The organism is Gelidibacter mesophilus DSM 14095, assembly GCF_000423005.1.
GTDB lineage: Bacteria > Bacteroidota > Bacteroidia > Flavobacteriales > Flavobacteriaceae > Gelidibacter > Gelidibacter mesophilus.
In genome coordinates, this window is record NZ_AUHD01000018.1 from 1 (window position 1) to 42,553 (window position 42,553).

The 42,553-nt window shown below is 36.6% G+C and carries 33 protein-coding genes and 4 pseudogenes; 16 read left to right on the top strand and 21 right to left on the bottom strand.

The genetic code is table 11. The annotated features are described in order from the left end of the window. The 11 genes and pseudogenes from G525_RS22135 to G525_RS0116190 all read right to left on the bottom strand — a co-directional run. Nucleotides 1-289: pseudogene (locus G525_RS22135) on the bottom strand (IS1595 family transposase); the annotation flags it as partial. A gap of 49 nt (nucleotides 290-338) precedes the next feature. Further along, nucleotides 339-860: a hypothetical protein gene (locus G525_RS0116145; protein WP_027127077.1), complete on the bottom strand. Its 522-nt coding sequence runs from the start codon at nucleotides 858-860 to the stop codon at nucleotides 339-341. A gap of 279 nt (nucleotides 861-1,139) precedes the next feature. After that, nucleotides 1,140-1,634 carry a hypothetical protein gene (locus G525_RS0116150; protein ID WP_027127078.1) on the bottom strand — a complete coding sequence of 165 codons (495 nt, stop codon included), beginning with the start codon at nucleotides 1,632-1,634 and terminating at the stop codon, nucleotides 1,140-1,142. A gap of 121 nt (nucleotides 1,635-1,755) precedes the next feature. Further along, the gene (locus tag G525_RS21900) at nucleotides 1,756-2,967 is read right to left on the bottom strand and encodes an OmpA family protein (protein ID WP_084647781.1); all 1,212 of its coding nucleotides are present in this window, start codon (nucleotides 2,965-2,967) and stop codon (nucleotides 1,756-1,758) included. 175 nt (nucleotides 2,968-3,142) lie between these two features. Next, nucleotides 3,143-3,685: a hypothetical protein gene (locus tag G525_RS0116160; protein WP_027127079.1), complete on the bottom strand. Its 543-nt coding sequence runs from the start codon at nucleotides 3,683-3,685 to the stop codon at nucleotides 3,143-3,145. A gap of 56 nt (nucleotides 3,686-3,741) precedes the next feature. Continuing rightward, on the bottom strand, nucleotides 3,742-5,412 hold the full coding sequence (locus tag G525_RS21255) for an ELWxxDGT repeat protein (RefSeq protein WP_051209984.1): 1,671 nt from the start codon (nucleotides 5,410-5,412) through the stop codon (nucleotides 3,742-3,744). A 92-nt stretch (nucleotides 5,413-5,504) separates the two neighbouring features. Beyond that, nucleotides 5,505-6,848, bottom strand: coding sequence for a hypothetical protein (locus G525_RS0116170; RefSeq protein ID WP_027127080.1), 1,344 nt, complete (start codon nucleotides 6,846-6,848; stop codon nucleotides 5,505-5,507). Nucleotides 6,849-6,955: 107 nt separating this feature from the next. Then, complete coding sequence (locus tag G525_RS0116175) at nucleotides 6,956-7,942, bottom strand: lipocalin family protein (RefSeq protein WP_169514455.1); 987 nt, start codon at nucleotides 7,940-7,942, stop codon at nucleotides 6,956-6,958. Between the two features lie 209 nt (nucleotides 7,943-8,151). Then, nucleotides 8,152-8,781 carry a hypothetical protein gene (locus G525_RS0116180; protein ID WP_157491957.1) on the bottom strand — a complete coding sequence of 210 codons (630 nt, stop codon included), beginning with the start codon at nucleotides 8,779-8,781 and terminating at the stop codon, nucleotides 8,152-8,154. 532 nt (nucleotides 8,782-9,313) lie between these two features. Continuing rightward, on the bottom strand, nucleotides 9,314-10,072 hold the full coding sequence (locus tag G525_RS0116185) for a LytR/AlgR family response regulator transcription factor (protein ID WP_027127083.1): 759 nt from the start codon (nucleotides 10,070-10,072) through the stop codon (nucleotides 9,314-9,316). A gap of 3 nt (nucleotides 10,073-10,075) precedes the next feature. After that, on the bottom strand, nucleotides 10,076-12,100 hold the full coding sequence (locus G525_RS0116190) for a histidine kinase (protein WP_035479952.1): 2,025 nt from the start codon (nucleotides 12,098-12,100) through the stop codon (nucleotides 10,076-10,078). A 156-nt stretch (nucleotides 12,101-12,256) separates the two neighbouring features. Here G525_RS0116190 and G525_RS0116195 point away from each other — a divergent pair, with 156 nt between their 5' ends. Further along, nucleotides 12,257-12,562, top strand: coding sequence for a hypothetical protein (locus G525_RS0116195; protein ID WP_027127085.1), 306 nt, complete (start codon nucleotides 12,257-12,259; stop codon nucleotides 12,560-12,562). Between the two features lie 305 nt (nucleotides 12,563-12,867). Here the strand turns inward: G525_RS0116195 and G525_RS0116200 are convergent, their stop codons facing one another. After that, complete coding sequence (locus G525_RS0116200) at nucleotides 12,868-14,160, bottom strand: S28 family serine protease (protein ID WP_027127086.1); 1,293 nt, start codon at nucleotides 14,158-14,160, stop codon at nucleotides 12,868-12,870. Nucleotides 14,161-14,484: 324 nt separating this feature from the next. Between G525_RS0116200 and G525_RS0116205 the strand changes: the two genes are divergently transcribed. Continuing rightward, nucleotides 14,485-14,940: an FKBP-type peptidyl-prolyl cis-trans isomerase gene (locus G525_RS0116205; RefSeq protein WP_027127087.1), complete on the top strand. Its 456-nt coding sequence runs from the start codon at nucleotides 14,485-14,487 to the stop codon at nucleotides 14,938-14,940. Nucleotides 14,941-15,090: 150 nt separating this feature from the next. Here G525_RS0116205 and G525_RS21260 read toward each other — a convergent pair. From G525_RS21260 to G525_RS0116225, 4 genes and pseudogenes are all read right to left on the bottom strand, one after another. Further along, nucleotides 15,091-18,243, bottom strand: a pseudogene (locus G525_RS21260) (efflux RND transporter permease subunit). A 59-nt stretch (nucleotides 18,244-18,302) separates the two neighbouring features. Next, nucleotides 18,303-18,602, bottom strand: a complete 300-nt coding sequence (locus tag G525_RS0116215; RefSeq protein WP_027127088.1) for a DUF190 domain-containing protein — start codon at nucleotides 18,600-18,602, stop codon at nucleotides 18,303-18,305. 11 nt (nucleotides 18,603-18,613) lie between these two features. Next, a complete protein-coding gene (locus G525_RS0116220) occupies nucleotides 18,614-19,618 on the bottom strand; it encodes an efflux RND transporter periplasmic adaptor subunit (protein ID WP_027127089.1) in 1,005 nt (334 codons plus the stop codon). Continuing rightward, nucleotides 19,618-20,877 carry a TolC family protein gene (locus tag G525_RS0116225; protein ID WP_027127090.1) on the bottom strand — a complete coding sequence of 420 codons (1,260 nt, stop codon included), beginning with the start codon at nucleotides 20,875-20,877 and terminating at the stop codon, nucleotides 19,618-19,620. The genes G525_RS0116220 and G525_RS0116225 overlap by 1 nt, the downstream gene beginning before the upstream one ends. A 306-nt stretch (nucleotides 20,878-21,183) precedes the next feature. Between G525_RS0116225 and G525_RS0116230 the strand changes: the two genes are divergently transcribed. After that, nucleotides 21,184-21,477: a type II toxin-antitoxin system HigB family toxin gene (locus G525_RS0116230; RefSeq protein WP_027127091.1), complete on the top strand. Its 294-nt coding sequence runs from the start codon at nucleotides 21,184-21,186 to the stop codon at nucleotides 21,475-21,477. Between the two features lies 1 nt (nucleotide 21,478). Next, on the top strand, nucleotides 21,479-21,835 hold the full coding sequence (locus tag G525_RS0116235; protein WP_027127092.1) for a helix-turn-helix domain-containing protein: 357 nt from the start codon (nucleotides 21,479-21,481) through the stop codon (nucleotides 21,833-21,835). Between the two features lie 329 nt (nucleotides 21,836-22,164). On the opposite strand, the gene G525_RS0116240 is transcribed toward G525_RS0116235, so the two are convergent. Beyond that, nucleotides 22,165-23,529, bottom strand: coding sequence for a HAMP domain-containing sensor histidine kinase (locus G525_RS0116240; RefSeq protein ID WP_027127093.1), 1,365 nt, complete (start codon nucleotides 23,527-23,529; stop codon nucleotides 22,165-22,167). A gap of 186 nt (nucleotides 23,530-23,715) precedes the next feature. After that, nucleotides 23,716-24,402 (bottom strand): annotated as a pseudogene (locus G525_RS21265) (response regulator transcription factor). Nucleotides 24,403-24,585: 183 nt separating this feature from the next. Here G525_RS21265 and G525_RS0116250 point away from each other — a divergent pair. From G525_RS0116250 to G525_RS0116280, 7 genes are all read left to right on the top strand, one after another. After that, a complete protein-coding gene (locus tag G525_RS0116250; RefSeq protein WP_027127094.1) occupies nucleotides 24,586-25,911 on the top strand; it encodes an MATE family efflux transporter in 1,326 nt (441 codons plus the stop codon). Between the two features lie 249 nt (nucleotides 25,912-26,160). After that, nucleotides 26,161-27,453 (top strand): tyrosine-type recombinase/integrase, encoded by a 1,293-nt coding sequence (locus tag G525_RS0116255; protein WP_027127095.1) that lies wholly within the window; start codon nucleotides 26,161-26,163, stop codon nucleotides 27,451-27,453. Nucleotides 27,454-27,507: 54 nt separating this feature from the next. Beyond that, the gene (locus G525_RS0116260; RefSeq protein WP_157491958.1) at nucleotides 27,508-28,257 is read left to right on the top strand and encodes a hypothetical protein; all 750 of its coding nucleotides are present in this window, start codon (nucleotides 27,508-27,510) and stop codon (nucleotides 28,255-28,257) included. 78 nt (nucleotides 28,258-28,335) lie between these two features. Beyond that, nucleotides 28,336-28,623: a helix-turn-helix domain-containing protein gene (locus G525_RS0116265; RefSeq protein WP_051209985.1), complete on the top strand. Its 288-nt coding sequence runs from the start codon at nucleotides 28,336-28,338 to the stop codon at nucleotides 28,621-28,623. Nucleotide 28,624: 1 nt separating this feature from the next. Beyond that, nucleotides 28,625-29,287 carry a hypothetical protein gene (locus G525_RS0116270; RefSeq protein ID WP_027127098.1) on the top strand — a complete coding sequence of 221 codons (663 nt, stop codon included), beginning with the start codon at nucleotides 28,625-28,627 and terminating at the stop codon, nucleotides 29,285-29,287. A gap of 3 nt (nucleotides 29,288-29,290) precedes the next feature. After that, on the top strand, nucleotides 29,291-30,022 hold the full coding sequence (locus G525_RS0116275; protein ID WP_027127099.1) for a P-loop NTPase family protein: 732 nt from the start codon (nucleotides 29,291-29,293) through the stop codon (nucleotides 30,020-30,022). A gap of 52 nt (nucleotides 30,023-30,074) precedes the next feature. Next, nucleotides 30,075-30,491: a hypothetical protein gene (locus G525_RS0116280; protein WP_157491959.1), complete on the top strand. Its 417-nt coding sequence runs from the start codon at nucleotides 30,075-30,077 to the stop codon at nucleotides 30,489-30,491. Between the two features lie 2 nt (nucleotides 30,492-30,493). On the opposite strand, the gene G525_RS0116285 is transcribed toward G525_RS0116280, so the two are convergent. After that, the gene (locus G525_RS0116285; RefSeq protein ID WP_027127101.1) at nucleotides 30,494-30,790 is read right to left on the bottom strand and encodes a hypothetical protein; all 297 of its coding nucleotides are present in this window, start codon (nucleotides 30,788-30,790) and stop codon (nucleotides 30,494-30,496) included. 216 nt (nucleotides 30,791-31,006) lie between these two features. Between G525_RS0116285 and G525_RS0116290 the strand changes: the two genes are divergently transcribed. Genes G525_RS0116290 through G525_RS0116310 form a run of 5 tightly spaced genes read left to right on the top strand, consistent with a single transcriptional unit; the run spans nucleotide 31,007 to nucleotide 40,655 of the window. Further along, nucleotides 31,007-32,617, top strand: coding sequence for a type I restriction-modification system subunit M (locus G525_RS0116290; protein ID WP_027127102.1), 1,611 nt, complete (start codon nucleotides 31,007-31,009; stop codon nucleotides 32,615-32,617). Next, nucleotides 32,614-33,876 carry a restriction endonuclease subunit S gene (locus G525_RS21270; RefSeq protein ID WP_051209986.1) on the top strand — a complete coding sequence of 421 codons (1,263 nt, stop codon included), beginning with the start codon at nucleotides 32,614-32,616 and terminating at the stop codon, nucleotides 33,874-33,876. The genes G525_RS0116290 and G525_RS21270 overlap by 4 nt, the downstream gene beginning before the upstream one ends. Beyond that, a complete protein-coding gene (locus G525_RS22720; RefSeq protein ID WP_051209987.1) occupies nucleotides 33,877-36,162 on the top strand; it encodes an AAA family ATPase in 2,286 nt (761 codons plus the stop codon). It begins immediately after the preceding gene. Further along, nucleotides 36,152-37,435: a 5-methylcytosine restriction system specificity protein McrC gene (locus G525_RS21280; protein ID WP_051209988.1), complete on the top strand. Its 1,284-nt coding sequence runs from the start codon at nucleotides 36,152-36,154 to the stop codon at nucleotides 37,433-37,435. The genes G525_RS22720 and G525_RS21280 overlap by 11 nt, the downstream gene beginning before the upstream one ends. 7 nt (nucleotides 37,436-37,442) lie before the next feature. Next, nucleotides 37,443-40,655: a type I restriction endonuclease subunit R gene (locus G525_RS0116310; RefSeq protein ID WP_027127103.1), complete on the top strand. Its 3,213-nt coding sequence runs from the start codon at nucleotides 37,443-37,445 to the stop codon at nucleotides 40,653-40,655. Nucleotides 40,656-41,409: 754 nt separating this feature from the next. Here G525_RS0116310 and istB read toward each other — a convergent pair. Next, nucleotides 41,410-42,147, bottom strand: coding sequence for an IS21-like element helper ATPase IstB (gene istB, locus G525_RS0116320; RefSeq protein WP_027127104.1), 738 nt, complete (start codon nucleotides 42,145-42,147; stop codon nucleotides 41,410-41,412). A 26-nt stretch (nucleotides 42,148-42,173) separates the two neighbouring features. Further along, nucleotides 42,174-42,553 (bottom strand): annotated as a pseudogene (locus tag G525_RS22425) (IS21 family transposase); the annotation flags it as partial.

Here is a 42,553-nt window from a genome sequence, read left to right on the forward strand (position 1 = left end):
GTGCAGATAGGCTCTTGGTTGATGAAGCCATTTCAAAACAAATAAAAAATGCTTTGCGAACTCCAAATTTAACCTTGTGGAAAAGCGTATTGGCCGTGGTAGATTCAATATGTCCGCAGATATTGCACTGTCTTGCAAAATCCTTGCGAACTTGGCAGGCAGTATGATTACATCTCAAGCATTTGTAGCCCATATTTGATTTAATTGAAGCTAAGTATTTCTTGCAATCTTCATCGGTTTTGAACCGATCAGAGAACTCTAGAAGATTTTGACCTTTAAAAATATCCATAATATTATATGTTTACTGACAATAAAGATATGTATTTAGATACTGACCTCTATCTTATTGAATTATCATAATGACCCACAGAAGTGATCAAACAATCGCCACCGCCATTCGCAAAAAATAGTTCCAACATATAATACATCATATATTTTGGGGTAGATGGGATATTTGGAGCTATAATGGTTCCGTCACTGTTGATCTGAAATTCCCCGATGTCTTCATTGGAAGCCCCACCAAATTTAGTTTTATAATCCTGCATAGAACTGATCTTTGCAGGGCTATTGGAGCCTTTTTCCGTATAGCCTATAAATGCAGGAATGGCAGTCTCGACATGCACGATCTCCATCGGGATGTCTTGATTAGAGACGCTCAGAATCTCTGGGTTCGCCACATCGATTGACTTTTGGTTGTCATTCATAACTTTAAGTGTTTTCGTTGCTTTTTTGACACTGTTTTTAGAGATTGTGCGCTCATTGTTAGTTTTCTCCGTTCTTCTTGTGCTTTTTGTCTGTGAGTAGATTGTACTGGAAAAAATAATAAGTAGGACGATACTCAGGATAGTTTTTTTATTCATAATAGGAGATGATAAATTCTTAATAGCTAGGTGCTGCAAATGGAAAAATTATTGGTTTTCCGTATATGTCCTAACGTTATTAATTATGCTGTTATAGCAATTTCTATTGGTGGTGATAAGTGACAAGCATTTGTATTTAGTCTGTAATAATCCATGGAATCAGCGGGATATATTTTATAAAGTTATGTTTCTGTTGCCCGGTGATTTTAGGGATATTCGCAGAGTTTTTACACACATGGCTAAAAACGGACCTATAAATTAATATGATTTACTAGCAACTTAATCCACCCGCATAAAAACAAAAACCATGACTTCAGGTCCAGAGGATGTTCCTTGATATCTTTCTCGTGTAGCAGCATCCGGAATCTCTTCAAGCTTTAAAGTTGTTGCATTAATTTGAATGATCCTAAATTCCGTTATCGGTGGAAACGGGCTGTCCTGGTATGGTCTATGCGATGCCAAATCAACCTTTAACGTATTGCCTTCCACATGATATTGGCCAATAAAATACTGCTGAATAGCGCAATGGGCATCGTACCAACGTAAATTCATTTTACCGTCTGACGAAAAGCGCAATTGATCACTGTTTCTGTCGCAAATATTGATATAGTTGTAAAGCTTTTGGTTGGAGCCATTGATAATGGTTCCGGTTTTAACAAACGCCCAATCGCCCCAAATACTCCCGGGCAGTGGTTGTTGAAGCGTGACACAGCTAAAGGTCACACTACAAATAAGGACTATTAATGTGATACTTCTAAATTTTAGGTTTTTCATATCTATTGCATATGTTTTGTTCATAAGGAATAATTATCTGTTGCATAAGGATTGAAAGACAATTGACTAAGAGTTAACTTTGTTTGCTTATTTTTGTAGTTGCGCTCCTACCGTATAGAAATCAATTTCTATTTGCATCCCAGCCTGTTGTACTGGCTTCGGCATCACAATAGCCCCATTGACCTTTAAATTCTGTAAAATCTTCATTGAACTCAAGCACCAGAGATCCCCAGTTTTTTCTGTCATAAATTGCGGTGTTGCATGTTTTTCCAGATTTGTTCTCAATCCATTGTCCTTGCATAGTGTGGTCATCGCTCATTTTTCCTAAAATTTCTCCACCATCATTTTCGTACCAGCCGGCAATCACATCCCCGTATCTGTAAATCCTTAGATTACCGTTTTTGGTTGTTTTCCAGGTGCCGGTCACATTTTTTTGTTCTATTTCAGTGTTCTGAAAAACAATAAGTTCTACCCGTCTATTTTTTTGCCTTCCTTCTTCCGTCGCATTATCTGCTACAGGATTACTTTCTCCCAGCGCTTTGGTTGTTATGTTTTTAGCATCAATTTTTGCATTATCTACCAAAAAATTCTTCACTGCATCAGCCCTGTTTTTGGAGAGTGTTATGTTGCTTTCCGTTGAGCCTATGTTATCAGTGTAGCCTTCAATAAGGACCAATCCTTTCAGGTCTTTTATTTTTTTCGCGATGTCTGCCAATTCTGAGGTGTTTTCCTTAAGTTTAGCCTTCCCGGTATCAAAGGTGACCGCTGCGTTTAACTGAAAATTGATACTGGAGCCAATAGCACCAATGGCATCGATATCGGCTCCGGGCCATTTTCCTCCTTTTTTAGCTTTAATATCTACTACTTTTACATATCTGAACACGTCACTTTTTTCAACATAATCGGCAATGTCCAATGCTGAAAATCCACCATCTGTGCGGCCAACCGAGATCCAATCTTTTCCATCTTTAGAAATATAGGCGTCTACAGGTTCAGTTAATGCACCTATTTCCAATATAAATAAATCAGGACCAGGAATATCGTACAACACGTTATCTGTAAATCTCACCACGAGTTCGCCGCCGTAACCGAGGGTTGCAAAATACTTATTAGGATTTCCTTCATAGTTGGGAATGCCTAGTGCTTCCTCAGGGCCAAAGCCTTCAATCGGTCCTGGATCTCCTATTTTAAAGCTGACCACTTCGTCGGCAAAGGAAATATCGCCGTAAGGAAAAAAGACTCTATCCCCATGACCATCAGGATAGGTCCTGCCAATTTGAGAATAGGATAGCGCAGAGATCAAGAGCATCATAAAGGATATCTTAAATTTCATTTTTTATTGATTCTAAGGTTACTATTAATTTTGAGTTGTTATGTGTACGTATGCAATCGTTGTTTATCTCGATAAAGAATAAGCAATTCTATGGGGTGCTATAGCTTACTTTTGGTTGTTGTCAAAAAATGTATGTCTTTTTTATGTCGTGGTGTTTTTTAGTTCATTTAATATATCAAAGCTTATCAGCAATAAGTTTGGCGAGTGTAATGGATTTAGCTTTGTTGGAAGCTTCATCCGTAGAGGTTTCTGCTTTGACATGAAAAAGGTTGTCGTTTTTCAAAAAGGTGATCTGGCCCATTTTTTTACTATAGGTTGCCATGTCTCCTAGTCCATTTATGGCTTCACCATCCTTATACACTGAGATGGACTGCTCGTACAGTTTTTTATTGATGTTTATAGCCCAAACAATGCTTAATTCCGCAGGGCGATCCACTGTTTGACCAGTAGAAAACTTATAAGGATAGGTAAAAGATTCCCATTTATAAAAACACGCAGGATAGGTTATGCTTTTCTTTTCTTTGCTTGTTTCCGTATCGCTAGGGATGGAAAGCACAGATTTAATTTCGGCATCAGTCAAAAGAGTGCAGGGAGATTGGTCTGAGCTTTTGTGATCAGATTTTTCTACAGCATCCATCTCTTTTGAAGACGATTTTTCTGGGTTTTTACAAGCTAAGGTACAGATGAAAGCGGTAAGTAAAAGAAATGATTTTTTCATGGTTCTACTATTTATTTAAGATTTTTTAAAGTTTAAGCGTTTCATTTTCCTGAATATTAGTTCTTAACGATCCGTTTGACCAAAGTTTGCGAGTTTTCTTTATACACCTTTATGAAATAGATGCCCGGTGCAAATGGTGACATATTGAGGCTGGACTGGCCTTCCCAACTTTTTAAGCGTTGACCGGTAACCGAAAAAAGATCGATTTTTTCAATATCTTTTGCATTAGTTTTCATGTGTAGGACATCCTGGACTGGGTTGGGATATAAAACGAATTCGTTAACTTCATGATCTTGAGCACTTAGGCTGTTGCTGGTGTATTTCCATAACTCCAAACCTTTACCATCGTATTCCGCTTTAAAATAAAGGGCGCCATCAAACACTACCAAGTCGTTGTAGCTACGTACAACAGAACCATTTGACTTTATATTATTGACATTATCAGGCATAATAATATGCGTTCCTTCGGCTGTTCCATCGCTTGTCCAAAGTTGGCTTTTCTTGATGTTATGGTTGGCAATAAAGTATAATTTGTTATTATAGTTGACATACTTAAAAGGGCCTCCATTTTTTGTGCCAGGAACAAGGTCTTTTACTAGGTTTGTGCCTGCAGCAGTGCCATCAGTTGCCCAAAGCTCATTGCCGTGCTCAACGTCTTGACCAGTAAAATACAATTTTCCGTTATATTCATGGGCAAATCGAAAACTACTATCTCCCCTAATTTCTGAGTTTATCTGTATAAGAAGTTGTGTTCCGGAAGTGGTGCCATCACTTACCCATATTGCTCTACCTTCATCAGAATCTCGCCTTGCGGTAAAATATAGTTTACCTTTAAATTCCTTTAATTCCCTTGGGTCACTATTGATTAGTACTGGGTTGGGGTTTGTACGAATATCTTTTACCATTTTCGTGCCGCCACTTGTGCCATCAGTTTTCCAAAGCTCCATCCCGTGTGTGCCGTCGTTTGCAGTAAAAAATAGTTGGCCGTTTACCTCTGTAAAATTATTAAGATCACTGCCTTCTGAACCTGGTTGAATATCTTTTATCATCTTTGTTCCAGCACTAGTACCGTTGCTGACCCATAATTCATTTCCATGAACGCCGTCATTCGCCCTAAAATATAATTTATCCTTATACCTGAATAGAAGATAAAGATTGGCTTTATCAGAGCCGGGGTTAATGTCCTTTACCATTTGCGTCCCAGCTTCAGTACCATCTGTAACCCAAAGTTCTCCGCCATGAGTTCCATCGTCTGCATTAAAATATAATTTATCATTAATTTCTGTCAGTGCAAAAGGACCAGAGCCAGAAGTTCCTGGGTTAATATCCTTTAATATATGCGTGCCAGCAGTTGTGCCATCAGAGACCCATAGCTCACTACCGTGGGTACGTGTTAGCTCTTTAAAAAATACTAAGCCATTAGCTCCAACGAACTCAACAGAAGATTGAAAGACACCATTGGCTATTGCATTGGTGTTTTTTAACATCGTTGTGCCTTCAGTAGTACCATCACTTATCCATGGATTAAGTCCGTCACTACTATAGGCCTTGAAATATAATTTACCGTTATGAATAGCTAAATGTTCGGGATAACTACTATTTCTTCCTTGGTTGATATCTTTCATCATCTCAAATGTTTGGGCAATTGCTGAAAAGTTTATAAGCCCAAGTGCCATTAATAGGAGGGTAAACTTAATTTTAGAAATTGGATTTTTTGGGGTATTCATAAGTATTAAGGTTTTAGTGGTAAATATTGAGGTTTCTATAAATTTTTTGTGAACAATTATTTAATATCATTTTGTACTTTTATATGTACTAATTACAAGCTTTTAAGATCAGAAATTTCCTTTCCATTCCAATCAGAGAACAGTTTTGGAGTATTATCCAAGCTTAAATTAGCATACTCTAAATGTGACTGGGCTGCATCTTGGACACTTATACCGTACTCAAAACAATTGTTAAATACAATATCATGGATGTTCAAGAATTTTGAGCGTTCAAGAAATACGGCGCCATTAGGTTTTTGTGTGGTCCGTCCTGCATTTTTTAGGATAACGTGACCCATTTCATTTAAAGGGCTGCTAGATTGTACATTTATTTGTTGCCAAAACCCCGCCACATCATGTTCGCCACTAATAATTATTGGATCTTCCGGAGTTCCCACCATGACCAAGGAAGCATTGTCATCAATATGTATCCATTTCTGGGAAGACATGATAACGGCAACACCCGGAGCTACGGTAAACACACCTTCTTTTATGTTTAAATTACCTTGAAGAAAATAGGGCACATCTAATTTGGCCCACGTCGCATCACCATAAAGATTACCTTCTTCAAACTCAATATAATCCTTCTCGTTTCCTGAGAATGTATTGGTGCTATTAAATAATCTTAAGCGGGTGACATCTGTTTTAAAAGGGATTTTGTTCTTGGTAAATACGCAATTGTTCATGATGATATTATTTACATCTTTTCCTACTCTTCTGTTGGTGATCATGCCATAATTTTTACTATTTGAAAACGTGCAGTGCTCAAGGTTTAAAATGGTGTTGTCATTATAGATTTCCAGAGCCGCTTTAGAACCCCCTGCGTAATCAATAGTAACGTAGCTCATGGTATTGCTCATGCCTTTGCTTCCGGTGCCAACACCTTTCCAAAAGCCTTTTATTTTTTCCTTTCCGGTAAGCACGATTGGTTTTTCAGCAGTACCTAGCATTTTAATTGAAGATTTATCAGTAAAATTCATGCCTGCATCTTGTTCAAAAGCAATGGTTACCCCAGGTTCAATGGTCAGTTTTCCATCAATTCTTGTCATACACGGTATAATATAATCTATAGCAGCATCGGGATTATCTTTTAGCACGGAATTCGGATTCTGACTAAAATAGTTGCAGTCCAGTAAAATTGCCGCGGTGTTGGCTTCTGAAAAATCGGGGCTGGAGGCACCAGCGGCATCCGGAGCAATTTGCGACTTGTCTGCTTGCCCTGAAGTTTGAACGTTTTCATCACCGCTATTGTTCGCAGCTGGCGTTTTTGTTTGTTCTTGTGATGCGTTTGGGTCTGTGGTCGTGTCTTTCTTTTTGTCATCGCCACAGCTAACAAAAGCTAAGGCCATTAAAAAAATAAAAAATGCGGTTTTAAATTGTGATTGAAATGTGTTCATGTTTAGTGGAATTTAAGGTTCGAGCTTTAACTCTATCCCGTTATTATTTGAGGATGATGGCCTCTTTATTGAGTCAAAAATTGACGTCATTCATTTTTTTAATAGAGTTAGAGTTCCTGCTTTTCTTTAGTGAGCGTTAGTGCTTGGCCCTCTTTTTTGACTACAAGCTGCGTTCTTGTTAGCGATTGGATATCCCAAATAGTCTTAACTCCATCTTCGGTTACCTTAATTTGGTTGTCGTCGATAATATTGTAAGTCGCATTAGTGTTAGTGCCCGCGACACAATTTCCGTTGCTATGATTTTCGGCATAGGGTTTTGTTACTAAGGACGCATCTTCATTAAATTCAAAAAAGCTTTTTTTGGTGCATTCAGATAAGGACGGGCGGCCTTGAATATGTTTATAAAACCATTTGCCTAGAATGGCTTCTTCGGGAGTCAGCTTTCCAACTGAAGTGGAAGCACCAGTGTTGGTGGTAGAATTTCCGTTGGATAACTGTCGTTCTCCAGTCACAATAAATGGTTCTTCGGGAAATCCATAAACCATAATTTCTTCTTTGGTTACCTGCTTAACAGGCATGGCTCCCATTCTTTTGTCGTTTTGATAAAAGGAAAGAAAATAGGTCGTGTCTAAAGTCTCCAACCGAACGGTTCTTAGCGTTTCATCATCTACTTGCTTAAAGTTTATTTTGAGGGTTTTATTGTGGTAATTTATATCAAAATCTAGGCTCTCTATTTCTGCGTACGTCAAGCTTGTTTGGGTGGGTTGCAATCGCACAAAATCAATCGGTTGCTTTGCGCGATCTGGCTTTAAACGTAAACGATCAGGATTGACAAATAGAAACGTTCCTCCGATAGGAATTGATGTGTTGTCCACCACTATGCGATCATCCTTGATATGGTAGGAGGTTGCCGATTGGCGTTGGTCAAAGTCATAAAACATCAAGCTGTCTTTGGTAAAATGAAGCACCGTTGAATGCCGGGTATCTAATTTGGCTATTGTCCATTTTCCTTCCAAACTTTGTGCAATAGAAGGCACGGTGTTTAAAAATAATGCTCCTATAAAGAGTAAGACGGATAAGACTTTGAAATTCATTTGATTTTTTTTCATTTTAAAAAATTGGAGGTGATAGTGTGTTGCACCTGATTAGTTTTGGAAAAGTCCGATTTTTGATGGCATTGAAAATAATAAGAGTTAATCTCCTCGAACTTTTTCATTTGATGATGATTCTCTACTACACCAAAACATAGGTTCAGATTAAAGAGGATAAGCCATTCTTGAGATTAAAATTATCCGAGCCTGACTTAATCAATACCTAAATCTCCCAAATCGTCTTCATCCAATTCTACAAGTGGCAAATCAAAAGCGCCTTTGGTTACCGATAATTTTTCTGCGTTATCTGGATCATAGCTATTATATAAGGTCATTTCAAAAGTTCCTTTAATATGGGTAGTAGTAATGGCCGTGACTTTAAATGATCCGCTACTTTGCAGAACAATGCTCTCATCTTGTTGGATGGATCCCATGCCATAGATATTGGCATCAGAGGAGTTTTTTCCGTTCATTGCTACACTGGTTGTAAAAAAGTAATCATCTCCAAAACCCACCTTACTTAAATTATAGTTAATGGGGTTGTTTGGAGCCGGGATGGCTTGTGATACTATAATGGCGTCTGATTTTTCATCGGCCATGACCACAACTAATTGACGAATATCATTTTCGCCTAATTTAGATGTCACAATAGTTGCGAAGCTACGATCTGAATTTGCTGCAAATGAGACGGTCTGTTGGTTTACCTCAATTACTGCAGTTGCGTGGCCTTCCCTTAGATCTTCAATGGTGTCACTTGAATCGTCTTTGGAGCAACTCAACAAACTCATGGTGATTGCTAACATTATAATGAGGGGTTTGAATCGATGATTTAAAATTTTCATTTGAATTGTTTTATTGATTTTATAATTATTTTATGTTGGTATGTTAAAGGTTTCCAAAACTGATATACAACCACTATTTCGCTTCTGCTGCTATCCTTTATGGTAACTTAGCTTTAGCTCATGGTTAGAAATCTCTTTTATAGTCCACGAAATTGATTGTCGCAAATTCTTACATCACGATTAAATCAAAAGAATGTGGCAGGATTTATGAAATATGATTAATAGATCTACATTTCGTATATGAACCAATAATTCATACAGTTATTAGGAAAGCTTTAGATGTATAAAAGGTTTTCCTTTGATTTTTTTAAAAGGAACGGATTCCTTTAGAAATGCTATTAAAACGGGGGGATTCAAATTGTAGATTAATCTTGAAAATTTAAGTTTAAATCTTGTTTCAAGTTTCAAATCTAATTTTCAAAAATTAAATGCAATGGTATAAAGATAAACGATGTTTTTTCCTACACAATATCAAATCAGAATTTGGTAGTTGTTAATGAGTGTTTGGTGCATTTGAATTAGAATTCAGCATTTATTTAAATCGCAACATCGTATCTAATATGTCATTGATCTGTTTCGATTTTTGTCGTGATACTGGAATTTCTACTTCATCATGCATGATGAGACTTCCACCGTCTTGTTTTAAGATCCCTTTTACAAATTGTGGATTTATTAAATGCGATTGGTGTACCCTTACGAAACCATGGTCCAATAAAAGTTCTTCAATTTCCTTTAACGTCCTGCTGATTAAAATTTTAATTTCGTCCTTACAGAAGATATAGGTGTAATTGCTATCTGATTGGCACCTCACAATATTTTGAATCTCAACAATTTGGTAGCCTACGCCAGTTGGTAGAGCAATTTTAGTACACTCCTTATTTTGATATTTTAACTGATCTTGAAGCAGTTCCCATTGCTGGGTGCTTGTTTTTTCTCGACGTTTTTCCCAGATAGAAATAGCTTTTACAATATTTTTTTCGGTAATCGGTTTCAAGAGGTAATTCATCGCGCTATATTGAAAGGCTTTGATGGCATATTGGTGATAGGCGGTTGTAAAAATAACGTCAAAATCAATGGGCAGCAGATTGTCCAATAGTGCAAAACCATTGAGGTTAGGCATTTTAATGTCAAGAAATAACAAATCTGGGGGATTACTTTTTATGAAGTCCAAACCTTCAAGCGGATTCGTAAAAACACCTGTAATATTGTAATCGGCATGAACTTTTTTAATAAGGTTCACCAAGACATTTATGCAGTGGTCTTCATCGTCTATAATTATTATGTTGGCCATGATTCAATATTTATAAGTTAGTGTAATGCGAGTTCCTGATGCCGTGTTGTTATTTTCTAGGTCTGTAACCCGAAAATCAATGGTGTGATCATTTAAATGATTATACAAAGTCAATCGCTCTTGCACAATAGTTGTACCCATGGAGTTGTGCAATTTTTTATTTTTGTTGCTTTCCGTTCTGCCAATGCCATTGTCTTCTATAGTTATTTTTAAATCATTGGTGGTGTCAAAAGTTATGATTAATTTTTTATCAGCTTTTAAACTGGGTTGGAGGCCATGCCAAATAGCATTTTCCACAATAGGTTGTAAGAGTAGAGGGGGAATTTGGTATTGTGAAAGAACGTCTTTAGAATTGACTTGTATGGAGTAGGTGAAATTCTCGCCCATTCTGCTCTTTTCTAAAGAAAGATACAATTCTAAAATTTCCAATTCCTCTTCCACCGTAATTTTTTTCCGATTGCTGTTTTGTAAAATGCCACGAAGTAGGCTCGCAAAATCGTCCAAATATGTTACGGCATCCTCATTGCTTGAGGTCATGATCAAATTTTTAATTGCGTTCATGCTATTGAAAATAAAATGCGGATTCATTTGAGAACGCAGCGCTATCATTTCTGTTTCCTTAATTTTTTTATTAAAATCGTCTTTATTTTTTTGGTCCCGTTCCCGTTCTATTTCAGAATAGAGCTGAATGAGCTCAGTTGTTTTTTCCTGAACCTTTGCATCCAATTCTCTATTCATCGTTTCCTGCAAGTATTGATTTTCTTTCATTTGCTCAATTAATTCAGTATTGGCCTGCTCTTTTTCTTTTTGAAGTAAAAAGATGTTTTTTCCTAATGCCAGGGAAAAACAATATACTTCTGCCAATAAACCAATCTGAAAAATAATATTTGGAGCTGCCTTAAAATTAAAGAAGTGACCTGGAATGTAGTTAATTTCAGTATACGCAATATATGTACTTAATAAGGCTCCAATAAAAAAGAAAGACTGGCCAATTATAAAATAAATCAAAAGCGGGTGTTTAACTTTGTAAATGATCCAAAAAATCAAAATAAAATTAAGTGGGAGCACAATATAGCGCACAATCATAAAAATTTTGACCGAATAATTTCCATGGAGTAACAAATAGCTGAAAACAAAACTCATCAGCGCATATGCAAAGCAGAAAAGACCAAGATAGAATAGGATTTTTGCCAGAAGTTCATCATACTTTTTCACTTTTATAAGCTGTAAAATGAACAAAATATAAAATCCTATAAAGACAAATTGAACGGGTTCAAATAAATCAAATGCTAAAGTTGGAATGTACTCAAAAAAATTTCCGATTGGTGCCAAGGTGTAGCGGAGCACCAAAAAGCCATAAATAAGTTGAAAAAATAAATACCCCAAATAATAGAGGTAGAGTTTTTCGCGTAAGCGCAACCAAAAAATTAAAGCAAATATAAAAATGGTGATCAGGGATATGATGTAGAAATAAATGAAACCCATGGCATAAATTTGGCTTTCGGAATCATTGGCAAGAGAAGCCTTGTAGGCGTTTTTGGAATAAAGAACCGGAGCATGTTGTGGACTTACATGATGAATGTCAAGTTTGAGATAGATGTCTGATTTTTGAAATGGAGTGAGATTTAATTTAGTGAAAGATCGCGCCGATGGATTTGCTCTTTCGGGCAATGGTATATAAGACCCATTCTTTAATTTTTTGAAATTTTCACCTATTTGCTGATAGATAATGGTATAATCATACGGGCTTTGGAGATATATTTCAACGGGATCTTGGGATTGGTTTTCAATTTCAAATTTGAGCCAAAGAGAACTGTCTATGGTTGATTTTAGCGAAGCTTCATAAGGTTTCCAAGAGATTTTTTGTCTGATGGTTTCAAAGGATGCGCTTCTGTTTGTCTGCAAGATTTCAACATTGCTATTGCCAGCTAAGTTGATTTTTTTCCGAATGGCATTGGCCATAATTTGCCCAGAGATTTGAGTAAAACCTAACGATAAATAGCAAATGATGAACGCAATGATTTTCATTATAGCTAAAATACCATTCTATTTTTAAATGATTGGCTATGGTTTAGAATTCAGCTACTTTGATTTAGTATTTGGTAAACTATTTTAAATTTTAAAGAATTTATTCGATGTGACCTTTGTTTTTTGATTTACTATCTTTGAAAGAAAGTGAGTATCATGAGAGACTCTAAAAGATTTCGATTTACAAAGGCGGTGTTGTTTATAATCAGTGCACTCTATATTGTTTTGATGGTAGCAACGTATTTTGTGTACTTCAAAGAACCTTTTATAGATTGTGCCAAACGGATGTTGGGAGCTCAAGCAATAGCCTTGGTTTTTCAGGCAGCGTTGAATTATGTCAATTTCCGATCAGAAAATAAAATTGTAATTCTTGCCACCATGTTTGTTAGTACCATGTTGCTTTATGGGGTGCTATCCGCATTTTTCAATCTGGAGTTGATGTGTAGATATTACGGATTTTGATTTTTTCTGATGAAAGGATTAAACCCTGTAATAACATTGCTACTTTAGTCTCTATATCTGTTCTAGGCCCGAATACTCGAATAATTTTTGTGTATTCTTTTACTGCTTTACCAGCTATTTCACGAAACAGACTTTCAATCTGCCAATATAAACCCAAGGGTTCCCAATTGGTAGTGATTTGTTTTAGAGAATGTTGCTAATTATTATTACTTGTTAAACTGCCGTCTTTCCAACACCAATTATAATCCTAAAATCATGTTTTTTGAGCGAATCTAAACACCGAAATAACTAGTGGATAAAGAATTTTAATTTTCTATTGTGATTGACAGCCAACGTTCTAGTGCCTTTGTAAGTTTTGCTCTTTCACTTGGTGTCATTTCAGTGATGTTTGCCGTCCCATGATGTTTGCCGATCATCATAAACCATAAGGCATCAACCTTATCAGAAGGAGGAACTGCCGAAGCTGACCAAGTATCTAAAGCGCCGTAAATGTGAACAATTTTATTACCGTGTTTTGGAAGCCAAGCATTAAGGCCTTTTAAAGCTTTATCATTAAATGGAACTTTCATATGATTAGGGGTAAAAGCAGCGTGAGGGTTTTTATCGGTAGGTAATTCATCCAACAGATCTTTAAATTTACTGGTGTCGTACCCATAATAGCCAAATTCATTAGCCGATTGATAATAGTGGGATGCATAATCAATCATAGTCTGATCACTAAAAAATGTGATATCAGATACTTGGGTTAAGTATAAAAATGAATCATAGGCCGAGGCGTTATCATCAGGAATTGAGTTACAATCAGAGCCGTATTGCCAAAATGAAAATGGATATTCCATCACTGAAAACTCAAAGGCTTCTTCAATGTTTTGATAGGTGAAACTCGCTTTAGCACCCACGCTGTAAGCCTTAATTAAGGGTAATATGTCCTCTTTATTTTCTAAAATATGTCTTTGGAATTTTTCAATTTTTGCTCGACAGTCTGCGGTACCTACTGTATCCAAAAACTTATAAACCCGTTGCTCTTCATATGAGGTGTTAATTGGTCCTACATAGTTCACGCTCACATCAACGTCTTCCGGATAAAAATAGCGATAGAATAAGGTGGTTGCGCCACCTTTGCTTCGGCCTGTTGCTACCCATTTAGATTGATATAAATTCCGGAATAGCGTGTTGATATGATGTAAGTCGGCAGCAACTTGCTCTAAGGTCAGATATTGGTAATCAATTTCGGGCGGATTGCTTTTTCCGAAATAACGATGCTCAACTCTGATTTGGTTAGCGTCGATAAAATTGGTTAGCTCATCAACTCTGTTACTGTTAGCGGAATAGCCTTCGGTAATCATTACGGTAGGCAGCATAAAATCTTTGTGGGACAAATACGCTCTCTGATAAAAATAGCCTTTGGAAGGATCTTTATGATCAAGAGGTTGTTTGATCTTTAATTCGTAAGCTGCCTCATAATTATCAGGGGTATCAATTTTTGTAAAAATGACATCTGGCAATTCAAAAAGTCGTTCTTCAAGCGGTTCAGTTTGCGCATTTAAATATGGTATTAATCCGAAGATTAAAAGAAAAATAGTTATCGATTTTTTCATGAGTGATTCGTAATAGTGTAGTGATGTGTTTTTGTAAAATTAAAGAACTACTCAGGAAAAACAAGTTTAATATTCATTTAAAGTTAAACTTGCAACTCCTGAGCATCAACTATCAAATCGATATTCTACATTGTTTATTTCAATGGTTGACAAGAATTACACGGAAACCGTAAGGATTTACGTCTTTGCGTTTACTACGAATTTTGGTTGTGTTTCTGGCATTTAAATTTTATGCTTTAGGCGCCGTTTAAAATTACAAAATGACTTGTTACTATTTATTATTTCGTTTCCCTTATATTTGATCCTTTAAAATAATAGATATTTATGAAAAAGCACGCCATAATTTTTTTGGTATTTGTATTCTTGATTGCCTGTGGTAAAAGTGATGACAATGTAGACTATAAAGAGAAAAATAATACAGAAATTATAGCTTATATTGAGAAGAATAATTTAGATGCTCAAGAAAGTGGTTCTGGCTTGTATTATGTTATTAATGAGCCTGGTTCTGGAGTGAAGCCTGCCGCAACCTCTAATGTCACCGTAGCTTATAAGGGCTATTTTTTAGACGGTAAGACATTTGATGAAAGTAATGCTAATGGAATCTCGTTTGGGTTGCAACAAGTAATTAAAGGTTGGACAGAAGGAATTCCTTATTTCAAAGAAGGTGGTAGAGGTAAATTATTGATTCCTTCGCATTTAGGATATGGAAATCAGGGGCGTCCTGGTATTCCTGGTGGAGCTGTACTTGTTTTTGATATTCATTTAATTTCTGTTAATTAGTTGAAAGTTACTTGTCGCATTTTTTCTATCGTAACTATAGTTCGACTATAAATACTTGGTGAAAGCGAACACTAAATGAGGAAATTTCGACATTTTCAGTCTGCTTACATCCATAATGCTTTATTTAAAGAGGAGCGATAATCACATGTTTTATGATTCAATTTCATCTTCCTGCCCGTCCGGCAGGCGGGCATTTCCCATCGGCTTATTCACCCACCAATATAATGGCGGAATGATAAGTGGCGCAAACAATAAGGTGCTCGTCAATCCCCCGATAATTACCGTCGCCAATGGTCGTTGAACATCCGAACCGATCCCGCTTGAAGTGGCCGCCGGCACCAATCCGAAGATAGCCAAAACAAGAATGGTCAATACCGCTCGCAATTGCTCCTTTGAGGTTGCCGTAATCATGGTTTTGCTCAATGGATTTTTTGCGGAGGCTCTATTTAATGCGGAGACCAATAATACGGCTGCCATCACAGAAATCCCCAAAATAGAAACAAACCCAACCCCTGCAGAGACGTTAAAATAATAGCCTCTAAGCAACAAAGCGATCACACCACCTGCCAAGGCAAATAGAATACTGCTGGCGGTAATTAACGTGTGTTTGAAGTTTCTGTATAACATAAACAAGAAGGCAATCACCAGCACTAAGGTCAGCGGAATTGTAAACGCCAACTGCTTTCCTGCACGTTCCAAGTTTTCATATTGTCCGCCATAAACAATTTCATAACCTTTGGGAATCTCTATTTGCGCATCAATTTTATCCTGTAATTCCCGCATATAACCACCTTGATCCCTGCCTTGGATATTGGCACGTACCGTCACCATTCGCTTGTTGTTAAGACGGTAGATGTTGGTTTGTCCTTCCACATAGCTAATGTCCGCCAACTGATCCATAGGAATCAATGCACCAGTAGCCGAAGGAATCAGCAGTGTTTTTAGATCATTAATGTTTTCTCTAAACTCCGGGAGGTAACGTACCACAATATCATAGCGTTGGGCACCGTCATACAAAACCGAGATTTCTTTACCACCAATTGCCGCTTCGATCATATCTTGAATATCCGCTACGTTAATCCCATACCGTGCAGCTTACTCTCGATTGATGTCGATGGTTAATTGATCTTGAACATTCTCTTGTTCAATATCGACACCTTCACTGCCCTCCATCTCACTCATGATTCCCGAAATAAGTTCGGCTTTTTCACGCATCATGATCAAATCGTCACCAACAATGGAAACGGCTAAATCGGCGGCACTGCCCGTCACAATTTCCATCACTTGGTCAATAATAGGTTGTCCTGAAGCAAAGGCAACGCCTGGGAATTCATGCTCCAGATCGCTGCGCATTTTTTGCACCAATTGTTTCTTTGAAAGCGTATCACTCCAAGTAGAATAATCCTTTAATCCGACTAAAATTTCGTTTCTATTGGCAGGAAACGGATCCGTACCATCGTCGTTCCGTCCGGTTTGCGTAATGACATAGGACACTTGCGGGAACTTGGAAATCACCTCTCGGATTTTAGGCGCGTATTTCGCATTTTCTGTAATGGTAATTCCTGCTGGGAAGTTTGCTTGTAAGAAAATCGACCCTTCATCTAATTCCGGTAAAAATTCCGAACCTAACTTCGTTCCAAAAGAAATCAAAACAAGTACAATAGCAAACCCAATCACCACAGTTTTTTTGTAATGTGTTGTAAAAACGTTCAAAACCTTGACATACTGTTTCTCTAAAAACGTCAAGATAAAGTTTTTAGGTTCTTTAAATTTCTTGTCGGGTTGCGACATGGTTTTGCTGTACACATACGAAATGACCACGGGAATGAAGGTCAGGGCTGCCAACATCGATCCCAAAACGGCAAAGGAAAGCGTTAATGCCATTGGTGAAAACAGCTTGCCTTCTACACGTGTCATTAATAAAATCGGTAGATAAGCCAAAATGATAATCGTTACTGAGAAAAAGATTTCACGACCAACTTCTTGGGCAGATAATAGGGTAATTCTAACAATGCCACTTTTCCGTTCTTCTGGGGTTGAGGTGCGATATTTCCGAATGAGATGTTCGGTCATGACCACGGCGCCATCCACAATAATTCCGAAATCAATGGCTCCCAACGATAGGAGGTTGGCTGGAATGCCTGTAAATCGCATGATGATAAACGCGAATAACATCGAAAACGGAATGGTCAAAGCCACCACCAAAGCACTTCGGACACTTCCCAAAAAGAAAATTAGGATAATGACCACAATACTCACCCCTTCAAACAAGGTCCATCCCACAGTATTTAAAGAGTGATCAATTAAAAATCCGCGGTCATAAAGCGTTCGGATGGTGACGTCTTGTGGGAGTTCGTTGGCTTGTAAATCGGCAATACGCTGTTTAAGTTCTACCAGGACTTCGCTCGGGTTTTCAAATTTTCGAAGTAAAATAATACCTTCTACCCCGTTGTGCACCTCGATATTTTCATCAGGTACCGAATAGCCTAAAACACCACTCGGTGGCGGAGGTGCAATTTCTACACTCGCCACATCACGGATAAATATCGGAACGCCTTTAACCGCTTTTAAGACGATATTTTCAATGTCTTTTTCGTTTTTGATGGCACCCAAACCACGCACGGCAAAACCTTGACCACCACGTTCCATGATGTTTCCTCCGGTGTTAAGGTTGTTGGCAACCACCGCCTCTTCAATGTCAGAAAATGACAGATCGTACTTGCGGAGTTTATCCGGATCAATAAGAATATGAAACTGTTTTAGCGGACCTCCAAAGGTGGTAATGTCGGCGACACCGTTAGTTTGTAGTAAATACGGCTCAATCACCCAATCCTGTAAATCCCTTAATTCCGTAGGGGAATAGCTTGGTGGTGCTTCTACAACATATCTAAAAATCTCACCCACGGCGGTGGAAAGAGGCGCCAATTCAGAGATCACGCCTTCGGGTAATTCGGCGCTTGCGAGTCGCTCCATCACTTGTTGACGGGCAAAATAATCGTCCGTATCATCTTTAAACGTCAGTTGTACCACAGAAAGTCCAAAAATAGTTCGGCTTCTTCGGTCAATGACATTTGGTACATCTTGCAGCACCCTTTCTAAAGGAATGGTGACTTGCTGCTCCACTTCTTCGGCAGCACGACCTTGGTATTGCGCCACCACAATCACGTTGGTGTCGGCAATATCCGGATAGGCTTCTATTTTGAGCTCTGTGAAACTATAATACCCGATAGCCATGATGAGTAAGCTGAGACCTACCACCAGTGGGCGGTTTTTATGTGAAAATATGAGGAGATTTTTAATCACAGGACATATGATTTATAAATTATATATATTAGATTTAAAGCGGAAGTCAATGATTTTACTTACCAGAGATCGACCCGATGGGTGATGATGAATCCGCCGCGATATTGTTCTCTGAGAACGCTTAAGGTTGTTTTTACCTTTTCTTCAGAATCAACAAAGGTGATCAGCGTGGATGCTTCAATAAACGAAAATAATCGGGAAGGTTGTTTCAGTCGATGATGTCTGCCGAAACCAGAATATCCCATCACGGAGGTTGCACCTGCAATCCCATTGTCGATGAGTAAATTCATAATAAACTCATGTAAAGGTTTGACGCCTTTGAGTTCGTCTTTATCGATAAAAATTTGTGCTTGTAACATGTTTTTATTTTTTAATATCCGAACGATAGACCTTTGAGTTGTAAAACGCCTTCAATGGCAACTTCGTCATCGGCAGAAATCCCATCAAAAATGATGATGCGATCGCCAATATGTTGACCGATTTTTACTTCTTTACGCTCAAATTCATTTTCGGAAGTTTTTATAAATACATAGTGCTTGGCTTGAACGGTCACCAAGGCATTCTTGTGCACACTGACATTATGGTCGTCGCTCAGGTCAAAACTCACATTGGCGAACATGCCCGATTTCAGTTTGCGTGAGGAGTTGTTGACGATAATTCGCGCTTTGACCATTCGTGTGCTGTGATCGACAACGTCGGCAATGGCATCCACTTTTCCGGTGAATTCGGTGTTTGGGAAGGCATTGAATCGAATATCGCACGTGTCACCTTCTTCTATATTTCCAATTTGATTTTCCGGAACATCACAGATGAGGAATGTAGTTCCCGCTTTTGCTTTTCGCAAAACATCCGGTGAAAACCCTTCGGAAATTAATTTGGATTCGTGTTCGGTCAAAGCTGCCTTTTCATTGGAAAGTAAACTTTGTTCCATCGTCAAAGCGCTTTCAGCATCCATCAGATCCTGACCTGTTGCCACCCCGTGGGCACTCAGATCCTTGGTGCGTTCCAATTCCAACTGACGCTGCTTGAGGTTGACGTTGGCAATTTGATTGATGCTGATCTGTAATTGATTCAACTGTGTATAATGGCTGGACAGTTCAGGGTTTTCGAACAAAATCAGATTCTGTCTCGCACCTTCGCGTGATGGCAATACGGTGGCAGCGACGTTTGCCGGTGCGGTAAATTTCGCCGAAAGCGTATCGTTATTGAGATGCTCAGTCTTGAAAAAATCCAAGTGTGCAGCTTCTGGAAACTGAATGGTCATCCCGGCATTGGTGATAATGGGTGAGGCTCTATGGGTCTGTTCTGTTTTGGTTTCGCTGCCACAGGATGACAACAGGAGTAAAACAAAAGCTGCGAAAATTGCGTGTTTCATTATTGGGCTAATTGATTGATTAAACCTGCTACGTAAAGCAGTTGTATATGACTTTGACGATATTTCTCTAAAACGTCGTTGTATTGTTCCTGGGTTTCCAGCCAACTACTTTGGGCTTCCAAGAAATCGATGATGCTGGTACCTCCTCTGAGATAGGCATACTTAATGTTATCTAAAATGGTTTGGGATTGTTCCAAAACCGATTGATAATTTTCGATGTTTTGTAACTGAACTTGATGACTTTCATAAGCCGTGGTGATTTCAGTTTGAAGTTGGGTCTGCAAGGCGTGAAGTTGTTGCTCAGCCTGATCTCTTTGGATGAGCGATTTTTTGATTTCACCTTGATTCCGATCAAAAAACGGCAAATCGATGGACGCGGCGAATCCAACATGAGGAATCTTATGCTGTACGTTATAAATCACGCCAATTTCAGGTTGTGGATAAGCCATGCTTTTTTGCAGATGGATGTTGCTTTCAGAAACGTCAATCATGGATTTGGCGGATTGGATATGACTCCGAAATGCTAAAGATTGCTCTTGTAAGGCGTTTAAAGAAGTCAGTCCATAATTTCCAAGATCTTCCGTTGTATCAATTTGAATGGAATCTTTTATACCCATTAGAAACTGAAGTTCATTTTTCCGATTTGCTAATTCTTGACGTTCTGTTGTGTATTGCAAAGCATATTGTTTGGCTAATAATTCCGTTCGGAATACATCGGTTTGAGTGATGACTTGATTTCTGTATCGATGTTGATTGGTGATCACTAAACTGTCAATATTATCTTTTGCAGATTTAATAAGTTCCAATTGCTTTTGGGCCGTCCAGACTTCATTCCATTTTTCGGCGACCTCAAAAAGAATGTCACTCTCTATTTCGGTATATTCTTTTTGGGATAATTGGGCACTTTTCTGAGCGACGTCAATTTTATTTTTGCGCTGCCCCATAATTTGGAAGGTTTTGGACAATTGCCAAAGCACTTCACGGTTTTCAGGATTGCCATAATTCGTACTATTCTCAAAATCTGATGAATTGGCGATCTGAATGGTTTCGTTGCTCAGCACCAGATTCGGGCGTAACTCAGCACTAAGGATATCACTTTCGGCAATAGCCACGTTAAAATGCTCAGATTTCAAAATCGGATTGTTGCGCTTTGCCGTTTTCAATACCTGTTCTAAAGTAAATGGTGTTTGCGCATTTAGAGGATGAAATACTCCGACAGCGATAGCTAAATAGAGAAATGTTTTAAAAATGAACTTCATGTCAGCTTTTTAGTGAATTCTTCTGCGGTTTGCATAGAACTACAAAGATTGACCTCATTTCTCTATTTGTCAGTTAGAGAAGTCATAGAAAAATATTAGAATTTCATTAGAAAAAGGAAAGGTGTCGAATTAAAAGCGTCATTGCGAGGAGGCACGACGAAGCAATCTGTAAGTTGCAATATCGAATTTTCGTATATTGATTTTACAATTTACGGTTAGTTTTATTAGTTATCCATAATGCTAAAAACTCATTAAAAGTTATCGTTTTGGTAACTTTTTTTGTATGTTTGCTACAAATAGTTTGATGTGAAAATTTTTTCAAGAGGAACATTACGAGATTTTTGGGAAAAACATGGCAATTGCGAATTGCAATTGAAGACGTGGTATCGTGAAATCGAAAAATCAAATTGGTCATCCATTAATGACCTTAAATCGAATTATCCGAACGCAAGTATTTTGAAAGATAATCGAATTGTATTTAACATTAAAGGCAACGATTATCGACTGATTGTTAAATTCAATTTTGAGTATCAACTTGCGTGGATCCGTTTTATCGGAACGCACGCTGAATACGATAAAATTAACGCAAACGAAATTTAGGATGAAAATAAAACCGATTAGAAACGAAAAGGATTACCAAAATGCACTTGAGCGTTTGGAAGTCATCTTTGATGCAAAAAAAGGAACTGACAATGGAGACGAATTGGAAATCCTTGCCATCCTAATTGATAACTACGAAAATGAGAATTTTCGAATTGGAATGCCAGATCCTATTTCAGCCATTTCTTTTAGAATGGAGCAAATGGGCTTGAAACAAAAAGATTTAGTTGATATGATTGGGTTTAAAAGTCGAGTGAGCGAAATAATGAATAGAAAACGTAAATTGACTTTAGAAATGATTAGAAAATTGAACACCAATTTGAATATTCCGACAGAGGTATTAATACAAGATTATTAAACATCATTGCGAAAAGTTCAATGGGCAAAAAAGGACGATCTCTTTGTTTAAGTTGATTTTTAGACACGGATTACACGAATTACACAAATCCGCTCATTATTAAATGAATATACTTTTTAACCTGATTCTTAATGAAACGAATTATAACAGACTTGCAGTCCGTATCGGGAGGACGGAGATAGTACTTTATTTTGTGGTGGTTTAGCTTTTGAATGCTATTGAAATATAGCGATTCCAGCAGTTTTTGGAATAAAAATGAAGTATTCTGAAACCTTCACAATCTAAGTCTTGATACTTGATTCTAAAAGCGAAGCGGTCTAAATTCTCTTTTAATTAAGAAAACTAACATAAAAATCCGTCCCCTCACCCAATTTAGAACTCGCAGAAATCGACCCTTTATGCAACAAGATAATTTTCTGCGTCAATGGTAATCCGATTCCGTTGCCATCCGCAAATTTCTGATTGTCACCTCGATAGAATGGTTTGAAGATGTTTTTTAGATCAATTTCTGAAATCCCGATCCCATGATCCGAAAATTTCAATTGAATACTTTCGTTTTCAAAAAGAATGGATGCTTTTGAATGCTGGTCTTCCGAGAATTTACAGCCATTTTCAAAGAGATTTGCAAAAGCGACTTTTAAAAGATATTCATTCGCGTTGATGGAGATTTGCGCATCGTTTTCAAAATCGTTTTCAAAGTGAATGTCGATTTTATAATTTGGATTGGCTTGTTGCACTTGCTGTCTGGCATCCAATAAAACCTCATCAATCCGCACCGATTTAAAAGAAATTTCAGAAGGATCGTAACTCGCTTTTGCCATATCCAAAAGACTGTTGGAAAGCCGCACAATCTTTTTGGCATCTTTTAAACTGTTTTGAATGGCGAGTTTATAATCTTCACTATTGCGCTCCTTTCCGAGCGATAATTCCAACTCCGTAATAATGGCCGTCAAGGGTGTTCGAAGTTCATGTGAAATGTTCGACACGAAATATTTCTGGGTATCAAAAGACTCTTCCAGCCGATCCAACATCGCATTAAAAGTTTGTGCGAGTTCGGATAATTCATCTTTATTGTCGTTGGAAGGCAGGCGTAAATCCAAATTTGTCGCGGTGATGTCTTGTGCTTTTTCGGTCATCTTACTAATCGGCTCAAACGCTTTTTTTGAAAAGAAAACCCCAGCGATATAAATAAATACAATGGAAATAACGAAAACAAAAATACTTGTTTTAAGCAAGCTGTTCAATTTGTTATAGCCGTATTGGTCATACGAAGTAGCGGTAATGATATAGGTTTGGTCTTCAAAGTCAAATCGCATTCCCACCACTTGCCAACCTTCTTGATAGAATTTAATTTCGCCTTTTTTGTAGATGTTGTCAATCATTGGTTTGGTTTCTTTGACAAAGTCGATATCCACGGCATCATGGTACAACAAATTGAAATCCTGATCGTAGATAGCAACTTCAACTTCGTTTAAGATTTGCCGGTTGCTACGGTAAATATCCTGTAAGGTCTGTGGATTTACTTTTGCATTAAAAAACAAATTGGCTTTAGTGACCGCTTCTTTTTTAAGTAGTGTATAAAATTCACGTTCGCGACTTTCCTGAGTGGAATAATAAATGACAGCCGCAAACGCCAATAGAATGGTGGCAGTGATTACTGTAAATAATAAGGCGAGTCGTGTTCTGGTTTTCAAAATATTGATTAAAAATTAAATGTGTTTATTAGTCTCATAAACTAATTTCATTTGGTGTATATCGCTCTGTTCTGGGAAGATTTTAGACACAAATTTCACTAATTTGCACGAATCCATGCGTTTCCTTACAGCGGAATACTATCTATTTCACGAAATAAACAGACTTTCAGTCTGTATTAAAAAAAATCAACTGTCTTCCCGTTTCAATACGAAACCCATTCCGGGTTTGGTGTGGATGAGTTTATGCTCAAATTCTCGGTCTATTTTCCTGCGTAAATAATTGATATAGACATCGATAAAATTCGTGCCGGTATCAAAATGCGTATCCCAGACTTATTCGGCAATTTCTGTACGTGATAGCACACGCTCCGGATTTTGAAGCATATATTCCAAAAGCTTGAATTCTTTCGGAGTTAAACTGATATCCAGGTCGTTACGCTTGACCATTTTTGTATGCAGGTTCATTTCAAGATCGGCATAATTGAGAATGGTGATGGAATTGTTATTGCTGTTAGTCCGTCTGTTGAGCAACGCTCTGATCCGTGCTACGAGTTCGCGCATTTCAAAAGGCTTGACCAGATAATCATCAGCACCGGCATCAAAACCATCTACTTTATCATCGGTGGTGCCTAAAGCGGTCAACATGATGATGGGCATATTCGGTTTGGATTGTCTAATAAATTTACACAAATCGATACCATCCATTTTTGGTAGGATAATATCCGTGATGATGAGGTCGTAATCATTTTGTAATGCCAATTTTTTACCTGAAACGCCATCATACGCCAAGGTTGGTATAAAGCCGTGTTCTTCCAGACCTCTTTGCAAAAGCTCGGCAACACGTAAATCGTCTTCAATAATTAAAATCCTCATAGATGCAAATTTACAAATTCATTGACGCTTTAACATGGGAACAAAATAATACTTATTTGATTGTAGTCATAGTATTTGATCGACTCAAAAAATCAAAATTCTTTAAAGTGTTTCCTAAAAAGTTAAGTAGGTTTGCTGAGGTTTAAATCGGATGCAATTTTTATTCACAACCATTATCTTTTAATGAAAGAAAACAATTACCTCTATATCATCAAATTGGCAATTCCCATCATCATTGCCAATGCCTCCGTGCCATTATTGGGATTGGTCGATACCGCTGCGATAGGCCAAACCGCATCAGCTTCCGATTTGGGTGCCATTGCCCTTGCCGCGCTGATTTTTAGTTTTGTGTATTGGGGATTTGGTTTTCTAAGAATGGGAACCACCGGATTTATTGCGCAAGCCTCGGGCGCAGAAGATAGGGATGAGCTCCACGCTTTAGTATTCCGGGCTGTTTTTCTTGGGGCTGCCATAGGTTTGGTACTGGTTGTATTACAGAAACTAATTGGCGAGTTGTCGGTTTATTTACTGAGTGCTAGTGATGAAATCAAGGAATTGGTCAAAGATTATTTCTACATCCGAATTTGGGGTGCGCCAGCAACCTTGATTACATTTTCATTATTGGGAACGCTCATAGGCATGGGATGGACGAAGCGCTTGCTTTGGGTGCAACTGTTTTTAAACGGTTTAAATATTGCCTTTAATGTCACTTTTGTCGTCGGATTTGGAATGGGAGTGAAGGGCATTGCTCTTGGAACGGTTTTGGCAGAATGGTTGACCCTGTTTTTTGCGGGATATGTATTGTTTAAAAGACTCGGAATTAACCGACCTTGGGAACGGGTTCGGGAATTGAAAGCGCTCATTTTTGACATGCCTAAGTTAATCGCTTTATTTAAGGTGAATTCGGATATTATGATTCGAACCTTGGCATTATTGAGCGGCTTTGCTTGGTTTGCCAACCAGGGCGCGAAGTTTGGAGATCATACGCTTGCTGCCAATCACGTGTTGCTGCAGTTTGTAACGCTATCGGCGTTCTTTTTGGATGGTTACGCACATGTGGTAGAAATGTTGGCGGGAAAAGCTTTTGGCGCTAAAAATAAATCGCTTTTTATACTTCAGGTCAAGCAATCAACGGTTTTGGCCGGTGGTACTGCGATGTTGCTTGCGTTGATAGTCTTTGTGTCGAGCGATACCATTATTCCCTTATTGACCAAAGATCTTCAAGTCCAAGCGATAGCTTCCAATTATAAAAATTATGCGGTGTTTTATATCTTATTTTCTTTTATAGCGTTCCAATTGGATGGCGTTTTTATTGGGGTGACCCGAAGTAAGGAAATGCGTAACGCGACTTTGCTATCTATGTTGGCTTTTATCGGGTTAGGTATGATATTGGTGCAGTATTATGGCAATACCGGGTTATGGCTGTCGTTTATCTTTTATGTGGTGGTAAGAGGGTTTGCCTTGGGCCTTTATTATCCTGGAATTCTTAGGATGTTGGAGGTTAAATAAATTTATAATTCTGCCACCAATAAAAACCAAAAAACCCGAACATTTGTTCGGGTTTTTGATGGTGGTGCCTCCAGTACCACTTTTAACTTTAATCTATGTTACACTATTTGAACTGTGATTACTTTAGTGTCAATAAACACGAGGGTTTGTGAGGATAATGAATAATTTGTTTACATTTGACATAACCATAAATCAACACTATGTTGTCCCTTTTGTTGTCCCTTTGGTTTAATTTATAACTATTTGATTATGAGTAAAGCTGTTCTGTTAACTTCTGGTACTATTAAATATAGATTAAAAGATACTTCTAGCAAGGATGAAACTTCCATTGTATTGGATTATAGTTTTGGTCGTGGTAATCGGCTGAAATTTGCTACTGGCTATAAGGTTGAGCCCAAAAATTGGGATAAAGCTAATCAGCGCATTCGGGCAGTATCAACTTTAGGGAATAGGGAGAAAGTAAATAGCGACTTGATGAGATTTTCATTGGAATTTACCAATGCAGTTTCAAATCTTTCAGAAATTGAAAAACAGAATAGGAATATATTAAAGTCCATTCTTGAAAAGATTATTCGGAAAACGGAGGAAGTTAAAAAAACAACTACAACTTTTTTTGACTTTGCTGAGGACTATATCAAATCAAAACAGAATCAAGCAAAAAATCTTTCATCAGTCAAACTAAGTCCAATTACCGTAAGATCATATAATCAAACCGTAAAACGACTAATTGATTTTAATAAAGAGATAAATTATAATTTAGATTTTGAGAATATCGATTTAAAATTTTATTATGCATTTATTAAATATTTAGAAGACAAAAATTATTCTATAAATACCATTGGTAAGCACATAAAAAATTTAATTACAATATTAAATCGTGCAACAGAGGATGGTGTGAATAAAAATCTTAAGTACCGGCATAGAGAGTTTAAGGCTATATCGGAAGAATCTGTATCAATATATTTGACTGAAGTCGAAATCAATAATTTGTATAAAGCTGATTTATCAAAAACTCCTGATTGGGAGTTGGCAAGAGATATATTTCTAATAGGATATTACACAGGTCAACGTATTTCAGATTACAACGGGATATCAGAGGATCAAATCAAGGTTTTCAATGGTAGTAAGGTGTTTGAATTCAGACAACAAAAAACAAATAAGCTGGTATATGTTCCTATTCATCATCGACTATTGACAATAATGGAACTCAGGCATGGGGGTTTGCCTCCTAGAAGATTAAATGATCCTGACATTAATGAGTATATTAAGGAAGCTGGTAGAATAGCTAAGATAAATGAACTCATATCAACCAACAAAACTATAGGAGGTAAGAATATAAAGAACAAAGTAGCTAAACATACCCTAATAGTTTCACATACAGCCCGTAGGTCATTTTGTACTAATGCCTATCTGTCTAAAATGCCAGTGATAGATATCATGGCCGTAAGTGGGCATTCGAGTGAACGTGAATTTTATAAATATATTAAAGTAACACCTCAGGAGCGTGCAGTAAAGATTGCCGATTCCGCATTTTTTAAATAAATATATAATATATACTTTTTAATGAATTACAAAGAGACCTTTGCCATTGATACAATGTCATTTAAAGACAGAAAACTTGCGAAAGAGAATCTTCATAGATTTGCACTTTATAATTACCTCGAATTTGAGCCCAAATTAGAAAAGGATTTTTATTACAGATATTTTCTTAGAGAACTTCTTTATGAGATTGATATTTTAGAAGTTGAAGGATTTCTTGATTATCATTTCAACAATTGTCAAAATCAACAATTATTCATCAGTTTGTTAAATCTCAAAGTGTTGCCATCTATTGATGTAATTATAGAAAATGCACAATTCTCTTATTCAGATGGAGGTTATTTTAAGGAAATAAACTTAGAAGATGGTTTTGTATTGACAGAAGATGTAATCAAAAATCAGTTATATGAATTTACTACTTTTTTTCATTTAACGCTTATTAATAGTTTAAAACCGGATTTGGCAGCAAGAAAATCAATTATAAATGGCTTTCTTTTTAAATGTAAAGAACTGCAAAACAATAAAAACCCATCACTATTACGATGGGTTGGCAAGCCTTCTCACCTCGCTTTCTTTATACGTCAATTTATAGATGAGGGATATATTGAGTGCCCTAAGAATTCAAGTAATGAAGATAACCTGTCAGAGCTTTCACGTCAAATCATGGCTTCATTTACTAGTGATAAACTACTTAGATTCAATTCTCTGAAACCTTATGTGGATTCTAATACAGATCTTTATTACAACCTTCAGGAAAATTTCAATGAACAGGAATATAGCCTACCAAATTCAGGTCGCTTGGGTTAGTTATCGATAACCATTGATAAGTAAATTGATTTCCATTTTGTCAATATTTGCCTAGTTGAAATAAGCAAATTAAACAAAATGGATTCAAAACCAGTATTTATATATCCAGTCTGCCCTGATGAATTAATTAATAAAATTGTTCTTCATGTTGACTCGAAATTCGAAGAAATATTAAAAAACCATTCCTTCTCCAATAAAGACGAAGAAGAGCTTCTGACCGTTGATGAAACTCTTAAATTTCTTAAATGCTCTAAACAGGCTTTATGGAATTGGAGAAAGAATGGCATCCTCCCATCATTCAGATTAGGCAATAGGGTCTATTATAGGAAGAGCGACATCTTTGCTAAACTTGTAAAACAAGAATAGTATGGTAGGATTCGTTATGATCTATAGAGATCTTCTAGAATGGGAATGGTATCAATCACCTACTGTATCCCGATTATATTTCCACCTTATTCTTAAAGTGAATTTTACTGATAAGAAATGGCAAGGCATAATTATTAAAAGAGGACAATTAGTTACTTCACTAAATAGTCTTTCTTCAGAATTGAAATTGTCCGTTCAGCAAATAAGAACTGCTTTATCCAAACTTCAAGAGGGCAACTATGTTGAAATTAATTCAACAAACAATTTTACGCTGATAACCCTTGTCAATTATGACAAATATCAATCTTCGGAGTACAGTAGTCACAAACGAAATAACATTCCAAAAACAAACCATCAACAATCGGTTAACATTCCATCAACAACAACTGAAAAAGGTAATAATAATAAAAACATTAAAAAAGTAAAAATAGAGCAGAGGTGTGAAGAATTCAAAAAACAAGTTTTTGAGCACTCAATGTATTCTAATAAAATTTTAAATGATTTTTTTAACTACTGGAGTGAATATAATACTGCACAATCAAAAATGAAATATGAAAAGGAGGGTGGCTATTTTGAAATCGAAAGACGGTTAAAAAAATGGTCCGAAAATGAATGGACAAACTCAAACAAAAATAATCAACGGACTACGTTGTCAAATCGATAAGTAATGGAATTATTGGGAAGTACGAAAAAAGGTCAAATTGATATTATTGGTCAGCTAAGACAAAATATCATAAAAGATTCACTGAAGGGTAGGCAAAGTCATCCATTCGATAAAAAGAAATTATGGAAAATTTTCCAGTCCGAATTTAAAAACTTATTCGGTAAAGAGTTTTTATACGATGACATTATTTTACACAATATTGCTCCCATTTTTTATTATTTCCTGGAAAGTGATCAGTTTTTTAAATGTCAATATTTAAGAGCTGATATATCTACACCTTCATTTAAAAAGGGTTTATTATTATTGGGCAATGTTGGAGTTGGGAAAACGCATATTATGATGGTTTTTGAAAAAATATTTAGCCGATATCCCCCACATAGATTTAAAATTTATTCCACACAGGATTTAGTTAATGAATATGAGGGCTTAGCGAACCTTGGAGACAAAAACTATTTCAAACAAAAACATTCTTCTGGAATTGTTTTGTATGATGATTTAAATTCTGAAAGACTTGCCAAGGACTTTGGTTTTGTAAATATCATGGATGAGATCATCAAAAAAAGATATTCCGAAGGCAAAAAAACTCATCTTACCCTGAATCCAATTCCCGGCAGTGAGAACGATCCATTAAGAACAATTCAGGAGTTAAGTAAAAATTATGATGAAAGAACAGTCGATAGACTCTTTGATATGTTCAATATTATAGAGTTTAAAGGAAAAAGCATGAGAAGATAAAAAGGATAAATTAAACTTAATTTAACGGATAACCTCCGAAAAATCACGCATTATGAATAAAAATTGCAAACATTGCCACCAAAACTTTGATGCCAGAAGGCGCAATCACCTGTATTGTACGCTAAGTTGTAAAACTTTGGCCAGCTATAAAAGGAATAACTATAGATATGTTTCAGGACATTATCAAAAAGATAATATGCTTCCTGAAATACAAGAAAGCTCTCTAGCTGTCTCTCAACTTGAGAATGATTCAAAACCTAAAATGTTAGAGGCTAATAAGCAAACTATTAATTTTAAATCCGTTTCAAATGCAGCTATAGGATCAGTTGCGGCTGATACGGTGTCTTATGGTCTTAAAAAGATGTTGGCTCCTCAGTCATTGCCAGCAACCAAAGGTGATTTTGAAAGATTAAAGAATGACATGGAAGAGCTTAAAAGACTTCTGTTTCAGAGCAAAAATGGTTTTTAAATTTATGTTTGTTTTTTGAACCGATCAAAAACACTATCATCTCGAGTGTTTTTGTACTTCATATATACATGAAATTGTGGTGCAGCCACTAAATTGAATTGCTCTTTTAATTTATATCTTTCAACAAACCATTGTTTAAGATCATCGGGGTCAGGAGTAGGAGTCTTTGGGTTTTCTTTTGTTGGTGTGTAATTTTTTGTCGTTTTCTGATGTTGATTTGATAATAATTTTAGAATGTCTTCTTGAAGTTCAATTAGTCTATCTAATCTTTGGATAATTGCATCGTTTCTTTTTTCCATGTAGTATTCTGTTTTAATTAATTGCGATCTGATATCGGCAAGCTGCGTTCATTTATTTCACTTAAAGGATTTAATAATATCCTAATTTAAAATTTCATAAAGGTTGCGGAAATCCACAATTCATAATTGCTTAAATTTTGTATCTTCCCTTCTTGATTGTTTGCGACTACTTTCTGCTAAAATAGTCTGTAAATTGATAGCAACTAAACTAATACAATGACCCAACAAAACATAAAGCAACTCGAAATTGAACTTTGGGATGCTGCTGATGACCTAAGAGCCAACTCTAAATTAACCGCTGCCGAATATAAAGATCCTTTATTAGGATTGGTACTCCTGCGGTTTGCTCAAAATCGATATGAAGATGCACTGCTCGAAGTTCAAAACAACTTACCAATAAATCCGCGAACTGGCGAAAAACGCGAAGCCAGAAAAGAAGATTATACCGCTGCGGGAGCCATCATGTTACCCGGAAAAGCCAAGTATGATTATTTAGCGGGATTGCCCGAAGGCGAAAACATTGCCGAAGCCATCAATAATGCCATGAAGCTTATTGAGGAAGAATACCCAGATTTGGAAGGTATTTTGCCAAAAAGCTACCAAGAATTTGATGATAAATTGTTGCGCGACTTGGTACGTGTCTTTAACAAAGACGCCGTAAAAAAAGCCAAAGGCGACGTGTTTGGACGTATTTACGAGTTTTTCTTGATGAAATTCTCTATGCAGGGCGCAGGTGCACAGGAAGGCGGGGAATTCTTTACGCCTCCATCTTTGGTAAATCTAATTGTCAATTTTATACAGCCCAATCACGGTATTATCCACGATCCTGCTTGTGGGTCTGGGGGTATGTTTGTGCAAACCGCACATTTCATAAAAGACCATGAAAACAAAAGCGTTAATGAAGCCATTACCGTTTACGGTACCGAGCTTAAAAGTAACAACACCCGATTGGCTAAAATGAACCTCGCCATCCACGGAATTGAAGGCAAGATTATAGAAGCCAATAGTTTTTATTCCAACCCACATAAATTAACAGGAAAGTGTGATTTCGTAATGGCAAATCCGCCGTTTAACGTGGATAAAATAGATGCTAAAAATAAGTTTCTGGCAGATGATGACCGCCTGCCTTTTGGCGCACCATTAACCGGGAAGGGAACCATTAGCAACGGTAACTATTTATGGATGCAATATTTCCACAGTTATTTAAACGAAACGGGAAGAGCGGGTTTTGTTATGGCAAGTTCGGCAACCGATGCTGGTAATGCAGAAAAACTCATTCGCCAAAAACTTATTGAAACTGGCGATGTCGAATGCATTGTGTCCATTAGCAATAACTTTTTCTACACCCGTTCGCTGCCATGCCATGTTTGGTTTTTTAACAAAGGCAAGTCTAAAGAGAATAAAGATAAAATCTTAATGATTGATGCGCGTAACATCTTTAGAAAAGTAAGCACAACCATTAACGATTTTGATGATGACCAATTGGAAGGCTTAACAGCCATTATGAATGCCTTCCGAAATAACGATAAATTTACGGATGTCACCCTGAGCGCAGTCGAAGGGTCGGTTAATGAGAACGAGTGGCTCACTTCCCACTTCCCAAATGGCATTTACGAAGACGTCGAAGGCTTATGTAAGATTGCTTCAATTGAGGAGATCAAAGAACAAGATTACAGCCTTACGCCTGGGCGTTATGTGGGTGTAAACATTGACATTGATATGGATTTTGATTATAAAACCCGTATGACAGAAATCCATGCCGAATTAGCACAGCTGAACCTTGAAGCCAATAGTTTGATGGCGCAAATACAAAGTGTGAAGTTATGAAGAAGGGTTGGAAACAAGTCAAAATAGGTGACTTAGGGAAAGTTATAACAGGCAATACACCGCCAAAGAAAGATCCAAGTAATTACGGGAGTGAGTATCCATTTATAAAGCCAACTGATATGGATTTAGGGAGGCGGTATGTTACTAATTGGGAGGAGAATTATTCTGAGAAAGCATTTAAAAAGTATAAAAACTCATATATACCACCAAAAGCAACGGGAGTTGTAACTATCGGAACTGTGGGAGAGAAAATGTTTCAAGCAGATCGTTATTGTTTTACAAATCAATCTGTTAATGTTGTTATAGCTAATGATAAATATGATGATGATTTTATCTATTATCTGCTCAAAATAAATTTACCAAAAGTTGAAAATGCTAATCCAGGAACAGCCTCCGGAAGACATCATGTGAGCAAGTCTAATTTTTGTGCTATAAAAATTACTGTTCCAGAATCCAAAGAAACCCAACGCAGAATAGCTTCCATCCTTTCTGCTTATGATGAATTAATAGAAAATAATCTCAAGCGCATAAAATTATTAGAAGAACAAGCGCAACAGACTTATGAGGAGTGGTTTGTGCGGTTTAAGTTTCCTGGGTATGAGGATGTGGCGATTGATGGGGAAAGTGGGTTGCCTGTGGGGTGGGAGAGAAAGAATTTAGTTGAATGTGCTAATTTAGTTATGGGTCAAAGGCCTAAATCTGAATTCTACAATTATGAAGAAATGGGACTGCCATTTCATCAGGGTGTAAAAGATTACGGTTTTAGATTTCCAACAAACTCTTCATGGTCTACACGGGGAAATAGAATAGCAGAAGAAGATTCTATTTTGTTTAGTGTACGTGCACCTGTTGGAAGGATTAATATTGCTATTGAAAAATTAATTATTGGTCGTGGCTTAGCTTCAATTAATCATAGAAAAGGATGGAATAGCTTTCTTTTGTATCAACTGAAAAGCATATTTTATCAAGAAGATTTAATGGGTGGAGGCGCAATTTATAATTCTGTAACCAAAAAAGATGTTGAGAGAATTCAAATAGTCCAAGCCACTGAAGAAATTAATTCACAATTCAATAATTTGTCTTCGAAAATTGATAAACAAATTAAAAATTTAACTCTTCAAAACCAACTCTTAAAAGAAGCGCGTGATATTTTGTTGCCAAGGTTGATGAGTGGGATGATTGATGTGAATGAATTAAGTGTAGATATAGAGTTGGATATGGTTGCGGAGGAGAATCGTAAATACAATAAAGTCAAGTAAATGGATAGTATGTTAAGTTTTTTAACAAAAGACCTAGTAGATAAAGCGGTTTTAGAAATTGATAAAAATGGTATTCCCAAAAATAGGCAAGGAACAGGTTACGCAATATTAATAAATAACCAAGAGTATCCTTTTAAATTATTAATTACTGAAGCGGCAATACTAGCAAAAGTAAATGTAACCTCAAATGATTTTAGTAGTACAGACAAGAATAGGGAAGGTTTTGAGAAGTTAATTGGATATCCTGTTGTTAATTTAAATCATAAAATGGAGTATTTTGATTTAGCACAATTACATAATTATAAAAATGATATTGGGCAACCGTACGATTCTAAAAATCAAAGTACAAAACTTTATTTCGACACAAGGAAGAAGCTACAATATTTAGGAGAACAGCTGTCAAAGAAGCTTGGGATTAATATAATCAATAATTACGATGAAAAGCCTAATAAAATGGCGGGACAAGGCAAAGGATTTGTTCTAAAAGAGTATATATTAACTGGTTTTTTACCTAACAAGTATTCAGATTTAGGAAAAGATGTGTTTATAAAAATTACGTTTTATGGTTTTAAATCTAATTTTAATTTTGGGCTTGACATTGACGTCAATTTTTCTAATGAAAAGAACAAATTTAATAGATTTCGAGAAAAGTTTCAAGAGGATGCCAATTGGAAAATACCTGTGGATAATACGTTTCCAAAAAACTGGAATGATCTTATAGATATTACGCTACCAATATTTAAAACACAGATAGGGTACTTAGATGATTTTTTCTCAAACAATAAGGAAATGAGCGAGCTGAACAATTATATCAAAATTCTAAAACACAAAAAGCAAATTATTTTACAAGGCCCACCGGGAACTGGTAAAACGTATACTGCTAAAAAGATAGCACAACAATTGGTTGGTACAAGTGAGACGACGAGTTTCAATATCCTAACACCTGCACTTATTAAAAGCACATTAAAAGTTGGTCAAACCATAGCTAATGCTAGTGGAACGAAAGATTATTATACAATCATAAAAGTACATAAGGATAAAGTGGAGTTAAAATCAGACCGAAGTGAGGTTTGGGATCCGAGTTTTAATAATATAATTACAAAATATAATGAACTTGTTAATGGTATTTTACCAAGTAACAAAAATGCGAAAGAACCTTACGAGGTAGCAGTAGCAAAACATTTGTTTGAAATTATAAAACCATCTGATTCAAATAAAGTATCTAATTATACTTTGGTTCAATTTCATCCATCATATACGTATGAAGATTTTGTTAGAGGTATTTCTGCTAAAAGTGAAGGGGAACATATTAGTTATGAAACCGAAAATAAAATTTTAGCGTCATTAGCTCAAGAAGCAAATAACAATTTAATCGCAAGTAGAAAAGACGTCGATGATTATTCAAAAGAGCGGGGTATTAAAGACTTATTAATTCAATTTTCAGAAACTGTCCAAGATAAAATTGATGAGAATGAAGAATATAAAATAACTGAGGCTGTTTCTATTGTGGCTGTTGAAATCGATGCTTTTAGATATACTGGCAAATGGAAAACGAGTCAACGAATGAAATTTAATGACTTGGTAACTGCAGTTTTAGAAAATGTTTCTTCAAGACAAGATTTTAAAAAATTGGAAAATGTTTCGGGGCTCGCAAAACAGCATGCGACGTACTTTTTTAACGTATTAGAGAAATTCGAAAAGGAGTTTAAGCAGCAATTGAAAAACGCCTTTAATAGCACTCTGGTAAAGCCCGAACTTAAAAATTACGTCTTAATAATTGACGAGATAAACAGAGCCAATCTGCCTTCTGTTTTAGGAGAGTTGATTTATGCATTGGAATATAGGGGTAAGGAAGTAAATAGCATGTATGCGATAGATGGTGATAATAAGATTAGCATTCCAGAAAATTTATTTATTATTGGTACTATGAATACAGCCGATAGAAGCGTTGGTCATATAGATTACGCTATCAAACGTCGTTTTGCTTTTGTAGATATGTTGCCAAATGTTGAAGTAATTACGAATGATAAAGCAAAAGTGTTGTTTAATAAAGTAAGCGAGTTGTTTACGGATGATTATTTGGCTTCAGATTTTGATGCTAAAGATGTACATCTTGGGCATAGCTATTTTTTATTAGATGAAAAAAATGAGCTAAGTGAATCTGAGCAATTAAAATTAAAATTAGACTATGAGATTTTACCAATACTTAATGAGTATGTAAAAGATGGGTTGTTATTAGAAACCTCGGAAGACAAAATAAAAGAAATTTCAGGGTTTGAGTGTTAAGCTGTTAACATATAGCGAACATTATAATAATTGGGTTAAAGTTGAAGACGCACAGTATTTAACACAACCGTTTTATCAAAATTGTTTTTCTAAATCTCATAAACAAAACGTTTATAATGAGCCTTGCTATACCATTACAAAACGTACTGAGGACAATCCTTGCTTTCATTTAGAATTAGGCTATTTTATTGGTTTAGACTGGTTGGAAGTTAATAAAACTGCACTGCATGTGGTATCTAAAATCAACGATGATTCGCAGGAAGTCGATTTTGTAAATATGTTATTTTCGGCTTTAAAGCATCCTGATATTTCTAAAGACATAAAAGAGCTTTTTGTTGTAAAATGGGATCAGCCAACAATAGAAATCAGTCAAAAGCAAGATTTGCTGACGCCATTTTTGGTAGTGGAGTTTTTAAGTCTTTTAAAACAAATTGTTAGAAAAGGTTTAAAAAAATCATATTACAAAGTAGAGCATAATTTACAAGGTCGTGTAAAAGGAAAGATACAAGTATCTAAAACCATAAAGCAGAATATAGTAAAAAATAAGAACCTATTTACTTATTGTAGTTTTGACGAGTTTGGAATAAATAATAAAGAAAATAGGCTATTAAAAAAGGCATTACAATTTATAAAACGCTATTTACCAACGTACACAAAACTTATTAATCATAAAGAATTACAAAACACATTTAATTACATAAATCCTGCGTTTACGCAAGTTTCTGATATTATAGAGATTTCAGAAATTAAGCATACCAAGACCAATGTCTTTTACAAAGAGTACGAGCAAGCTTTATATTTAGCAAAGCTTATATTAAAACGTTTTGGTTATAATATTTCAAATACAGTTAAAGATAAAATTCAGTCTCCGCCGTTTTGGATAGACATGACTAAGTTATTTGAATTGTATGTTTTGGGATTATTAAAAGATAGATTTCATAATCAGGTTAAGTTTAAATTCAAACATTATGGTAACGAGTTAGATTACCTTTTAAATAATGAAAACTATCAAATGGTTATAGATGCTAAATACAAGCTTAAATATATCAATGGAAAGCATGATGAAGATATTAGACAAGTAAGTGGTTATGCTCGTTTAAAAAAGGTTTATGAAGATTTAAATAAACAACAAAGTGAAGTTATAGATTGTTTGATAGTCCATCCAGATCAAAATGGATTTGACAATTTATTAAGTGCAGATTTAAAAGGAAAAAAGATTAAACATTATTATGATGTTTATAAACTTGGTGTAAAGTTACCTTTAGTAAAATAATAAAACTATGAGCTACGAATACTCCGAAGACGGATTAATTGAAATGGCTACCCAAGATGTTTTGGAAGAATTGGGTTGGACTGTGGTTACTGCATGGCGAAGTGAGGCCTATGGCGAAAGTGGTTTGTTAGGTAGAGAAACCAAAAGTGACGTGGTTTTAACACGCTACTTATTGCAGTCGCTTAAAGCATCAAATCCTGATCTTCCAGAATTGGCTTATGAGCAAGCTATAGAGTTGATCACTCAAAATATAGCGGATCAAACATTAGGTAGAATTAATAAGGAGAAGAGTAATTTGCTTAAAAATGGCATACCCGTAAGTTATACGGATGACGAAGGGGAGCTCATGAAAACGAAACTCAAGGTTTTTGACTTCAACAACTATCAAAACAATTATTTTATGGCGGTAAGGCAACTGGAGGTGTTGGGCGAGCTGTATTTAAGACGTCCAGATGTTATTGGTTTTGTTAATGGTATTCCGTTAGTGTTTTTTGAATTGAAGGCACATCATCAAGATTTACGTCATGCGTATCACGATAATTTAAAAGATTATAAGGACACCATTCCTCAGGTGTTTCATAATAATGCGATCATCATTCTAAGTAATGGAACGGATGCGAAAGTTGGTACCATAACAAGTCCGTATAAATATTTTTTAGATTGGAAACGTATTGAAGAACATGAAGAAGGCGAAGTAAGTTTGGATACCATGATTCGCGGTACTTGTGACAAGCATAGACTCATGGATATTTTCGAAAACTTCTTGTTATTTGATGACTCTCATGGTGATGTGGTGAAATTGATGGCTAAAAACCATCAATACATTGGCGTTAACAAAGTGATTGAAAACGTGAATCATATTGATGACTTAGAAGGGAAGCTTGGTGTGTTTTGGCATACGCAGGGTTCGGGGAAAAGTTATTCAATGGTGTTTTTGTGCGAAAAGATTCATAGGAAATTAGGCGGATCTTATACTTTTCTAATTGCTGTTGATAGAACAGAATTAGAAAATCAGTTGTATGATACCTTCTCAGGTGTAGGGGTGGTGAATGATAAAAATGTGATTGCGGGAAAGAAAAATGGCATGACTGGTCGTGAACATTTACGCGAGTTGTTATCTGAGAACCATCGCTATGTCTTTACCTTAATTCATAAGTTTTCCATAGATCCAAAATTAGAAAGCGAATATCCTTTAATTACAGAACGAAAGAATGTCATTGTCATTAGTGATGAAGCTCACAGAACACAGTCCGGAACTTACGCGCGGAACATGCGTTTCCACGGCTTGCCTAATGCCTCGTATTTAGGATTTACAGGAACGCCAATAATCAAAGAAGAGGAGGAGCTGACCAAAAACATCTTTGGTGAATATGTATCGGTTTACGATTTTAAACGTGCTATTGAAGATGAGGCTACATTGCCTTTGCGTTATCTGAATAGAGGAGAGAAATTAGACATTACCAATCCTGAATTGGACGAGAGAATGGCTGCCGTGTTCGAGAATGAAGATTTAGATGACGATCAAAAGAAAAAATTAGAATACCTGTTTAATAGAGATTACCCTATTTTGACAGCGCAATCACGTTTAGATGCCATTGCCAAAGATTTGGTTTGGCATTTTAATGAACGTGGGTATCAAGGCAAGGCCATGTATGTGGCTTTGGATAAACCGACAGCTGTACGGATGTATGAGCTGATTATGGGTTATTGGCCAGAGTATTTAAAAGGGCTTGAAGAACGCATTGAAAACACCACCGATCAGCAAGAAGAACAGGAGCTAAGACGTAAATACAACAAGGTTAAAGAAACTGAAGTTTGTGTGGTGGTAAGTAGCGAGCAGAACGAGGTAGATAAATTCAGGAAAATGAATTTAGATATTGAAGTGCACCGTCGCAAAATAGTAGAGCGTAATTTAGAGAAGGAATTTAAGGATGAAGATAATCCCTTCCGATTAGCTATTGTTTGTGCCATGTGGATTACTGGTTTTGACGCACCTTGTGTATCTACCGTTTATTTAGATAAACCCATAAAAGGACACACGCTAATGCAAACCATCGCGAGGGCAAACCGTGTGTATGATGATGAAAAGGAAAACGGGCTGATTGTTGATTATGGGAATGTGCACAGACAACTTGAAATGGCTTATTCCATTTATGGAGAAGGAGGAAAGGGTAAAAAGAAGGATAGTAAATCTACCGGGAAACCTGTGGAGCCTTTAGCTGGCGTAGAAATTGAATTGAAACAAGGTATTAGGGATGTTAAAGCGTATTTAAAAGAATTGAATTTTTTACTTCAAGGACTTAAAGATGCGAAACCTATGTCTAAAATAGCGAAAATAAAAGAAGCCATTGATTGTATTTGCTTAAATGAAACCACACGTACAACTTTTGAAATGATGGTTCAAAATGTATTTCGAAAGTACAAGGCTTTATTTCCTATGGATATTTTGAAGAAATATGAGTCTGATTACAATGCCATTGAGGCTATTTATAGTGCATTAAATCAAAATGTGAGATCTGCTGACGTGACGCAAATCATCATGGATTTACAGGCCATTGTTAGTGATAGTATCACTATTCAGGAATCGGCAGTACAGGAAGGACGCGAAGAAGTTTATGTAGACTTATCAATGTTGGACTTTGATAAACTTTGTGCCGCATTTGCCAAAACCCCTCGCAAAAACACATTGGTTTTTAATTTACAAGAAGCCATAGAGCAGCGTTTAGAGCAGATGTTAAAGGAAAACCCTTTACGTATTGAGTTTTACGATCGATACAAAGAGATTATTGAGATATATAATAAGGGTAAAAGCCTCGAGGATACTCAGAAAAGTTTTGACAACTTGAATGACTTTATTCAAGACTTGTCATTTGAAGAGCAACGTGCAGTTCGAGAGGAGTTAAAGGATCAAGAAACCCTGGCTATTTTCGATTTACTTAAAGAAGGGAAGGATTTATCAATTAAAGAATTAAAGGAGGTCAAAAAAGTGGCTTCAAAAACCTTGGAAACTTTAAAATCTGAAAAACTTAAAATCGATAATTGGCGCGAAAGCAGGCAGGTAAAAGCACAGGTAAAAAGCACTATTTATGACCATCTATTATATCTTCCTCAAGAGTTTTATACCGATGAAGAAGGAGGGTTTAAAACCGCTAATGTGTACCAGCATATTTATTCCAATTACTATGGTGGTGGGAAGAGTGTTTATCAGCAACGGCAGTAAACTTAAAGATAGTTATTATTAAAAAATTTATCATGGCATTTATAGAATATTATAAGGATTTAAGGTTGAAACTCTTATATATAATAAAAGAGATGAAATTGGAGATCGGCTATTTACTTTTAGAATAATTTCTATTCATCCCGAAGAGGAAGTTTATAAATTTTGCGTAAATAAATTAAAAAAATCATTTCTAGAAAATGAAAAGCCACATTTGTTTTCTCCAGAAACTATAGAATTTCGCAATTTGACAAATTTAGAAAAGCCAGAGTTAGGCAACATGTACATTTATACTGTAAAATGTTTTAACACGGAATGACCTATCTAATATTGATTAGCTTAAGCACTCTGTACCGTTTGCTGTTATTCCTTATTGGTTGTATTTGAGTGAGGTGAGAGCTAATCCTTTAGCATTTTACCTATTTACCAAAGAGAAATCATAGTTTATATAATATCTTAGAAAATCAAATTACATGATAATTATATTTTAGTGTTGAATAGAATTCATAAAAGTCTAAAAAATTAGCAAGGTTTTTATGCTACTATTTAGTAAGTTATTAAAATCTCTCATTTTATATATAAAATTACAGCATAAACTATAAGTATAATTATGGATATATCCATTGTCCAAATTATTGAGCTCACTCCAAACCTACATTAATATTATCAATCCTGGCTATTTCGGAGTGATGGTGCCACCTGTTTCGGTCAAACCGTGCCACTTTGAAAGATACTGCAATTATATAAAAAATTAATGTTATTCGTTCTTCAAAGCTCGTTTTCTTAAGGATTCACCCTTGAGGTCGATCCTGTGGGAGGAGTTTACGATCCGATCGAGGATAGCATCGGCAATAGTCCCCTCTCCAATGATATCATACCAGGCGGATACCGGTATCTGAGACAAGATGATGGTCGAGGATCGGTTGTAGCGGTCATCGATTATATCCATAAGAGATTCTCTTGCATGACCGTCAAAGCCCTGCAGTCCAAAGTCATCCAAGATGAGCAGATCTGCCTTTAAGAGTTTTGCCAGTTCCTTTAAATAGGTTCCATCGGCCTTGCTGAGTTTCAGTCTTTTTAACAAACGGGCCGTGTTGGCATAGATGGTACGATATTCCATCATGCACGCCTGGTGCCCAAGGGCCTGGGCCAGGTAACTTTTTCCAACTCCGGAAGCACCTGTCATGATGATGTTCTCCTTTCGCTTTATAAAATCAAGGCACCCCAGGCGCAGGAACATATTTTTGTCCAGATTGCGCTGTTGGGCATAATCCACATCCGCCAGGGCTGCGTGTCCCCGGAAGGTTGCCTGCTTGAGGAGCCTTTGGATCTTTCGGTCCTTATGGTTTTCCCACTGATGGTCCGTGAGCAATGCCAGGTATTCATCGGCCGTAAGGTTCGTGGTGCGGTTTTCCCTGATCTGCTGGAGGTGCAGATCTGCCATGGCGTTCAGACGCATTTGTCTTAGTTTTTCAACGGTTTGATTGTTGTTCATAATTATAGGATTTATTGGTTAAACATTTATTGATAGGCCGAAGCTCCCCGGATGTTCCCATGTACGGGGATATGCGGCCTGTCTTCCTCCAGGTCTTGGTAGAACAGGGAAGACTGGTCCAGGTTGTTCTTTAGGATATTCTTGATGCGCTGATAGGCTACCGCATCTGCCTGTATGGCTCTTTTGCATGCGCTGTCCAAACGCTGTGAGCCATAGGCCTTGTGCAGCTGGATAAGTCCCATGGCGCGTTTGTAGCCGATCTCGGGGTAATCTCCGGAGGTGATGATGGTCTCGATACATGCCACTACGTTTTCTCCGTGGACGGCTGCCTTCTTTTTAAAGAACTCGGGGCTCCAGTCCACATAATATTTGTGGGTACTGCTCAGGTGGTCGCGATCGGTGTTGT

Coding starts and splice junctions, on each gene's coding strand:
- G525_RS0116145 (WP_027127077.1), bottom strand. CDS start 860: ATGAATAAAAAAACTATCCTGAGTATCGTCCTACTTATTATTTTTTCC.
- G525_RS0116150 (WP_027127078.1), bottom strand. CDS start 1,634: ATGAAAAACCTAAAATTTAGAAGTATCACATTAATAGTCCTTATTTGT.
- G525_RS21900 (WP_084647781.1), bottom strand. CDS start 2,967: ATGAAATTTAAGATATCCTTTATGATGCTCTTGATCTCTGCGCTATCC.
- G525_RS0116160 (WP_027127079.1), bottom strand. CDS start 3,685: ATGAAAAAATCATTTCTTTTACTTACCGCTTTCATCTGTACCTTAGCT.
- G525_RS21255 (WP_051209984.1), bottom strand. CDS start 5,412: ATGAATACCCCAAAAAATCCAATTTCTAAAATTAAGTTTACCCTCCTA.
- G525_RS0116170 (WP_027127080.1), bottom strand. CDS start 6,848: ATGAACACATTTCAATCACAATTTAAAACCGCATTTTTTATTTTTTTA.
- G525_RS0116175 (WP_169514455.1), bottom strand. CDS start 7,942: ATGAATTTCAAAGTCTTATCCGTCTTACTCTTTATAGGAGCATTATTT.
- G525_RS0116180 (WP_157491957.1), bottom strand. CDS start 8,781: ATGAAAATTTTAAATCATCGATTCAAACCCCTCATTATAATGTTAGCA.
- G525_RS0116185 (WP_027127083.1), bottom strand. CDS start 10,072: ATGGCCAACATAATAATTATAGACGATGAAGACCACTGCATAAATGTC.
- G525_RS0116190 (WP_035479952.1), bottom strand. CDS start 12,100: ATGAAAATCATTGCGTTCATCATTTGCTATTTATCGTTAGGTTTTACT.
- G525_RS0116195 (WP_027127085.1), top strand. CDS start 12,257: ATGAGAGACTCTAAAAGATTTCGATTTACAAAGGCGGTGTTGTTTATA.
- G525_RS0116200 (WP_027127086.1), bottom strand. CDS start 14,160: ATGAAAAAATCGATAACTATTTTTCTTTTAATCTTCGGATTAATACCA.
- G525_RS0116205 (WP_027127087.1), top strand. CDS start 14,485: ATGAAAAAGCACGCCATAATTTTTTTGGTATTTGTATTCTTGATTGCC.
- G525_RS0116215 (WP_027127088.1), bottom strand. CDS start 18,602: ATGTTACAAGCACAAATTTTTATCGATAAAGACGAACTCAAAGGCGTC.
- G525_RS0116220 (WP_027127089.1), bottom strand. CDS start 19,618: ATGAAACACGCAATTTTCGCAGCTTTTGTTTTACTCCTGTTGTCATCC.
- G525_RS0116225 (WP_027127090.1), bottom strand. CDS start 20,877: ATGAAGTTCATTTTTAAAACATTTCTCTATTTAGCTATCGCTGTCGGA.
- G525_RS0116235 (WP_027127092.1), top strand. CDS start 21,479: ATGAAAATAAAACCGATTAGAAACGAAAAGGATTACCAAAATGCACTT.
- G525_RS0116250 (WP_027127094.1), top strand. CDS start 24,586: ATGAAAGAAAACAATTACCTCTATATCATCAAATTGGCAATTCCCATC.
- G525_RS0116255 (WP_027127095.1), top strand. CDS start 26,161: ATGAGTAAAGCTGTTCTGTTAACTTCTGGTACTATTAAATATAGATTA.
- G525_RS0116260 (WP_157491958.1), top strand. CDS start 27,508: ATGTCATTTAAAGACAGAAAACTTGCGAAAGAGAATCTTCATAGATTT.
- G525_RS0116265 (WP_051209985.1), top strand. CDS start 28,336: ATGGATTCAAAACCAGTATTTATATATCCAGTCTGCCCTGATGAATTA.
- G525_RS0116270 (WP_027127098.1), top strand. CDS start 28,625: ATGGTAGGATTCGTTATGATCTATAGAGATCTTCTAGAATGGGAATGG.
- G525_RS0116275 (WP_027127099.1), top strand. CDS start 29,291: ATGGAATTATTGGGAAGTACGAAAAAAGGTCAAATTGATATTATTGGT.
- G525_RS0116280 (WP_157491959.1), top strand. CDS start 30,075: ATGAATAAAAATTGCAAACATTGCCACCAAAACTTTGATGCCAGAAGG.
- G525_RS0116285 (WP_027127101.1), bottom strand. CDS start 30,790: ATGGAAAAAAGAAACGATGCAATTATCCAAAGATTAGATAGACTAATT.
- G525_RS0116290 (WP_027127102.1), top strand. CDS start 31,007: ATGACCCAACAAAACATAAAGCAACTCGAAATTGAACTTTGGGATGCT.
- G525_RS21270 (WP_051209986.1), top strand. CDS start 32,614: ATGAAGAAGGGTTGGAAACAAGTCAAAATAGGTGACTTAGGGAAAGTT.
- G525_RS22720 (WP_051209987.1), top strand. CDS start 33,877: ATGGATAGTATGTTAAGTTTTTTAACAAAAGACCTAGTAGATAAAGCG.
- G525_RS0116310 (WP_027127103.1), top strand. CDS start 37,443: ATGAGCTACGAATACTCCGAAGACGGATTAATTGAAATGGCTACCCAA.
- istB (WP_027127104.1), bottom strand. CDS start 42,147: ATGAACAACAATCAAACCGTTGAAAAACTAAGACAAATGCGTCTGAAC.